At 75.5% G+C, this 57,671-nt stretch carries 42 protein-coding genes and 2 pseudogenes (2 of these 44 only partly in view); 25 read left to right on the plus strand and 19 right to left on the minus strand.

Annotated features, from left to right (window positions below; all coding sequences use genetic code 11):
• The 9 genes from recD to DMP15_RS13730 all read right to left on the minus strand — a co-directional run.
• Window positions 1-179: the beginning of an exodeoxyribonuclease V subunit alpha gene (recD, locus tag DMP15_RS13690; RefSeq protein WP_083658140.1), read on the minus strand. It extends 1,831 nt beyond the left edge of the window; the window shows 179 of its 2,010 coding nt (coding positions 1-179); it begins with the start codon at window positions 177-179; its stop codon lies beyond the left edge, outside the window.
• Window positions 176-3,661 carry a UvrD-helicase domain-containing protein gene (locus DMP15_RS13695; RefSeq protein ID WP_337825976.1) on the minus strand — a complete coding sequence of 1,162 codons (3,486 nt, stop codon included), beginning with the start codon at window positions 3,659-3,661 and terminating at the stop codon, window positions 176-178. Before DMP15_RS13695 ends, recD begins: the two co-directional genes overlap by 4 nt.
• Window positions 3,658-7,035 (minus strand): exodeoxyribonuclease V subunit gamma, encoded by a 3,378-nt coding sequence (recC, locus tag DMP15_RS13700; protein WP_073575249.1) that lies wholly within the window; start codon window positions 7,033-7,035, stop codon window positions 3,658-3,660. Before recC ends, DMP15_RS13695 begins: the two co-directional genes overlap by 4 nt.
• Before the next feature lie 46 nt (window positions 7,036-7,081).
• The gene (locus DMP15_RS13705; protein ID WP_174565855.1) at window positions 7,082-8,503 is read right to left on the minus strand and encodes an SDR family NAD(P)-dependent oxidoreductase; all 1,422 of its coding nucleotides are present in this window, start codon (window positions 8,501-8,503) and stop codon (window positions 7,082-7,084) included.
• A gap of 63 nt (window positions 8,504-8,566) precedes the next feature.
• The gene (locus DMP15_RS13710; protein ID WP_073574532.1) at window positions 8,567-9,226 is read right to left on the minus strand and encodes a biliverdin-producing heme oxygenase; all 660 of its coding nucleotides are present in this window, start codon (window positions 9,224-9,226) and stop codon (window positions 8,567-8,569) included.
• A gap of 100 nt (window positions 9,227-9,326) precedes the next feature.
• Window positions 9,327-9,926 carry a TetR/AcrR family transcriptional regulator gene (locus DMP15_RS13715; protein ID WP_100877479.1) on the minus strand — a complete coding sequence of 200 codons (600 nt, stop codon included), beginning with the start codon at window positions 9,924-9,926 and terminating at the stop codon, window positions 9,327-9,329.
• Between the two features lie 40 nt (window positions 9,927-9,966).
• The gene (locus DMP15_RS13720; RefSeq protein WP_062395851.1) at window positions 9,967-10,452 is read right to left on the minus strand and encodes a peroxiredoxin; all 486 of its coding nucleotides are present in this window, start codon (window positions 10,450-10,452) and stop codon (window positions 9,967-9,969) included.
• Window positions 10,453-10,623: 171 nt separating this feature from the next.
• Window positions 10,624-12,525 (minus strand): primary-amine oxidase, encoded by a 1,902-nt coding sequence (locus DMP15_RS13725; protein WP_337825977.1) that lies wholly within the window; start codon window positions 12,523-12,525, stop codon window positions 10,624-10,626.
• A complete protein-coding gene (locus DMP15_RS13730) occupies window positions 12,522-14,036 on the minus strand; it encodes an APC family permease (protein WP_337825978.1) in 1,515 nt (504 codons plus the stop codon). The genes DMP15_RS13725 and DMP15_RS13730 overlap by 4 nt, the downstream gene beginning before the upstream one ends.
• Window positions 14,037-14,267: 231 nt before the next feature.
• Between DMP15_RS13730 and DMP15_RS13735 the strand changes: the two genes are divergently transcribed.
• Both DMP15_RS13735 and DMP15_RS13740 read left to right on the plus strand, forming a co-directional pair.
• On the plus strand, window positions 14,268-15,671 hold the full coding sequence (locus DMP15_RS13735) for an APC family permease (protein WP_337825979.1): 1,404 nt from the start codon (window positions 14,268-14,270) through the stop codon (window positions 15,669-15,671).
• Complete coding sequence (locus DMP15_RS13740) at window positions 15,668-16,417, plus strand: IclR family transcriptional regulator (RefSeq protein WP_337825980.1); 750 nt, start codon at window positions 15,668-15,670, stop codon at window positions 16,415-16,417. Before DMP15_RS13735 ends, DMP15_RS13740 begins: the two co-directional genes overlap by 4 nt.
• 27 nt (window positions 16,418-16,444) lie before the next feature.
• On the opposite strand, the gene DMP15_RS13745 is transcribed toward DMP15_RS13740, so the two are convergent.
• On the minus strand, window positions 16,445-16,831 hold the full coding sequence (locus DMP15_RS13745) for a DUF6319 family protein (protein WP_307799818.1): 387 nt from the start codon (window positions 16,829-16,831) through the stop codon (window positions 16,445-16,447).
• A gap of 195 nt (window positions 16,832-17,026) precedes the next feature.
• Between DMP15_RS13745 and DMP15_RS13750 the strand changes: the two genes are divergently transcribed.
• Window positions 17,027-17,521 (plus strand): VOC family protein, encoded by a 495-nt coding sequence (locus tag DMP15_RS13750; protein WP_304580094.1) that lies wholly within the window; start codon window positions 17,027-17,029, stop codon window positions 17,519-17,521.
• A gap of 125 nt (window positions 17,522-17,646) precedes the next feature.
• On the opposite strand, the pseudogene DMP15_RS13755 reads toward DMP15_RS13750, so the two are convergent.
• Window positions 17,647-17,928 (minus strand): annotated as a pseudogene (locus DMP15_RS13755) (TMEM175 family protein); the annotation flags it as partial.
• Window positions 17,929-17,998: 70 nt separating this feature from the next.
• On the opposite strand from DMP15_RS13755, the gene DMP15_RS13760 reads away from it, so the two are divergent.
• The gene (locus tag DMP15_RS13760) at window positions 17,999-19,015 is read left to right on the plus strand and encodes an alcohol dehydrogenase catalytic domain-containing protein (protein ID WP_073574537.1); all 1,017 of its coding nucleotides are present in this window, start codon (window positions 17,999-18,001) and stop codon (window positions 19,013-19,015) included.
• Here DMP15_RS13760 and DMP15_RS13765 read toward each other — a convergent pair.
• The gene (locus DMP15_RS13765; protein ID WP_073574538.1) at window positions 19,000-19,248 is read right to left on the minus strand and encodes a hypothetical protein; all 249 of its coding nucleotides are present in this window, start codon (window positions 19,246-19,248) and stop codon (window positions 19,000-19,002) included. The genes DMP15_RS13760 and DMP15_RS13765 overlap by 16 nt on opposite strands.
• A gap of 156 nt (window positions 19,249-19,404) precedes the next feature.
• Here DMP15_RS13765 and DMP15_RS13770 point away from each other — a divergent pair, with 156 nt between their 5' ends.
• The gene (locus DMP15_RS13770) at window positions 19,405-20,712 is read left to right on the plus strand and encodes an MFS transporter (protein WP_073574539.1); all 1,308 of its coding nucleotides are present in this window, start codon (window positions 19,405-19,407) and stop codon (window positions 20,710-20,712) included.
• Window positions 20,713-20,787: 75 nt separating this feature from the next.
• Here the strand turns inward: DMP15_RS13770 and DMP15_RS13775 are convergent, their stop codons facing one another.
• On the minus strand, window positions 20,788-21,762 hold the full coding sequence (locus tag DMP15_RS13775; RefSeq protein WP_073574540.1) for a threo-3-hydroxy-L-aspartate ammonia-lyase: 975 nt from the start codon (window positions 21,760-21,762) through the stop codon (window positions 20,788-20,790).
• A gap of 135 nt (window positions 21,763-21,897) precedes the next feature.
• Between DMP15_RS13775 and DMP15_RS13780 the strand changes: the two genes are divergently transcribed.
• Together DMP15_RS13780 and DMP15_RS13785 are read left to right on the plus strand one after the other, a co-directional pair.
• The gene (locus DMP15_RS13780; protein ID WP_073574541.1) at window positions 21,898-22,287 is read left to right on the plus strand and encodes a hypothetical protein; all 390 of its coding nucleotides are present in this window, start codon (window positions 21,898-21,900) and stop codon (window positions 22,285-22,287) included.
• A 31-nt stretch (window positions 22,288-22,318) separates the two neighbouring features.
• On the plus strand, window positions 22,319-23,152 hold the full coding sequence (locus DMP15_RS13785; RefSeq protein WP_337825981.1) for a class F sortase: 834 nt from the start codon (window positions 22,319-22,321) through the stop codon (window positions 23,150-23,152).
• 288 nt (window positions 23,153-23,440) lie between these two features.
• On the opposite strand, the gene DMP15_RS13790 is transcribed toward DMP15_RS13785, so the two are convergent.
• Both DMP15_RS13790 and DMP15_RS13795 read right to left on the minus strand, forming a co-directional pair.
• Window positions 23,441-26,074: an ATP-dependent RNA helicase gene (locus tag DMP15_RS13790; RefSeq protein WP_337825982.1), complete on the minus strand. Its 2,634-nt coding sequence runs from the start codon at window positions 26,072-26,074 to the stop codon at window positions 23,441-23,443.
• Between the two features lie 16 nt (window positions 26,075-26,090).
• The gene (locus DMP15_RS13795) at window positions 26,091-26,240 is read right to left on the minus strand and encodes a hypothetical protein (RefSeq protein ID WP_157818196.1); all 150 of its coding nucleotides are present in this window, start codon (window positions 26,238-26,240) and stop codon (window positions 26,091-26,093) included.
• Between the two features lie 149 nt (window positions 26,241-26,389).
• Between DMP15_RS13795 and DMP15_RS13800 the strand changes: the two genes are divergently transcribed.
• The gene (locus DMP15_RS13800) at window positions 26,390-27,601 is read left to right on the plus strand and encodes an acyl-CoA dehydrogenase family protein (protein WP_073574543.1); all 1,212 of its coding nucleotides are present in this window, start codon (window positions 26,390-26,392) and stop codon (window positions 27,599-27,601) included.
• Window positions 27,594-28,760 (plus strand): acyl-CoA dehydrogenase family protein, encoded by a 1,167-nt coding sequence (locus DMP15_RS13805; RefSeq protein ID WP_073574544.1) that lies wholly within the window; start codon window positions 27,594-27,596, stop codon window positions 28,758-28,760. Before DMP15_RS13800 ends, DMP15_RS13805 begins: the two co-directional genes overlap by 8 nt.
• A 19-nt stretch (window positions 28,761-28,779) precedes the next feature.
• Here DMP15_RS13805 and DMP15_RS13810 read toward each other — a convergent pair whose 3' ends face one another.
• A complete protein-coding gene (locus DMP15_RS13810) occupies window positions 28,780-30,261 on the minus strand; it encodes an alkaline phosphatase D family protein (RefSeq protein WP_073574545.1) in 1,482 nt (493 codons plus the stop codon).
• A 489-nt stretch (window positions 30,262-30,750) separates the two neighbouring features.
• Here DMP15_RS13810 and DMP15_RS13815 point away from each other — a divergent pair, with 489 nt between their 5' ends.
• The 5 genes from DMP15_RS13815 to sbnA are packed head-to-tail and all read left to right on the plus strand — an operon-like array spanning window position 30,751 to window position 39,103.
• Complete coding sequence (locus DMP15_RS13815) at window positions 30,751-33,444, plus strand: Pls/PosA family non-ribosomal peptide synthetase (RefSeq protein WP_337825983.1); 2,694 nt, start codon at window positions 30,751-30,753, stop codon at window positions 33,442-33,444.
• Window positions 33,441-35,981 (plus strand): non-ribosomal peptide synthetase, encoded by a 2,541-nt coding sequence (locus DMP15_RS13820; protein WP_073574546.1) that lies wholly within the window; start codon window positions 33,441-33,443, stop codon window positions 35,979-35,981. Before DMP15_RS13815 ends, DMP15_RS13820 begins: the two co-directional genes overlap by 4 nt.
• 17 nt (window positions 35,982-35,998) lie before the next feature.
• Window positions 35,999-36,976: a TauD/TfdA family dioxygenase gene (locus DMP15_RS13825; protein WP_062395838.1), complete on the plus strand. Its 978-nt coding sequence runs from the start codon at window positions 35,999-36,001 to the stop codon at window positions 36,974-36,976.
• Window positions 36,973-38,016, plus strand: coding sequence for a 2,3-diaminopropionate biosynthesis protein SbnB (gene sbnB / locus DMP15_RS13830; protein WP_073574547.1), 1,044 nt, complete (start codon window positions 36,973-36,975; stop codon window positions 38,014-38,016). Before DMP15_RS13825 ends, sbnB begins: the two co-directional genes overlap by 4 nt.
• A 31-nt stretch (window positions 38,017-38,047) precedes the next feature.
• Window positions 38,048-39,103 carry a 2,3-diaminopropionate biosynthesis protein SbnA gene (gene sbnA / locus DMP15_RS13835; RefSeq protein ID WP_083658153.1) on the plus strand — a complete coding sequence of 352 codons (1,056 nt, stop codon included), beginning with the start codon at window positions 38,048-38,050 and terminating at the stop codon, window positions 39,101-39,103.
• 556 nt (window positions 39,104-39,659) lie between these two features.
• Here sbnA and DMP15_RS13840 read toward each other — a convergent pair.
• The gene (locus tag DMP15_RS13840; protein ID WP_337825984.1) at window positions 39,660-39,878 is read right to left on the minus strand and encodes a hypothetical protein; all 219 of its coding nucleotides are present in this window, start codon (window positions 39,876-39,878) and stop codon (window positions 39,660-39,662) included.
• Between DMP15_RS13840 and DMP15_RS13845 the strand changes: the two genes are divergently transcribed.
• The 3 genes from DMP15_RS13845 to DMP15_RS13855 are packed head-to-tail and all read left to right on the plus strand — an operon-like array spanning window position 39,871 to window position 44,235.
• Entirely contained in the window at window positions 39,871-41,310 is a 1,440-nt protein-coding gene (locus tag DMP15_RS13845; RefSeq protein WP_337825985.1) for a hypothetical protein, read from the plus strand. The genes DMP15_RS13840 and DMP15_RS13845 overlap by 8 nt on opposite strands.
• Window positions 41,307-42,407, plus strand: a complete 1,101-nt coding sequence (locus DMP15_RS13850; RefSeq protein WP_073574550.1) for an FAD-dependent oxidoreductase — start codon at window positions 41,307-41,309, stop codon at window positions 42,405-42,407. Before DMP15_RS13845 ends, DMP15_RS13850 begins: the two co-directional genes overlap by 4 nt.
• A gap of 46 nt (window positions 42,408-42,453) precedes the next feature.
• A complete protein-coding gene (locus DMP15_RS13855; protein WP_073575254.1) occupies window positions 42,454-44,235 on the plus strand; it encodes an acyl-CoA dehydrogenase C-terminal domain-containing protein in 1,782 nt (593 codons plus the stop codon).
• A gap of 6 nt (window positions 44,236-44,241) precedes the next feature.
• Here DMP15_RS13855 and DMP15_RS13860 read toward each other — a convergent pair whose 3' ends face one another.
• Complete coding sequence (locus DMP15_RS13860; protein ID WP_083658157.1) at window positions 44,242-44,781, minus strand: Lrp/AsnC family transcriptional regulator; 540 nt, start codon at window positions 44,779-44,781, stop codon at window positions 44,242-44,244.
• 247 nt (window positions 44,782-45,028) lie between these two features.
• Here DMP15_RS13860 and DMP15_RS13865 point away from each other — a divergent pair, with 247 nt between their 5' ends.
• The 5 genes from DMP15_RS13865 to DMP15_RS13885 all read left to right on the plus strand — a co-directional run bounded on the left by DMP15_RS13865 (window position 45,029) and on the right by DMP15_RS13885 (window position 50,430).
• Window positions 45,029-46,393, plus strand: coding sequence for a dicarboxylate/amino acid:cation symporter (locus DMP15_RS13865; RefSeq protein ID WP_179762536.1), 1,365 nt, complete (start codon window positions 45,029-45,031; stop codon window positions 46,391-46,393).
• A 250-nt stretch (window positions 46,394-46,643) separates the two neighbouring features.
• On the plus strand, window positions 46,644-47,792 hold the full coding sequence (locus DMP15_RS13870; RefSeq protein ID WP_073574551.1) for a thiolase family protein: 1,149 nt from the start codon (window positions 46,644-46,646) through the stop codon (window positions 47,790-47,792).
• Between the two features lie 34 nt (window positions 47,793-47,826).
• Entirely contained in the window at window positions 47,827-48,588 is a 762-nt protein-coding gene (locus DMP15_RS13875) for a 3-hydroxyacyl-CoA dehydrogenase (protein WP_073574552.1), read from the plus strand.
• A gap of 28 nt (window positions 48,589-48,616) precedes the next feature.
• The gene (locus DMP15_RS13880) at window positions 48,617-49,768 is read left to right on the plus strand and encodes an acyl-CoA dehydrogenase family protein (protein ID WP_073574553.1); all 1,152 of its coding nucleotides are present in this window, start codon (window positions 48,617-48,619) and stop codon (window positions 49,766-49,768) included.
• Between the two features lie 32 nt (window positions 49,769-49,800).
• Window positions 49,801-50,430, plus strand: coding sequence for a TetR/AcrR family transcriptional regulator (locus tag DMP15_RS13885; protein ID WP_073574554.1), 630 nt, complete (start codon window positions 49,801-49,803; stop codon window positions 50,428-50,430).
• Between the two features lie 6 nt (window positions 50,431-50,436).
• On the opposite strand, the gene DMP15_RS13890 is transcribed toward DMP15_RS13885, so the two are convergent.
• A complete protein-coding gene (locus DMP15_RS13890) occupies window positions 50,437-51,771 on the minus strand; it encodes a diguanylate cyclase (protein ID WP_083658159.1) in 1,335 nt (444 codons plus the stop codon).
• A gap of 679 nt (window positions 51,772-52,450) precedes the next feature.
• On the opposite strand from DMP15_RS13890, the gene DMP15_RS13895 reads away from it, so the two are divergent.
• From DMP15_RS13895 to DMP15_RS13905, 3 genes and pseudogenes are all read left to right on the plus strand, one after another.
• Entirely contained in the window at window positions 52,451-53,833 is a 1,383-nt protein-coding gene (locus DMP15_RS13895) for a lysine N(6)-hydroxylase/L-ornithine N(5)-oxygenase family protein (RefSeq protein ID WP_073574555.1), read from the plus strand.
• Between the two features lie 38 nt (window positions 53,834-53,871).
• Window positions 53,872-54,084: an MbtH family protein gene (locus tag DMP15_RS13900; protein ID WP_062395825.1), complete on the plus strand. Its 213-nt coding sequence runs from the start codon at window positions 53,872-53,874 to the stop codon at window positions 54,082-54,084.
• Between the two features lie 114 nt (window positions 54,085-54,198).
• Window positions 54,199-57,671 (plus strand): annotated as a pseudogene (locus tag DMP15_RS13905) (amino acid adenylation domain-containing protein) (its annotated part continues 11,566 nt past the right edge of the window); the annotation flags it as partial.

A 57,671-nucleotide genomic window follows, 5' to 3' on the forward strand; every position in this document is an offset into this window, starting at 1 on the left:
CGCCCGCCGAGGGCGGCGAGCCTCCGGGCGACGTGCACGTCGCCCGGCGCGAGGATCTCGGCCTCGTTGAACGCGGCGAGCACCCCGGTCGCGGTGCGGGCGGCCCGCGGACCGAACGGGTCCCGCTCGGGGGCCGGGGGCGCCGTCGCCGCCGGGGTGGGGGGTGCGGTCGTCGTCACGGGGTGCCTCCGTCCAGCAGGTCCGACAGCTCCCCGACCAGGGCGGCGGGTGGCCGCCAGGCGAAGACGCCGCACGGCGCGGCCAGCGGTCCGGACCCGGTGACCGGGGTGTCCGGCCCGCACATACCGCGCAGGAACAGGTAGCCGACCCCGCCGAGGTGGGTGTCCGGGTCGTAGTCGGGCAGCCGCCAGCGCAGGTAGCGGTGCAGCGCGACGGCGTAGAGCAGCGCCTGGAGCGGGTAGTGCGCGTCGGCCATCGCCGTGGCCAGCCGGTCGGCGGTGTAGTGCGCCGCGGTCAGCGGGTCGCGCCCGGACGGGCCGACCGGGCCCAGCCAGTTCGTCTTGTAGTCCACGACGAGGAACCGTTCCCCGGCGCCGTCACGGACCCGCAGCACCGAGTCGATGCTGCCGGTCAGGTAGCCGCGCAGCGGCTGTCCGGCGAGGTCGGGGGAGTCGAGGAGGTCGGCGTAGCCGTGGAGCGGGTCGCCGGGCGCGAGGTGCCTGCGGACGGCGGCGGCCAGCCCGGCCAGGGTGAGCCGCCCCGTCGGGGTGTCCCCGCCGCACAGCGGGAGCTCGAAGTCCAGCTCGGACAGCCGGTCGCCCGGCGCGACGTCGGCCAGCGCCAGCCCGGACGCGATCGGCCCGAGCGGGGTCCGCAGCACCGGGACGAGCGCGTCGGCGAGCTCGTCGGGATCGAGGTCGGCCGGCTGGTGGCGCAGCTCCTCGGTGACGTGCGCGACGACCTCGGCCCGCAGCGCGGCGTCGCCCTGGGCGGCCGTGCGGGTGTCGAGGTGTTCCAGCACGGCGTGCACCAGGGTGCCGAACCCGGTGCCCGAGGGCAGGTCGGCCATGGGGGAGGGGAACGCCGCGGGGCCGGCTGCGCCCGCCGTGGCGTCCCCGGTGGGGGCCGCACCGGGCAGCGGGGCGGGGTCGGGCTCGTCGACGATGCCCTCGTCCTCGGGCTCGGTCAGCACCCCGGGCGCGGTCGCGGCCGGTTCCGGCTCGGCGTCGACGGCCGGGTGCGGGTGGTGCGCGGCGTGCGCGGCCGCGGTCAGCGCGGTGTAGGACGTGCGCCGCCACGCGGTGTCCAGCGTGCGGGTGAACGTCGCGACGGCCAGCCCCGCGTCGGGCGGGACCGGGGTGCGGTCGGCGGGGTCGCCGTCGTGCAGGGTCTCCACCGACGCGCCGGCCGGGGCGAGCCGCTCCCGCAGGAACGCCAGCGCGTTCGCGTCGCCGGGGACCTTCGCGGTCGGTTCCGGCTCCGCGCCGGGCCCGGCGTGCCCGAACAGCACCCGGTGCAGCGACGCCGCCGCCGTCGTCGTCCCCGGGACCCACCAGGCGACGACCTGGCTGCAGGCGCGGGTGAGCGCCACGTACAGCAGCCGCAGGTCCTCGCCCGCCTCCTCGGCCTGGTGCAGCGCGGTGCGCCGGGTGCGGTCCGGCCCGGTGGACCCGCCGACGTCGAGGAGCCGGCGCTGGCCGCCGGCACCGGCCGGGGTGTCGTGGTAGAGCAGCGTCTCGGGCCGGTCGTCGACCCAGCGGTCCCACGCGAACGGCAGGTACACCACCGGGAACTCGAGCCCCTTGGACCGGTGCACCGTCACGATCTGGACGGCGTCGGCGTCGGACTCCAGCCGCCGGCTCCGCTCGGCGGAGGTGTCGCGGGCGGCCTCGCCGATCCGGTGCCGCAGCCACTCGGTGAGCGCCGTCGGGCCCAGGTGGCGTTCCAGCGCCGCGGAGTGCAGAACCTGGCCGACGTGGCGCACGTCGGTGAGGTCGCGCTCGCCGTCGGGGCTGCGCAGCAGGCGCTCGGCCGGGGCGTAACGGGCGAACACGGCCTCCTGCAGGGCGGCGACCCCGCGCTCGGCGAGGACCTGGTGCCAGGCCCGCAGGTCCGCGCCGAGCTGGTCGACCAGCCCCTCGGCGTCGGGCCCGCACAGGTCGGCGACGGTGTGGCCGACGAACCGGGTCAGCGCGGCGGCGCGCAGCCGCATCGAGCGCTGCGGCTGCTCGACGGCCTCCAGCAGCGTCAGCCACTCCGCGGCGACCGGCGTGGTGAACACGCTGGTGGAGCCGGTGAGCACGGCGGGCACCCCGGCCTCGGCGCAGGCGTCGCGCACCAGCAGGCCCTGGGCGTTGGTCCGCACCAGCACCGCGACCTGCCCGGGGCGCAGCCGTCCCCCCGCGAAGCGGGCGGTGCCGTCGAGCAGCTGCGACAGGTCGACGGCGACGTCACGCGCCACCACGGCGCGGGCGCCCTTGGCCCGGGCCAGCCCGCGCCCGGTCAGGTCGAGCCGGTCCCGGTCGACCAGCCGCAGCCGCAGCGGGGCGTCGTGCCGGGCGGTCAGCCGCCGCCCGGTGTGGTGGGCCCGGACCGGGTGCACGACGATCCCGGAGTCCCCGAGGGCGGCCTCGCCGAACACCCCGTCCAGCGCGGTGAGCAGGGCCGCGTCGCTGCGGCGGTTGGTCGAGAGGGTGCGCCGGGTCGCCGCCGCGTCGGCGGCCCGCAGGTAGCTGTGCACGTCGGCGCCGCGGAAGGCGTAGATCGCCTGCTTCGGGTCGCCGATGAGCACCAACGTGGTGTCGGGGGCGGAGTGGAACGCCAGGGACAGGATCTCCCACTGCAGCGGGTCGGTGTCCTGGAACTCGTCGACGAGCACCACCGAGAACCGCGACCGCAGCCGCTCCCGGGCGGCGGGGCCGCGGACCGGGTCGCGCAGCGCCGCGGCGAGGCGGGTGAGCATGTCGTCGTAGCTGTAGATGCGCGAGCGCCGCTTGCGGGCGTCGACCTCGCGGCGCACCGCGGAGGCGAAGCCGTACCGGGTGGCGGCCGGGGTGGCCGGGTCGGCGTCGCGGGGCTCCAGCTCGGCCTGCGGGTCGCCGACGGCGCGGCGGGCCAGCGCCAGGGCCGCGGCCCGGTCGAACGCCGGGCGGCCCGCGTTCGGGGCGGCGTACTTGCGCACGTAGAAGTCGTCGACGACCTCGGTGACGACGTCGTCGACGTGGTCGACGAACTCGGCGTCCGGGTCGTTGTCCCCGGCCACGCCCAGCCCGGCCAGCATCTGCATGCAGAACTGGTGGGTGGTGGCGATCGTCGCCGCGTCGAACGACGCCGTCGCCGTCGCCAGCCGGGCCCGGCGCCGCTCCAGCTCGGCCGGGTCGGTGGCGGCCAGGTGCGCGACCACGGGGTCTTCCTCCGGCGTCGGCGGGGTGGCGCCGGACTGCACGGCGGCCAGCGCCCGCTCGGTGCCCACCAGCCGCTCCCGGACCCGCTCGCGCAGCTCCTGGGTGGCGTCGCGGCCGAAGGTGACCAGCATCAGCCGGTCCAGGTCCGCGACGCCCTCGGCGACGTAGCGGGTCGCCAGCGCGGCGATCGTGTAGGTCTTGCCCGTCCCCGCGCTCGCCTCCAGCACGACGGTGCCGGTCGGCAGCGGCCCGTCGACCTCGAAGGTCGGTGCCGACAACACGCTGGTGGTGCTCACGGCGCGTCCTGCCTCTCGTGGTCGAGCAGCGGTGCCCACAGCCGGACGGCGAGCTCCCCGAGGCGGGTGGGCTCCCCGCCCGAGCCGGGCTCGGGACGGACGACCAGCGGGCCGCCCGCGGCGCCCCGGACGAAGACGTGCGGGGCCTCGGCGTGCTCGAAGCGCGACCACTCGCTCTCCGCGGCGGCGAACGCGTTGGCCGGGACCACCCCGCGGGCGCGGTTGCGGGCGTAGACGGCGGCGGCGTCGGTGGGCAGCGGCAGCGGCGCCCGCAGGCCCTCGCGGCGCAGCGCGACCAGGTCGGCCAGGGTGCGGCGGGCGAGACCCGGGTCGACCGGGCCGAGCACCGAGCGGGCCGCGCCGCCGGGGCCGCGCCCGACGGTCACCGCCGTCCAGGACCGGGCGGGGTGCGCGGCGGTGAGCGCGAGCAGCTGCACCCACGCCCGCAGCCGGTGCTTGGCCTTGAGCCGCGAGTACTCGACGCGCACTACGACGTCGCCGTGCAGGCCCGGCACCGTCCCGGCGACGGCGCGGCCGTCCTCGGGTGTGCCGGTGAGCTGCGCGACGAGGTCCTGCGATCCCGCCTCGCCGGTCGCGACCGCCGCGGCGACGGCGACCAGGGGCTCGACCTGCCCGCCGACCTCGGTGAGCACCCGGTGTCCGATCCCGCCGGGCGGCAGGTCACCGCGCAGCGTCTCGGCCCGGGCGACGGCCTGCGGTGCCGCCCCGGCGAGCCGGTCGGTCAGCAGCCGGTCCCCGATCTTCCAGGTGGCCAGGCCGTCGAGCTCGACCGGCAGCGCGTCGTCGGGCTCGACGTTCTCCTCCGGCGGCAGTACCCGCACCCGCTGGCGCAGGAACGCCCGCACCGGGTGCTCGACGAAGGCGACCAGCTCGTCGAGCTCGACCACCCCGTCCGGCGGGTCCTCCGGCGGGGGCAGCGGGTCCGCGCCGAACAGCGGGGTCACGGTGCGCGGCCCGGCCGCGGCCTCGGCACCGCGCAGTGCGGCCCGGTCGAAGCTGAACGGCCCGGCGGCCAGCAGCGCGCCGGAGGTGAAGTTGCGCCGGTCGAACGGCTGCAGCGGGTGCCGGGCCCGCAGCGCCTGCGACGCGGTCGCCTCGGTCCCGGTCCGCACGCAGGCGTCGATCGCGTCGCACAGCTCCCCGACCGGCACCGACGGCGGCCGGTCGGCGCCGGTGCGCTCGTCGGCCCCGGAGGACACCACCACCAGGTGTCGGGTGGCCGAGCAGATCGCGTCGAGCAGCAGCTGGCGGTCCTCCCCACGCGGGTCCCGCTCGCCGACGACCGGGTCGCGGGCCAGCACGTCGTCGCCGTCGGGGGCGCCGGCGCGGGGGAACACCCCGTCGTCGCAGCCCAGCAGGCACACGACCTTGTGCGGGACGGCCCGCATCGGCACCAGCGTCGCGACGGTCAGCGTGCCGGTCCGGAAGTTGGCCCGGCTGGGCCGTCCGCGCAGCCGCTCGGCGAGCAGGCCGCGCACGTCGGGCAGGTCGAGGTCGACCGTGGCGGCCTGCGGCCCCGCGGAGGCGACGACGTCGGCCAGCTCCGCGCGGGCCTGCCCGGCCTGCCAGGCGTCGGTCGGGGTGGTGTCGGTCAGTGCGGACAGCCCCTCGACCAGCGCGTCCACCCAGACCGACAGCGGCTGCGGGCCGCGCAGCGCACCGAGCACGGTCGCGAGCCGGTCGACGAGCTCTGCGAGCCGCCCGACGAGGTCCACGTCGGAGGAGTCGACCTCGTCCAGCGGCAGCGCGGTGCCCAGCCAGGCCGGGGCGCCCGGGGTCTCGGCCATCGCGACGCCGACGAGCATCCGGTCCAGCCCGGCCCGCCAGGTGTTCTGCTCGACCCCGTCGAGCCGGTAGGGCCGCCGGTGCGCGGCGTCGAGCCCCCACCGGATCCCGGCCGCGGTGACCAGCTCGGACAGCCGCTCCAGCGCGTCGTCGTCGAAGCGGAAACGGCGCCGCACCGGGGCGGAGGCGACCAGGTCGAGCACCTGGGAGGCGCTGACCCGGGACCCGGCCAGCTCCAGCAGCGACGACACCGTGCCCAGCAGCGGGTTCGCCTGGCGCAGGGCGCGGTCGGCCAGACGCACCCGCAGCCGGTGCCCGGGGTGGAGCTCCTCGCGGGAGGGGCCCGCACCGTCGGGGGAGTCCGCGTCCGGGGCGAGGCCGAACGAGGCGGTGATCAGCGGCGCGAACACCTCGATGTCCGGGCACATGACGATGATGTCGCGCGGCTCCAGGTCCGGGTCGGTGGCGAGCAGGCCGAGCAGCACCTCGCGCAGCACCTCCACCTGCCGGTCCGGGCCGTGGCAGGAGTGCAGTGCGACGCTGCGGTCGTCCGCGTCGAGCAGGGGACGGTCCTCCGGGGCGGGCGGCACGGCGTCGTCGCGCAGGGCGGTCTGCAGGCGGCGCAGCAGGGTCGGCGCGCCGGTCCCGGCGGGGGCCGGGTGGTGGGTGTCGGTCACGCCGGGCCCGGCCGCGGGGAGCCGCAGGGCCAGCTCCCGGGTGTCCCGGCCGAGCGAGCGCAGCAACGGATGACGCACGGCCTCGGCGCTGGTGTCGGCGGCGCGCGAGGGCACCCCCGGTGTCCGCGCGGCGCGCACCGCCTCCCACATCGCCGGCGACGGGTGCGGTAGCCACAGGTGGACCTCCCGGTGCGCCGCGAGGGCCTCCAGGACGGTCAGGTGCTCGGCGGCCAGCCGGGTCGGGCCGAACAGCGACAGCCGCGGCCCGACCTCGGGGCCCGGGTCGGCGCCTCCGCGCAGGCGGGCCACCGCGTCGTCGAGGCGCTCGGCGGGACCGGGCACCCCGAGCGCGGCGTGCAGGCGGCGCCACAGCTCCGGCTGCCACACCAGGTCGGCGGGCACCGCGTCCTCCCCGGCGCGCCAGCGGCGCAGCAGCTCGGGGCGGTGCGTGGCGTAGGAGCCGAACAGCCCGGCCAGCGTGCGGGCGAGTGCGTAGCGGCGGCCGTGCCCACCCCGCTCCAGGTGCGCGGCGAGAGCGGTGAACCGGTCGTCCCCGGGAGCGGCGACGGCCTCGTCGATCAGCTCCAGCAGCGGCCACACCGACCGGCCGGGCGACCACGGGTCGGTCGCCGGGTCGGTGCCGGTGACGTGCGCGACGACCCCGCCGAGCAGCGCGGCCGGCGCCGGGAACCGGACGTTCGCGCAGACCCCGCCGCTGCCCGTCCCCGCACCGAGCCGGTGCGCGAGCCGCTGGGCCAGCCAGCGCTCCACCCCGCGCTCGGGGACCGCGACGGTCTCGGCCGCGAACGGGTCGCCCGAGCCGGCAGCCAGGACGTCGGCGAGCGCCTCGACGAGGGTGTCGGCGCGTTCGGCCCGATGGATCTCCAGCACGGACCGCACGGTAGCGGCGACCCCCGACAGTGACGGGTGGACCCCTCTACCAGGAGGACACGCGGTAGTTCTTCAGGAACACTCCGTGCAGGTCCTCGCCGGCCTCCCCGGCGACGATCGGGTGGTAGACCCGGGCGGCGCCGTCGGCGAGGTCGAGCGGGGCGTGGAACCCCTCCTCGGCCAGGCGCAGCTTCATCGGGTGCGGACGCTCGTCGGTGATCCAGCCGGTGTCCACCGCGGTCATCAGGATCCGGTCGGTCGCGAACATCTCGCCCGCGCTGGTGCGGGTCAGCATGTTCAGCGCGGCCTTCGCCATGTTCGTGTGCGGGTGCCCGGGCCCCTTGTAGCCGCGTCCGAACACGCCCTCCATCGCCGAGACGTTCACGACGTACTTGTTGCGGGCGCTCGACGCCGCCATCGCCGGGCGCAGCCGCGAGACCAGCACGAACGGCGCCGTCTGGTTGCACAGCTGCACCTCGAGCAGCTCGAGCGGGTCCACGTGCTGGACGTGGTCGACCCAGCTGTTGACCGCCGCGGTGTCGGGCAGCAGCCCGCCCGCGTCCACCGCGGTGCCGGCGGCCATCCGCTCCGGCGACGCCGAACGGGCCGTCGTCGCCAGCGCGGCCAGGTCGCGCCCGCCCGGGACCGCGCCGGCCAGCAGGAGCGGGTGCTCGCGCGAGGCACTGGTGAACGACACGATCTCCGGCAGCTCGCCCGCTGGCAGCTCCTCGTGCTCGGCGGCCTCCAGCGCGGAGTACGAGCCGGGGGAGCGGCGCACCGTCTGCGCGGCGTTGTTGACCAGGATGTCCAGCGGCCCCGCGGCGGCGACCTCGTCGGCGACGGCGACGACCTGGCCCGGGTCACGCAGATCCACCCCGATCACCCGCAGCCGGTGCAGCCACTGCGCCGAGTCGGGCAGCGCGGCGAAGCGGCGGGCGGCGTCGCGCGGGAAACGGGTGGTGATGGTGAGGTGCGCGCCGTCGCGCAGCAGCCGCAGCGCGATGTACATCCCGATCTTGGCGCGGCCGCCGGTGAGCAGCGCGCGGCGCCCGGACAGGTCGGTACGGGCGTCGCGGTGGGCACGGTGCGCGGCGGCGCAGTCCTGGCACAGCTGGTGGTAGAAGGCGTCGACGACGGTGTAGCGCGTCTTGCACACGTAGCAGCCGCGGGCGCGGTGCAGCGTCCCCGCGGTCGCGCCGGGGGTGGTCGACACCAGCGGGATGCCGGCGGTCTCGTCGTCGATGCGCCCGGCCGCGCCGGTCGCGGTGGCGGCGGTGACGGCCTCGTCGGAGGACTTCTCGGCCTGCCGCTTCTCGGCGCGGCGCCGCAGCCGCACCGACTTCCAGATCCCCGCGGTCGCCCGCCGGACGACCACGGCGTCGGGGTGTTCAGGTGGCAGCTCGTCGACCCGGGCCAGTACCTTCAGCGCGGTCGCGAGCTCGTCCGGGTCGATGCCGGGGCTGGACACCGGGACACTCCTGGGATCGGTGGTCGGGGGACGGGCGTCGATCCTAGTTCCCCCGATTCCGGCTCAGGACGCCAGCGGCTGCGCGAGCCCGACCTCCTCGGCCATCTCGGTGAGGACGGCGATGTTCAGCTCGAAGGCGTGCACCGCCTCGGCGAGCAGCCGGGCCCGCTGCGCCGGGGTCCAGGCCGCGTCGTCGAGCAGGGCGCGGTACCGGGTCCGGAACGCCGACGGGCTGCCGAGGGCCCTGAAGTCGTAGAACAGCCGCCCGGGGCCCTCGATGCCGTAGGTGCGCTGCAGGACCTTCCCGACGACCTGGCCGCCGGCCAGGTCACCCAGGTAGCGGGTGTAGTGGTGGGCCACGAACAGCGCCGGGTCCGAAGCGGCCTCGCGCAGCCGCGCCACGTAGGCCGCCGTGGAGGGCAGGACCCGCGGGACGCCGCCGCCGAGGGCGTCGAGGTCGGCGTGCAGGGCGGGCACCCGGCGCAGCTCGTCGATCACGAACGGGGCCGCGACCGGGTCGGCGGCCAGGGCGTCCCCGGCCTCCTCCAGCGCGGTGTAGATCGCGACGTACTGCTCGGCGAGCAGGGTGTAGGCGTCCAACGGGAGATCACCGTCGAACAGCGCCCCGAAGTAGCTGCACCGGTGGGCCCGCTCGTGCACCGCCCAGGTGGCCTGGCGGAGATCGGCGGACAGCGTGCCCGTGATGGGGGTCGTGGCGTCCATCGGCCCTCCCGTGACGTGACGTCTGGTGCGACGGCACGGCGCCGGATCTGACACCGTGTCAGATCACGATGCTAAGCGCTGGATGCGGGTAAGGCTAGCCTCAGTCGCGGACAATCGTCGAGACCGCTCGCAGCACGGCGGCGACCGCGGTCTCCACCGTCGCGTCCAGCGCGTCCGGCTCGACCTCGACGATCCGACGGCTCGACAGCGCGGCCGAGACCACGGCGGCGAGCACGTGCGGGTCGTCGTCGACCATCGAGCCGTCGGCGGCGCCGGCCCGGAGGACGGCCACCAGCCGGTCGGAGATCGGGTCGGCGTGCGCGGCGATCCGCCGGTAGGCGGCCGGGTCGAGGGCACCGGCCAGCGCCTGGCCGGGCGGGAGGTGGAACTCGGCGAGGCGGCGCAGCTGCAGCCGGGCGAAGGCGGCGAGCCGTTCGCGGGGGTCCGCGGCCTCGGCGAGCGCGGCGTCGAGCTCGGCGACGTAGCGCTCCGCCTCGTGCTCGACGAACGCGACGAGCAGGGCCTGGCGGTCGGGGAAGTGGTTGTAGAGCGCCGTGCGCCCCACGCCGGCGGCCGCGGCGACCCCGGACAGGGTCACCGTGTCGAAGCCACGTTCGTAGAGCTGCCCGCGCAGGGCGTCGAACACCCGCTCGCGCACCTGCTCGCGGTGCGTCGCCAGCGAGCCCAGGACCTTCGGCACGCGGGCCAGTGTAGGCCCGCGTGCCGGTCGGCCCGGAACCTCAGAGCTGCGCGAGCACCGACTCGACGCCGGAGATCTCGACGGTCGGCGGGACCGGCTCGACGCCGATCCAGCGCACGACGCCGTCGGTGATGATCGCGGCGTAGCGCTGCGACCGGGTACCGAGGCCGAACTTCGACCCGTCCATGTCCAGACCGGCGGCCTTGGCGAAGTCGCCGTTGCCGTCGGCGAGCATGAGCACCGCGTCGCCGGCGCCGCGGGACTCGGCCCAGGCCTCCAGGACGAACGCGTCGTTGACCGAGGTGCAGGCCACGGTGTCGACGCCCTTGGCCTTGAGCTCGTCGCGGCGCAGGACGTAGCCGGGCAGGTGGGTGTCGGAGCAGGCCGGGGTGAACGCGCCGGGCACACCGAACAGCACGACCGTGCCGGTGCCGAGCACCGAGGCGCTCTGCACGGGCTTCGGGCCCTCGGCGGACGGGGTCATCAGGGTGACGTCGGGGATCTGGTCACCGGCGGCGAGAGCCACGGGTTCCTCCTGGTGCTGCGGGGTGGAGCGGTCGGGACCGACCCTAGTCCGCCACCGCCCCGCCCGGCCCCGCGCCGTCGTCACACCGCGTCCTGTCGCCGGGCACCGCCGCCGGCGCCGCACGGGTTCCGCGCCGTGCGGACACCGTGCGGCGCGGAACCCGCGCGGCCGTCAGTGGCAGCTCGTGGGCGCCGGCGGGACGTCGAGGGTGGGGTTGCGGTCGAAGAACCCGGCGGGCTTCAGGACGAAGCCGGTGTAGTCGACCGGCATGACCGGCCAGTCCTCCGGCCGCGGGAAGTGGGTCAGCCCGAAGGTGTGCCACAGCACGACGTCCTGGCCGTCGAGGTCACGGTCCGCGGCCACCCAGGAGGGCAGTCCGTCCCCACCCGGGTTCTGGTTGACGAAGTCACCGGCCGGGTAGCGCTGCGCCGGGTCGTAGCGGGTCACCCACAGCGCCTTCGAGGCGAACGTCGCCCGCGCGTGGATCGACGACGCCGGGTCCGCCAGCAGGGTGGGCTGCCCGTGCGGGTGCAGGACGTAGCCGACCGGCCTACCCAGGGCGTTGGTCCTCTCGGTGTTCACCACGTGCCAGACCCGCCCGGACCCCGGGTCGGCGTCCCGCTGGGCCTGCGACTCGCGGGTCAGCCGGGTCGCCGAGCGGGCGAACGCGTTGCCGTGGGCGTTGCCCTCGCCCATCGGCACGCGGACCGCCTCGACCTCCTCGACGGCGTTGGCCGTGCCGTCGACGGTCATGTCCAGCCGCGCGGAGAACAGGTGCTGGTGGAACGGAGCACCCAGGCCGGGCGCGACCTCGGTGGCGTACTCGCCGGGCGTGCCGGAGGTGAACACGATGCCGGTCGCCTTGCACTCCAGCTCGATGGTGCCGTCGAGGTAGAGGTACCAGTAGAAGCCGTAGTCGTAGTTGCCGATCGGGGTGAAGAACGAGATCACCAGGCGGCGCTGGCGGCGCACCTCACGGGCGCCGGTGAAGATGTCGGTGTGCTTCCAGAGGACGCCGTGGTCCTCCTCGTGCATGCAGATGGCGTTGCTGATCGTGCGCGGGTTGCCCAGGTCGTCGGCGACCACCGCGTCGAGGTAGTGGATGTCGCCGAGGCAGTCGCAGCCCAGCTGCAGGGAGTCGGCGTAGCGGGCGAACATGTACTCGCCGCAGTCGAAGTAGTTCTGCCAGAACCGCACCGGCGCCGGGTCGGCGTAGGGCACGACCATCTCCGCGACCGAGGCGCGATAGCAGATCGGGCGCTCGTCGAAGGCGATCTGGTGCAGGGTCAGGCCCTCGCGCTCGTTGAACCCGACGCGCAGGTCCCACTTGCCCCAGCGGACCCGGCCGTCGGTGACGGTGAACGAGCGCCCCTCGGGCTGGGTGATCTCGATCGGCTTGAGCGAGGCCATGTGCTCGCCCTGCACGGCCGGGTCGTCGAAGTTCCCGCTGGTCGCGGGCACCGGCACGACACCGGTGTCGATCACCCGGTCGACCGTGCGGGCGGTGAGGTCGACGTAGGCGACGAGCCCGTCCACGGGATGTGCCCAGGCGTGGTCGGCCTCGTGGTCCTGGCGGAACCCGAAGGCGCGGGCGAGGCGGCGGCCCTTCTCCCCGGGGATGTCGTAGACGCCGGCCGACAGCGGTACGGCGCGCACCGAGGCGGGCTCCAGCCCGCGCTTCTCCAGCGCGGCGAGCCAGTCCGGCGAGGCGTTCAGGACGTCCTCGATGAACTCGAACTCCGAGTCGATGATCGGCGGTTGCCCCTCCCGCTCGGGCTCCAGCTCGCGGCAGGAGACCAGCTCGCGACGGGTGGCCGAGACGACCGTGTCGTGGGAGCGGCCGGTGCCCAGGTCCAGCAGCACCGCGCGGAAGCTGCGCTCGGCGTCGGCGCCGTCGGGGTGGGCGAGGACCTCGGACTTGGGCGGCTCCTCGGGGGCGAAGAACGCGAAGCGGACGTGCTCGGTGAGCAGCCCGGCCGCGGCGAGGACCTCGCGGACGACGGTGACCTCGGCCTCCGTGGTCGGGGCCAGCGGGTGGCTCGCGGTGGTGCGCGGCTCCTGGACGGCGGTCATCGGGTCTCCTCCTGGAGGTCGGTTCCGGCGGTGTCGTGCCCGGTGACGGTTCCGGGCGCGTCGGGCGAGGGCAAGGTCTCGGGGCGGGCACCCGTGAATCGGGTCAGGACCGTTCCGAGCACGAACGCGGCGACCAGGACCCCGCCGATGGCGAGGGCCAGCGCGGGGGAGCCGCCGATGAGCGTCGGGAAGTTCGCGACGGTCAGCCACAGGCAGACCAGCAGACCGGCCAGCCCCAGCGCCGGGGCCAGGGCGGTGTGCCAGAACCGGGTGTCGACGCGCGAGCGGCGGAAGAACACCAGCACCGCAGCGCAGGTCAGCGCCATCAGCGCGAGCACCCCGAGGGTCGCGGTCCCGGCCATCCAGGCGAACACCTGGGTCACCGGGTCCATCCCGGTCACCGCGAACACCGCGATCAGCGCCAGCGCGGTGCCCGACTGGGCCGCCGACGCGGCGTGCGGCGAGGCATGCCGGGCGTGGCTGCGGCCCAGCGCGGGGGGCATCGAGCCGGCGTTGCCGAGGGCGAACAGGTAGCGCGAGAGCACGTTGTGGAACGACAGCAGCGCCGCGAACAGGCTCGTGACCAGCAGGACCTGGGCCAGGTCGCCGCCGACCGGGCCGAGCACCGCGGTGATCGTCGCGACGATCATGTTCCCGGGGTCCTCGGTCGCGCGGGCCACGGCGCCGTCGTCGCCCCAGGCGGAGACGACGGCCCACGACGACAGCGTGTAGAACGCGCCGATCAGCACGAGAGCCAGGTAGGTCGCGCGGGGGATGGTGCGCTCGGGGTCGCGGGCCTCGTCACGGAACACCGCGGTGGCCTCGAACCCGATGAACGAGGCGATCGCGAACATGATCGCGATGCCGAGCGAGCCGGACAGGAACTGCGACGGCACGAACAGCGCCGTCGAGCGGCCGGAGCCGAGCCCGCCGGTCGCGGCGACGACGGCGTCGAACACCAGCACGATCGCGACCTCGGCGACCAGCAGCGTGCCCAGGACCCTGCCGGACAGCTCGATGTGGCGGTAGCCGAGCACCCCGGCGACGACGAGCGCCGCGGCCGCGTAGAGGTACCAGGGCAGTGCGGGCCCGCCGTGGTGCTGCACCAGCGCGTCGACGGTCGCGCCCAGGTAGCCGTAGACCGCGGCCTGCACCGCGGTGTAGGTGACCAGCGCGAGGAAGGCCGAGCCCAGGCCCGGCGCGGCACCGAGCCCGCGGGCGACGTAGGCGTAGAACGCGCCGGCACCCGGCACGTGCCGCGACATCGCGCAGAAGCCCACCGCGAACAGCAGCAGCACCACCGCGCACAGCACGAAGGTCATCGGGAACGCGGCACCGTTGCCCGCGGCCAGCCCCAGCGGCACCGTCCCGGCGACGACGGTCAGCGGCGCGGCCGCGGCGACCACCATGAACACGATCGACCCGGCGCCCAGCGTCCCGCGCAGACGGTGCCGGTCCGCGGGCTCCGGGGCCGGCGACGGTGGTGACGGGCGGGGCGCGGGTGCGCTCACGGTTCCTCCTGGCGGTCGAGGCGGACGTCGGGTGCCGGGACGGTGGCCGGTGCCGCGGACCGTGCACAACGCCGGATCCCGTGTGGTGCGAATCACCGGCTGTGGTGTTCCCGCACTGCGGGAACGGCGCCGGAGTTTTTCTCGTTCGACCCGTCGTCGCTGGTCATGGCGTCGACATGGGGAGCTAGTGTCCGCGGGCGAGGATCACCGGTGAGGGCGGGGAGGGGCGTCGTGACGTCGTTGCGCGACCGGTCACCGGTGCACGGCCTGGCCCGGCGACGACTGGGCCCGGCCGACGTCGCGGCCCAGTCGATCGCCGGATCGGCACCCTCGGCGGCGATGGCGGCCACCCCGGTGATCGTCGCGGGCATGGCCGGGGCGGGCACGGTGTGGTCGTTCGTCGTCGCCGGTGTGCTCGCGCTGCTCGTCGCCGCCTCGGTCGCCCGGTTCACCCGCCGGATGGCGGCACCCGGGGGGATCTACACGCTGACCGCGCAGGGCCTCGGCGCCGGACCGGCGTTCGCGGCCGGGATCGCGACGCTGGCCGGGTACCTGCTGCTGTGCGGCGCGGCGATCGCGGGTGCCGTGGCCTACCTCGGGCCGCTGTGCGGGCCGTGGGCGACCGGGCCGCTCGCGTCGGCACTGCTCGCCGTCGCGGTCGGCGCGGTGGTGACCGCGCTGGTCGTGCGCGGGGTCCGCCCCGCGGCCCGGGTGGTGCTGCTGGTGGAGGCGGTCGCGGTCGCGGTGCTGGTCGGGGTGTTCGTGGTGCTGCTCGTCGGCGGCCCGCTGCCCGGCCCCGGCGCGCCCGTCCCGCCCGCGGGCCCGGGAGCGGTCGCCGCGGGCGTGGTGCCCGCGCTCGCGGCGTTCATCGGGTTCGAGGTGGCGACCTCGCTCGGGGGCGAGGCCCGGCGCCCGTTCCGGTCGGTGCCGCGCGCGGTCACGGCGACCGCGGCGGTGACCGCGGTGCTCTACGTCTTCGCGGCCGCGGTGCAGGTCGCCGGGTTCGCCGCCGTCCCGGGCGGGCTCGCCGGGCAGACCCAGCCGGTGCAGGTCCTCGCCGTCGCCCGCGGCTGGTCCTGGATCCCCCCGCTGCTCGACGCCGCGCTCGTCCTGTCCTTCCTCGCCTGCGCGGTCGCGACGACCACCGCGCTGTCGCGGGTGCTGTTCGCCCTGGCCCGCGACGGCGTCGTGCCCCGCCCGCTGGGGCGTACCCACCGCCGGTTCCGGACCCCGCACGTCGCCGTCGGGCTCGGGGCGCCCGCGGCGACGCTCGCGGTCGCCGTCCCGGTCGCGCTGGGCGTCCCCGTCGGGACGGTGCTCGCCGCGCTGCTCGGCGTCGCGACGGTCGGGTTCCTCGTCGGCTACGTGCTGGTCTGCCTGGCCGCGCCGGCGTTCCTGCGCCGCATCGGCGAGCTGACCCCGGCCGCGGTCGCGACCGCGGTGGTGGCCGTCCCGTCGCTGGTCGCGGCCCTGGTCGCGTTCGTCGTCGCCGCCCCGGCCACCGGGATCGCGCTCGCCGCGGCGCTCGGGGCCGGTGCGGTGTGGGCCGTCGTGCTGCGCCGCCGCGGGCGGCTGCACGGCCTGGGCGTCTACGACGAGACCGTCGCCTCCGACGTCTGGGGGCGGGCCCGGTGACGGTGGACCCGGCGCCGATCAGCGGACGCCAGCCACGGGCCGTGCGGACCGCGCTCGCGGTGCTCGAGGAGGTCGTCGCGGCCGGACCCGGGGTCACCGCCAAGGAGATCTCGGCGGCGCTGCGGCTGCCCCCGGCGACCACCTACCGGGTGCTGAACCTGCTCGTCGGCGAGGAGTACCTGGTCCGGCTGCCCGACCTGCGCGGCTTCGCGCTCGGGCGCCGTGCCGCGCGGCTGTCCCCGGTCGCGGTCCCGCGGCTGCCGACCGCCGCGCGCACCGTCGTCGACCACCTGCGCGGCCGCGTCCGGTGGGGCGTGCACCTGGCGATCTTCGACGGCGCCCGGCTGCAGGTCCTCGACCCGGACCCGGACCACCCGCCCAGCGACGCCGACCTGCTCGCCCGGCTGCCCCAGGCCTCCGCGCTGGGCAGGCTGCTGCTCGCCGAGCAGCCCGACTGGCGGGCCCTGGTCCGCGACCTGCGACCGGTCACCGACCGCACCGTCACCGACCCGGACGCGCTCGACGCCGTCCTCGACGCCGTCCGCCGCGACGGCCTGGCCACCCAGACCGGTCAGCTGCGCCCGGACCGCGGGTGCCTGGCCGTACCGGTCCGTTCGCCCGCCGACGGGGCGCTCGTCGCGGGTCTCGCGCTGTCCGGCCCGGCGACCCGGGTCGCCGACCCGGACCCCGAGCTGGTCACCCTGCTGCGCGAGCACGCCACGACACTGGGGCCGCTGCTCGGCTGAGCCATGGCGCCGGTCACCCCGGCGCGGTCACTGCTCCAGCTCGGCCAGGTCCTTGCGGGCCTGCTCCAGCTCGGCCTCCAGCTCCGCCACCCGCGCGGCCTTCGCCGACCGGGCGCCCTCGATGAGCTCGTCGACCGGGCCGGACAGGTCGGCGTGCAGCGCCGCAGCCGCCGCGGACACCGCCGACGCCGTCACCGGCAGGCCGCGGGCCACCCACGTGGTGCCCTGCTTCAGCTCGGCCTGCCAGTCGCCGTCGGCGGAACCGCTGACGGTCAGGGTCATGGTCACGACCCGGGTGGTGCGGGCCGTCGAGCCCGGTGGCCTGCCCCGCCTCCGCTTCGGCGGCTCGGGCGCCGGGGTGCTCGCGGTGTCCGCGGGCGGGGTCTCCCCGCCGGTCGTCAGCTCGTCGTCCACGTGCGTCCTCGTCCCTCTCCACTCGGCTGCACGGCCAGGTACAAGGGTGATTCACGAACGCCCGTTCGCCGGTAGCGACCCGCCCGGTTGGTCCGTGTGGGTGTCGACGTCCGGTGCCCGCTCACGGTCCGGGGCGGTGGCGGTCACCCACAGGAGGATCTGCGTCCGGGTGGCCCGGCTGCCAGCATCGCGGGCATGCGCATCGACCACCTCGACCACCTCGTGCTGACCGTCGCCGACGTCGACGCCACCGTCGCGTTCTACACCCGGGTGCTCGGGATGGAGGCCGTCGAGTTCGGCGGCGGGCGCCGCGCACTCGCCTTCGGCCCCAGCAAGATCAACCTGCACGAGGCGGGGCGGGAGTTCGAGCCGAAGGCCGAGCGGCCCACTCCGGGCAGCGCCGACCTGTGCCTGATCACCCTCGACCCGATCGAGCAGGTCCGGCGCGAGCTGGCCGAGGCCGGCGTGCCCCCCTGCGCGCGGGCCCGCGCCGCGCGGTGCTCGGGGAACAGCCGCTCCGCGACGGCCGAGACCGGGATGGTGAGCAGCCAGGACAGCATCGCCCAGGTCGGGCTCAGCGGGGCGATCACCAGCGACGGCAGGAACGACACCACCGGCGCCAGCCCGTTGACCAGCGTGTGGCGGGCCTCGTCCGGGGTCACGTCGGCGCGGGTCAGGCGGCCGCGGTAGGAGCCGTAGGCCCACATCGCGGCGGAGAACGAGCCGATGACGACCAGGGTGGCCGCATAGAGCACGACGGCCGCGGTGCTGTCGCCGTGCCCGCCGAGCAGCGACGTCGGGAACGGCAGGAACGCGATGCCGAACAGGTAGCCGAGGTTGAGCGTCGTCATCCGGGCGTCGGCGCGGTCGAAGCGGGCGAACAGCTGGTGGTGGACCGTCCAGTACCGCCCGATCACCGCGAAGCTCAGCGCGAAGGTGAGCATCCGCGGCAGCAGCTCCACCAGCTGCGGGGCGACCGGGCCCGGGCCGAACTCGGCGTCGGTCAGCGGCAGCACCAGCAGCGTGATCGCGATGGCGAACACCCCGTCGCTGAAGAACGTGATCCGTTCCAGCCCGACCTCGACCCGCCGCCGCATCCCTGTCCTTTCCCCGCGCAACGGTGCTCATCGTGCCCTACCGGCCACCACGGACCTAGGCTGGTCCGTCGTGACGTCCCCGCTCGTGCGCACCGTCCGCTTCCACGCCACGGGCGGCCCGGAGGTGCTGCGGATCGAGCGGCTGCCGCTGCGCGCCCCGGGCCCGGGGGAGGTGCGGATCCGGGTGCACTCGGTCGGGCTCAACCGCTCCGAGGTCAACTTCCGCCGCGGCACCTACCTCGACGCCCCGGTGCTCCCCGCGGGCCTGGGCAGCGAGTGCTCGGGCACCGTGCTCGGGACCGGTCCGGGGGTGACGGGCTGGGCGCCCGGCGACGAGGTGTGCGTGATCCCGGCGTCGTCGCAGAACGAGCACCCGGTCTACGCCGACGAGGCCGTCGTACCGGTCCGGTCGCTGCTGGCCCGCCCGCCCGGTCTCGACGACGACGGCGCCGCCGCGCTGTGGATGCCGCTGCTGACCGTGTGGGGCATGACCCGCCACGCCGTCCGGCTGCGGGAGGGGGACCGGCTCGTCGTCACGGCCGCGGCGAACAGCATCGGGGCCGCGGCGCTGCAGGTCGCGCGGCACCTCGGGGTGCACGCCGTCGCCGTCGTGCCCGACGACCGGCACGCCACGGTCCTGCGCTCCGCCGGGGCCGCCGAGGTGCTGACCGGCACGCCCGACGCCGAGACGCTGCGGTCCGCGCTCGGCGGCGGCGCCGACCTGGTCCTCGACGCCGAGGGCGGGCCCGGCGTCGCCCGGCTGGTGCGGGCCTGCGCTCCGGGCGGCGCGGTGATCGTCCACGGCGGACTGTCCGGGGAGCCGACACCGCTGCCCGCGGCCGGGTACGCGCCGGTGTGGCTGCGCCGCTTCCATGTCCGTGAGGTCACCGGCGACGCGGCGGTGCTGGCCCGTGCCGAGGCGTTCGCCCGCGCCGGGCTCGCCGCGGGCACGCTCACCCCGCTGGTGGAGCGGGTCTTCGACCTGGACGACGGCGTCGCGGCCGTCGCCGCCGCACACGCGCACCTGGAGTCACCGGACCGGGCCCCGGGCAAGCCGGTGCTGCGGACCGGTCAGCGGAACAGATAGGCGCCCAGCAGGGCGTTCCCGACGCCGGCGACCAGGCCGAGCGCGCCGAGCGCGATCGCGACGACGGCGGTGCGCCCCGCGCCGCGGCGGCGGGCCGTGACACCCATCCACATCGCGACCGCGCCACCGGCCCAGCCGAGCACGGCCAGGAGCAGGGCGCCGATCGCGGCGAGTGCGCCCAGGAACGCGGCCTGCCGGGCGAGGCGGTCGGCCTCGGCGGCGGTGTGCGGCACGGGGCCTCCTCGACGTCGGGGTCCCGACCGTAGCGGGACATGGGCACGATCACGGTCGTTCGCATTGCTCATGACATACGTTGCGTGATGCAATGTTCGACAGGTCCGATACGTCCATGATCTCTCCGGGGTCCGTTCCCGGGGAAAGGCGATGACATGTCCCGAACATCCGGTGCTGCGCACGCCCCCAGCCCGTTCCGCCAGCCCAAGGCCGTCTGGGCGGTGGCCTTCGCCTGCGTCATCTCGTTCATGGGCATCGGGCTGGTCGACCCGATCCTGCCGTCGCTGTCCGGGCAGCTGCACGCCACGCACGCCGAGGTCGAGCTGCTGTTCACCAGCTACCTCGTCGTGACCGCGATCGCGATGCTGGTGACCGGCTGGGTGTCGTCCCGGATCGGCGCGAAGAGGACCCTCATCATCGGCCTCGCGCTGATCGTGGTGTTCGCGGCGCTGGCCGGGGCGTCGTCGGGGATCTGGGGCATCGTCGGCTTCCGGGCCGGCTGGGGCCTGGGCAACGCGCTGTTCATCGCGACCTCGCTCGCGGTGATCGTCGGCTCGGCCTCGGGCGGCTTCGCCGGTGCGATCGTGCTCTACGAGACCGCGCTCGGCGTGGGCATCGCCACCGGTCCGCTGCTCGGCGGGCTGCTCGGCACCGTCTCCTGGCGGGGCCCGTTCTTCGGCGTCTCGGTGCTGATGCTGATCGCGCTCGTCGCGACCGTCGTGCTGCTGGAACCGACGCCGGTCCCGACCCACAAGGCGCGGCTCTCCGAACCACTGGCCGCCCTGCGCCACCGCGCGCTCGCCACCACCAGCGGGGTCGGGCTGCTCTACAACTGGGGCTTCTTCACGCTGCTCGGCTACGCGCCGTTCCTGATGGGCGGGCTCGACCCGATCGCGCTCGGCGGGGTGTTCTTCGGCTGGGGTGTGCTCGTCGCGGTCTTCGCCGTGTTCGGTGCGCCCTGGCTCAAGGAGCGGTTCGGCACCGCGCGCACCCTCTACGGCGCGCTCGTCGGCATCGCGGTGCTGCTCGCGGCCATCGGGCTGTTCGACGACGTGCCCGCCGTGGTGATCGTCGCGGTGGTCCTGTCCGGCATCGTGGTCGGCGTCAACAACACCCTGGTGACGACGGCGGTCATGTCGATCTCGCCGGTGCCCCGCCCGACCGCGTCGGCCACCTACGGGTTCGTCCGCTTCATCGGCGGCGGGCTGGCCCCGTTCGCGGCGGGCCTGATGGCGGCGGCCGTCGGGGCGTCGGTGCCGTTCCTGATCGCCGCGGTCGTCGTGCTGGCGGGGGCGGTGCTGCTGTCGACGATCCGCCGCGACCTGGACGCCGCCGACGCCGAGGCCGAGCAGCCCGGTCCGTCGCACGAGCGCGCCGACGCCGAGGGGGCCGTCCGGGAGGTGCCCGGGCTGCCGACCGAGGCCGTGATCGCCGAGGACGCGCTGCAGCACGACCGGCGCTGAGTCCCCTCCGCCCCGAGCGGGCCCCCGTGGGGACGGGGCCCGCTCCGTGTCGTGCCGCCCGGGCCGGCGGCGTGGTCAGCCGGTGACGAGGGCGGCGAAGCGGTCCAGGTCGACGTTGCCGCCGGAGATCGTGACGCCGATCCGCGTCCCGGCCCACCGCTGCGGGTCCGCGGCGACGGCGGCCCGCACGCCCGCGAAGGCCAGCGCCCCGGTCGGCTCGACGAGCACCTTGTAGCGCGCCGCGAACAGCGCCATCGACTCGACCAGGGCGGTGTCGGGCACGGTCACGATGTCGGTGACGAGCCGCGCGATCACCGGGAACGTGTGGTCGCCGAGGTGGGTGGTGGCGGCGCCGTCGGCGAGCGTGCGGGGCTGCGGGATGCGCACGACGTGCCCGGCGCGCAGGGACTGCAGGCCGTCGTCGCCGGCCTCGGGCTCGACGCCGTACACCTGGGCGTCGGGGGACAGGGCCTGCGTCGCGAGCAGTGATCCGGAGAGCAGCCCGCCCCCGCCGAGGCAGACGAACAGCGCGTCGAGCGGGCCGTGGTCCTCCAGCAGCTCCAGCATCGCGGTGCCCTGCCCGGCGATGACGTGCGGGTGGTCGTAGGGCGGGACGAGGGTGAGCCCACGCTCCTCCGACAGCGCGGTCGCGATGGCCGCGCGGTCCTCGGCGTAGCGGTCGTAGCCGACGACCTCGGCGCCGTAGCCGCGGGTGGCGGCGAGCTTCGAGGCCGGGGCGTCGTGCGGCATCACGATCGTCGCGGGGACCTCCAGCAGCTGCGCGGCCAGCGCCACGGCCTGGGCGTGGTTGCCCGAGGAGAACGCGACGACCCCCGCCCGCCGCTGTGCCGCAGACAGCCGGGACAGCGTGTGGAACGCCCCGCGGAACTTGAAGCTCCCGGTGCGCTGGAGGTTCTCCGCCTTCACGAACACCTGCGCGCCGAGTTCGGCGTCGGTGAGCCGGGAGGTGAGGACGGGGGTGCGGTGGGCGTGGCCGCGCAGGATCGCTGCCGCGGCACGGACGTCGTCGGGGGTGGGGAGAGCGTTCACCGGACCACCTTCCGCCGCCCGGCGGAGCCGGTTCAAGCCCGTTCGGATCCATTCACGATCGGGTGTAACGACTGACACGTCGGGATCGCTGCTACCTGCGTGGCTCCCCCCACGTTCCCCGGAAGGACACCCCCGATGCGCCTCCGCTCCCTGTCCGCTGCCGTGCTCCTCGCGACCGCGGCGGCCCTCCCGCTCGCCGGTACGGCCTTCGCCCAGGACCGCGACTGCAAGGACTTCGCCGGCCAGGCCGACGCCCAGGCGGCCCTGACCCCGGGCGACCCCGAGAACCTCGACGCGAACGACAACGGCGTGGCCTGCGAGGACCACGACTACGGCAGCGCGGCGTCCCCGGCCACGGTCGAGGCCGCCTCCGACGACTCCACCCAGGTCACCGCGACGCCGATCGGTGGCGTCGAGGCCGGTGGCGGCCCGGCCGACGTGCTGCCGCTGGCGCTCGGTGCCGTCGCCGCCGGTGGCATCGGCGCGGTCGCGGTGCGGCGCGTCGCCGCCGGTCGCCGCGGCTGACCCCGGCACCGTGCCCGGTCCCGTCCTCCCGGTGCCCGGACCCGCCGCACCGTCCGGTGCGCGGGCCGGGCGCGGCCCCGTGGCCGGGGACCGGTCCGGGCGCGGAACGGTGGCCGGGGACCACGCCGGGCGCGGAACGGTGGCCGAGGACCACGCCGGGCGCGGAACGGTGGCCGGGGACCGGGCCGGGACGGTGCGGCGCGGGAGCCCGGACCACGGGCGACGGGCGCGGCGACGGGCCGGTGCGCTGCGCCGGGTGGCGCGGGTGCTGGCGCCGGTCGGAGTCCTCACCGCCGCGCTGCTGCTCGCCGACCCCGCGGGCGCACCCGAGCCCGGGGCGACGGCCGTCGCCTCCGTCCCGGTGCCCGCTCCGGCGCCCGCGCCGGGGGCGTTGCTGCCGCCGGGGCCCGCGCCGCTGGTGCGGTCCGAGCCGGTCCGGCTGCGGGTCGACCGGCTCGGGCTCGACACCGTGCCCCGGCCGATGGGGCTGGCCGCGGACCGGTCGATGGAGGTCCCCGCGGATGCGGGCACGGTCGGTTGGTACACCGGCGCACCGACCCCGGGCGAGATCGGCCCCGCCGTGCTCACCGCTCACGTCGACTGGAAGGGGCTGCCCGGCGCCTTCGCCGACCTGGACACCCTCGAACCCGGCGACGAGATCCGCGTCGACCGCGCCGACGGGACGTCGGTGGTGTTCGCCGTGCACCGGGTCGGGCGCTTCCCGAAGGCGGAGTTCCCGACCGCCGAGGTCTACGGCGATCTCGACCACGCGGGCCTGCGACTGATCACCTGCGGTGGGGTGTTCGACCGGTCGGCCCGCAGCTACGTCGACAACGTCGTGGTGTTCGCCGACCAGGTCCGCTGAGCGGCCCGTCTGCGCCCCACGCCCCACGGAGCGCGGTCCGGACGCGCCCGCGCTCGTCGAGATGCAGCCCAGCGGGCTGTGGAGATCCACAATTCCCGCTGAGCTGCACTCGGCGAACCGTCGGGCCGGGCCGGGCGCTGCGCTCCCTGTCGTGTCCTCGTCGCCGCGATCCGCCGCACCACGAACGCCGAGATGCAGCTCAGCGGGCTGTGGAGATCGACAACTCCCGCTGAGCTGCATATCGGCGACCGGGCCGGCTGGACCCGGTCGTCGGGCGGGGCGCGGGGCTCATCTCCGGCGCCCGGTGCCCCGTCCCGGTGCCGCGGTCCGCGGGTCCTCGGGCCAGGCGTGCTTGGGGTAGCGCCCGCGGAGCTCGGCCCGGACCTGTGGATAGGCGTTGTCCCAGAACGAGTTCAGGTCGGCGGTGACCGCCGTCGGACGTCCGGCGGGGGAGAGCAGGTGCAGCACCACCGGCACCCGCCCGTCGGCGACGGCCGGGGAGCCGGTCCACCCGAACACCTCCTGGACCTTCACCGGCAGGGCCGGGGCCGCGCCGGAGTAGTCCAGCGCGATCCGGGACCCGGTGGGGACGGTGAGCCGCTCCGGGGCCAGCTCGTCGATCCGCCCGGCGAGCCCGCCCACGTACGCGGCGACGTGGCGGCGCAGCGCGGGGCCGGCGTCGACCCGGGCCAGGTCGGAGCGGCGCCGGGCGGTGGCGAGCGGACCGGCCAGCCACCCGGCGGGATCGGCGGCCGAGTCGAGCAGCGCCTCCTCGGACACGTCGGGCCACGGTGTGCCCAGCACCCGGTGCAGGAAGTCCAACCGCTCGCGCAGGGAGACCGCCCCCGCCGTCCAGCGCAGCAGCCCGGTGCCCTCGGCACGCAGCCCGGCGACGAGCGCGTCGCGGACGGCGCCGGGGTCGGGGGAGCGGTCGGGCTTCTCCGACAGCACGATCGCGCCGAGCCGGTCGACGGTGCGGGCGCGGACGTCGCCGTCGCTCCAGACGGCCTCCGAGCCGGTGACCCGCAGCGGCGCGGCGGCCCGCAGCGCGGTCGCGGCGTCGGTGGTCGCGGCGAGGCGGACCCGGCCGTGGGTCTGCCCGGGGCGCCGGTCGGCGACGGCGACGGCCAGCCACTCGGCGTCGCGCAGCGGGCCGGGCGGGACCTCGACGGCGGTGCCACCGGTCATGAGGAACACCCCGGCCGCGGCGTCGCGGCGCCGGGCGAGCCGTTCGGGGTAGGCGAGCCCGGTGACCAGCGCGACGAGCTCGGCGCCCGGAGCCCCCGCGGCGCGCCCGGCCCGTTCGCGCGCAGGGCCCGGGGCCGCGGCGGCCGGGCCGGAGTGCGCCCCGGCTCCCGGCGAGGTGCCCGGCGACACGGTGGCGGTCGGCGAGGCGGCGACCGAGGAGGAGGCGGGCGACGAGGCGCGGGCGCGGCGCAGTGCACCGGTCAGGCGGTCCCGGTCCCCACGCCACCGCCCGGCGCCGGGGGCGTCGCCGGAGCGCAGCCGGGTCAGTGCGGCGGTCAGGTCGTCGGCGGGGCCGGCGAGGGTGTCGTCGTCGAGGACGGCGACGATCCCGGCGACCTCCCGCGGGTCCCCACCGGCGGCGACGCCGTCGAGCAGGGCCCTGGCGAGGCGCGGGTGCAGGCCCAGCGCGGAGATCCGCCGTCCCCGGTCGGTGACCGCGCCTCGCGTGTCGATCGCGCCGAGTGCGGTCAGCACCGTCCGTCCGGCGGCCAGCGGACCGGGCGGCGGGGCGTCCCACCAGCGCAGACCGCTGCCGTCGGGGGTGCCCCAGACGGCGAGGTCCAGCGCGAGCGCGGTGAGGTCGGCGGTGCGGATCTCGGGGTCCGGGGCGTCGGCGAGGACCTCGCCCTCGGGCCAGCAGCGGTAGGCGACGCCGGGCGCCTCCCGGCCGGCGCGGCCCGCGCGCTGGGTCGCGACCGCGCGCGAGACCCGCCGCGTCACGAGGCCGGACAGTCCGCGCCGGTGGTCGGTGTGCGGGACCCGGACCAGCCCGGAGTCGACGACGGCCCGGACACCGGGCACGGTCAGGCTGGACTCGGCGACGGCGGTGGCGAGCACGATCCGGCGCCGAGGCCCGTCGCGCAGCGCCGCGTCCTGCTCCGCGGCAGGCAGCCTGCCGTGCAGCGCGAGGACGTCGGCGTCGGGTCCGAGCTCGCGCAGCGCGGACGCGGTCCGCGCGATCTCCGCGACGCCCGGCAGGAACGCCAGCACGCTGCCGTGCTCGAGCGCCCGCACGCACGTCCGGGCGACGGTGTTCTCGATCCGCTCGCTCCCGCCGCGACCGGCCCGGGCGGGCGGGACGTGGGCGACGGCGACGTCGTAGCTGCGGGCGGCGACCTCCAGCACCGGCGCGGGCCGGTCGTCGTCGCCCAGCAGCACGGCGGGGCGGGCCGCGTCGAGGGTCGCGGAGGTGGCGAGCAGCCGCAGGTCGGGCCGCAGCCCGTCGCGGGCGTCGAGCAGCAGGGTGAGCAGCAGGTCGGCGTCGAGGTGACGCTCGTGCACCTCGTCGAGGACGACGGTGGACACCCCGGCCAGCTCCGGGTCCCCGGCGAGGCGGCGCAGCAGCAGGCCGGAGGTGACGACCTCGACCCGGGTGTCCGGCCCGGTGCGGGCGTCGCCGCGGACGCGGTAGCCGACCGGCCCACCGACCTCGGTCCCCAGCAGCGACGACATCCGGGCCGCGGCGGCGCGGGCGGCGACCCGGCGCGGCTCGGCGACCAGCACCGTGCCCCCGGGTGCCGGGCCGGAGCCGTCGAGCCCGGCCAGGGCGAGCGGGACGAGGGTGGTCTTGCCGGTACCGGGCGGGGCGACGAGCACGGCGCCGCCGCGGTCGTCCAGCGCCGCCCGCAGCTCGTCGAGGACGGCGCGGACCGGCAGGTCGGGGAGTGGGGGCATCACTCCCGAGTATGGGTCAGGCCAGCCCGCTGTACGACAGCACCATGATCACGACGACGGCGGCGGCCAGCCCGGCGGTGATCAGCAGCAGCACCCAGCCCGGCAGCGCGGTCCCGTCGAGGACGGGGGCCGCGGGACGGTGGGTGGCGGCGGTGGTGGCGGGCATCGTTGCTCCTGCGGTTCGGACTGCGTCGGACGGACGAACCTGATGTCGCGCACGGACCAGGAACCGTTAACCGTGGTCCCCGAAACTGATGACGGCTAGGTTCGGAGCGACGTCGACGACGACCGTCAGGCCCACCTTCCGGAGGTGCGATGAGCTCGCCCACCACGACCCGACCGGCATCCGACGCGGCCCGCGTGGCACAGGCCGCCCGGGAGGTGGTCGAGGCCCACGACCCGCTGTCGGTGCCGCGCGAGGAGCTGTTCGGCGCCCTCTACGACGCCGGGCTCGCCTGGGTGCACCACCCCGAGGGGCTCGGCGGCCTCGGGCTGTCCCGCGGGCTCCAGCCGGTGGTCGACCAGATCGTCACCGACGCCGGCGGCGAGCGGATGTTCGCGGTCAACCCGATCGGCTACGGCATGGGCGCGCCGACCGTGGTCGAGTACGGCCAGGACCGTGACCGGGTCGGGGCCTGGCTCCGGCCGATGGCCACCGGCGAGGAGATCTGGTGCCAGCTGTTCAGCGAGCCCGGCGCCGGCTCCGACGTCGCGGGCCTGGCCACCTCCGCGGTCCGTGACGGTGACGAGTGGGTCGTCAACGGGCAGAAGGTCTGGACGACCCTGGCCCACGTCGCGCGGTGGGGGATGCTCGTCGCCCGCACCGACCCCGAGCAGCCCAAGCACCGCGGCCTGACCTACTTCGTGATCGACATGACCCAGCCGGGCGTCGACGTCCGCCCGCTACGGCAGATGACCGGGCAGGCCGAGTTCAACGAGGTCCACCTGCACGACGCCCGGGTCCTCGACGCGCACCGGCTCGGTGAGGTCGGCGCCGGCTGGAAGGTCGCGATCACCACCCTGATGAACGAGCGCACCGCCATCGGCGGGGTCACCGGGCGGCGCGGCAGCGGCGTCATCGGCGAGGCCCTCGGCCTGTGGCGGGCCCACCCCGACCGGCACACCCCGGTGCTGCGCGACCGGCTCGCGGCACTGTGGACCCGCGCCGAGACCCACCGCCTCACCCTGGCCCGCGCGCGGCGCACCGCGAGCGCCGGACAGCCCGGTCCGGAGGGGTCGGTGTCCAAGCTGGTCGGCGCCGAGCTGAACCAGGACGTCTACGAGTTCTGCATGGACCTGCTCGGCCCGGACGCGCTGCTCTACGACGACTGGACGATGGACCGCGGGCGGGTGCACACCGACCCGAACTCCACGGTGCAGCAGCGCTTCCTGCGCTCGCGCGCGAACACCATCGAGGGCGGTACCTCGGAGGTCATGCGCAACATCCTCGGCGAACGCGTGCTGGGTCTGCCCGGCGAGCCCCGGTCGGACTCCGACCGCCCCTGGAAGGAGGTCCCCCGTGGCTGAGCAGGAGCTCCGGGAGTTCGACGTCACCGACGAGCAGCGCGAGCTGCGCGCGGCGCTGCACCGCTTCGCCGAGCGCCAGCACGACGAGGCCACCCTGCGCCGGCTCGTCGACACCACCGACGGGTTCGACCGGGCACTGTGGGCCCGGCTCGGCACCGAGCTCGGCGCGCTGTCCCTCGCGGTGCCCGAGGACCTCGGCGGCGCCGGCGGGACCTGTGTGGACCAGGCCGTCGCGGCGGAGGAGCTGGGTGCGGCGCTGGTGACCGGGCCGCTGCTCGGCACCGTCGCGCTCGCGGTCCCGGCGCTGGTCGCGGCCCCGGCGGGCGACGGGCGCGACGCGCTGCTCGCCGCGCTGGCCGACGGCTCGCGCACCGCGGCCCTGGTCGCCCGGCTCACCACGCCCTACGACGGCGCCTCCGCGGCCGGTGTCACCGCCGACGGCGACCGGCTCACCGGCACGGTGGAGCACGTCCCGGACGCGGGCGCCGCGGACGTGCTGTTCGTCGCGGCCGCGGGGCCCGAGGGCCCGGTGCTGGCCGTGGTCGACCCCGGCGCCGACGGGGTGCGGGTGCAGCGGTGCGGCTCGTTCGACGTGACCCGCCCGGTCGCCCGGGTCGTCCTCGACGGGGCGACCGGAACCGTACTCGCCACCGGCGCGGACGCCGACGGCGCGCTGCGGCACGCCTTCCGCACCGCCGGGGCGCTGCTCGCCGCCGAACAGGCCGGCATCGCCCGCCGGCTGCTCGACCTGACCGTCGCCTACGCGAAGGAGCGGCTGCAGTTCGGCAGGCCCATCGGGTCGTTCCAGGCGGTCAAGCACCGGTGCGCGGACATGCTCGTCGCCGTCGAACAGGCCCGGACCGCGGCGCTGCACGCGGCCTGGGCGGTCGACGACCCGCGCGTCGACGATGCCGACCTCGCCGTGTCGATCGCGCAGGCCACCTGTTCGGAGACGGCGTACCGGGTCGCCGCCGACGCGGTGCAGCTGCACGGCGGGATCGGCTTCACCTGGGAGCACGTCGCGCACCTGTACTACAAGCGCGCCGTCGCCGACGCGGCGCTGCTCGGGTCCGCCGAGGCCCACCGCGAGCGCATCGCCGCGCTGGTGCTGGACACCCTCGGCGACGACGTCCGCGAGCCCCGGGTGGCGACCGGCTGAGCGCGGGGGGGGGGGCGGGTCAGACCTTGTTCAGGCCCGGCTCCCGGTCCGGCACCACGAACGACGCCGCCGTGCGCACCGTGGCACCGGGCTCGCTGATCCGGGACACGGTGCGGAAGTCCGCGCGCATCTGCGCGGAGGTGAAGGTCGCCAGCACGTAGCCGCGCCGGTCGAGCGACCACACCGAGCTGCCGCTGCCACCGGACTTCGCGTCGCCGTCGCCGTCGCCGCCGGAGGTGACCGAGGTGGTGACGAGCTCGGTGCCGGCGATCCGGTCGTCGGCACCGGGGATCTCGTTGGCGTGGTGGACGTGCTCGTCGCCGGTGAGGACGACGGCGTTGCGCACGCCCGCCTCGGTCCAGCCGCGGACGACCCGCTCCCGGGACCCGGTGAACTCCCCCCAGGTGCCGGACTTGCCGCCCCGGCGCGGGGCGAAGAACACCTGCTGGGCCAGCACGTCCCAGCCCGCGGCGGAGTCGGTCAGCCCGCGCAGCAGCCAGCGTTCCTGGTCGGCGCCGAGCATCGAGCCGCGCATCCGGTACTGGCGGGTGTCCAGGACGTGGAAGGTGGCGAGCGAGCCCCACTCCAGCCGCCGGTAGAGCTGCATGTCCGGGCCGTCGGGCACCGAGGCGCGGCGCAGCGGCATGTGCTCGTAGTACGCCTGGGCCGCGGCCCGGCGCCGGTCGGGCGTCGCGCCATCCCAGTCGTTGACGACCTCGTGGTCGTCCCACACCACCACCCACGGGGCGACGGCGTGGGCGGCGCGCAGGTCGTCGTCGGAGCGCTGGTGGGCGTGCGTACGCCGGTAGCCGGCGAGGTTCTTCGGCTCCGGCGGGCCCGGGTCGCGGACCTCCCCGCGGTCGGTCTCGTAGAAGTAGTCGCCCAGGTGCAGGACGAGATCGGGGGCGTCGGCGGCCATCCCGCGGTAGGCGGTGAAGTGGCCCGCACCGAACTTCGCGCACGACGCCGTCGCGATGGTCAGCGAGGCGGCGGCCGCCCCCGCCGCGGGCGCGGTCCGGGTGCGCGCGACGGGGGAGAGGTGGCCACCGGTACGGAACCGGTAGAAGTACTCGCGGCCCGGGGCGAGTCCCGCGGGCTCGGCGTGCACGCTGTGCGCGAGTTCGCGGGTGGCGGTCTCCGTGCCGCGCGACACGACGCGGGCGAAGCGCTCGTCCTCGGCGACCTCCCACTCGACCTCGACCGCCCGGTCGGGCATCCCGCCGCGGCCGTCCTCGGCGTCGGGCTCGGGGGCGAGCCGGGTCCACAGGACCATCCCGTCGGGCGACGGGTCGCCCGAGGCGACGCCGAGGGTGAACGGGTCGGGCGTCGTCGCCTGGCGCAGGGCACCGGCGAACCAGCGGGGCACGGCGGCGGGCTCACCGCCGGGCGTGGCCGGCACCAGCCCGGCGACCGCGGCCCCGAGGGTGCCGAGCAGCACGCTGCGGCGTGGCAGTGCGGTCACACGTCCTCCTGTGCGTGGTGGTCGGGGAGAACCGTCCATGCTCCGCCCCGGCGACCCCGACGGCGGTGCGCACGCGCCGGGGCCGGTGTCGCCGGACGAGTGAATCACCGCGGGTACCCGGCCACGGGCGATCGGCCGGAACCGGCCGGGTGCACACCCGGTCCCCCGCGGCACGCCCGCACCGACGACTGATGTGCAGTGACTTGCATCACATCCAGGCTCACGTCGAACCTCCGCTCGTCGAGTCACGAAAACAGTTCATCGGGATCGCGTCCGCTCGCGGCCCGCGACCGCGACGCCCTCGACGTCGCGGTCGGAATCGTGCCGCTCTGCCCCCGAAAATGTGTGAGTCGGGGGTCGGTCGATCATAAATATTGACTATGTAACGCGCTGGAAATGGTCGACGATTCTGCCCGTACACGCTCGTACTGCCGGGGGATGACGATGGTGTCGAAAGACGGGGTGATGACCGCCGGGCCTGTGCGCGAACAGGAATCGCGCACGGCGTCCGAGTCGGAACACGCTGTCGTGATCGCTTTCACAGCGATCATCACGGAGCTGCTCGACGCACCCGTGCGGCCGGACGACCACTTCTTCGTCGACGCCGGTGCCGACTCGATGGTCCTCGCCCGGTTCTGTGCGCGGGTCCGGCAGCGGCCCGACCTGCCGCACGTCGCGATGACCGACGTCTACGCCCACCCCACCGTGGCCGGGCTGGCCGCGGCACTCGCCCCGTCGGTCGCGCGCTCCGCTCGCACCGTCGACGACGTGCGCGAAGGCTACCGGGCGATCCTCGCCGAGCTGGTCGGCGCCGACGTCGGGGCCGACGCCGACGTGTTCGCCGACCTCGGTGCCGACTCCATGACGATGACCCGCTTCTGCGCCAGGGTCCGCCGCCGCGACGACCTGCCCGACGTCGCGATGACCGACGTCTACGCCCACCCCACCGCCGCCGGTCTGGCCGTCGCGCTCGCCGGCGACGCCGGTCCCGTGCCGGACGAGGCACCGCCCGCGCTGCCGGTCCCGACCGGCACCACCCGCGCCTACGTACTGTGCGGCGCGGCGCAGCTGCTCACCTTCGTCGTGTTCACCCTCGCCTATGGCACCCTGCTCGGCGCCGTGTTCCAGTGGATCGCCCTCGGCACCGGGCTGCTGGACTTCTACCTGCGCTCGCTGGCCGCGGTGGCGGTGGCCTTCACGGTGTTCGCGGTGCTCCCGATCGCCGCGAAGTGGCTGCTCGTCGGCCGGTGGACCGAGCGCGAGATCCCGCTGTGGAGCGCCGCGTACTACCGGTTCTGGCTGGCCAGGACCCTGGTCCGCACCAACCCGCTGCTGCTGGTCGCCGCGGGCTCGCCGCTGCTGCCGCTCTACCTGCGGCTGCTCGGCGCCCGGATCGGACCCGGCGTGGTCATGCTGGCGCGCACCATCCCGGCCTGCCCGGACCTGCTCACGATCGGCGCGAACACCGTGCTGCGCAAGGACTCGATCCTGTCCTGCTACCGCGCCGAGCCGGGCATCATCCGGACCGGCCGGGTCACGATCGGTGCCCGCGTCGTCGTCGGCGAGGCGTCGGTGATCGACATCGGGACCGAGATCGGCGACGGCGGACGGCTCGCCCACGCCTCCTCGCTGCACACCGGCCAGGTCGTCCCGGCCGGTGCGACCTGGTGGGGCACTCCGGCCCGCCCGGGCGGCGGAGACCCCGGCGCCGGGGTCTCGGCGACGATCGGTCGGGCCCGGCGCGCCGGCTATGCGACCGGCCAGCTCGGCTGGCTGCTGCTGGTCTGGCTGCCGCTGGGCACCGGTGTGGTCGACGTCGTGCTGGCGTCCGTGCCGACGCTGGCGGCGGTGATCGGCAGCGGGGCCGCCGGGGTGGTCTCGTCCCAGCTCTGGCTCGACGCCCTCGTCAGCTCGACCGGCCTGCTCCTCGCCGGGACGGCCGTCGGTCTGTTCGGGGCCGCAGTGGTCGCGCGCGTGCTGTCGCTCGGGCTCACCGAGGGACGTCCGTACCCCCTCTACGGCCTGCGATACACGTTGCAGCGCACCGTGTTACGGATCACGAACGTCCGGTTCTTCACCTATCTGCTCGGCGACAGCTCCTACATCGTCGATTACCTCCGGATCATCGGACACGATCTCCGGCGGACCCCGCAGACGGGGACGAACTTCGGGACGGCGGTGAAGCAGGAGACGCCGTTCGCGAGCTCGATCGGAACCGGCACGATGGTCGCCGACGGTTTGTCCATCGTCAATGTCGACTATTCGGACACCGCATTCGTCGTGAACCGGACACGGATTGCGTCGAACTCGTTCCTGGGCAACAGGATCGTGTGGACGGCCGGCTCCAGGGTCGGCGACGACTGCCTGATCGCCACCAAGACGCTCGTCCCCACGGACGGCCGGGTGCGGACCGGGGTCGGGCTCCTCGGCTCGCCGCCGTTCGAGATCCCCCGCACCGTCGCCCGGGACTCGATGTTCGGCCACCTGCACACCGGCCTCGACCTGCACGACCGGCTGCGCGCCAAGAACCGCTACAACCGCCGCACCATCGCCCTGGCCGTGGCGTTCCGGTGGGGTGCCCTGTTCGGGGTCACCCTGCTCACCCTGATCGTCGCCGCCCTGCTGGCGCCGCTGGGTCCGGTCGCGGTCGGGGTGCAGCTGCTGCTGTCGCTGCTGTTCACGATGACGTACACGATCACCGTCGAGCGGCTCACCGTCGCCGGGCGCCGCCGGCTGCAGCCCCGCTTCTGCTCGGTCTACGACCCGTACTTCTGGTGGCACGAGCGGTACTGGAAGCTCGTGGTGCAGGGCTGGGACCGGATGCTCGCCGGAACCCCGTTCAAGAACCTCGTCACCCGCGCCCTCGGCGTGCAGATCGGCCGCCGCGTGTTCGACGACGGGTGCAACATGACCGACCGCACGCTCGTGCGCATCGGCGACGACGTCGTCCTCAACGCCGGGTCGGTGCTGCAGTGCCACTCGCAGGAGGACGGCACCTTCAAGTCCGACTTCATCTCCGTCGGCACCGGCGCCTGTCTCGATGTCGGCGCCTTCGTCCACTACGGCGCCGTCGTCGGCGACGCCGCCCGCATCGGCTGCGACGCCTTCCTCATGAAGGGCGAGGACGTCCCCGCCGGTGCCGTCTGGGAGGGCAACCCGGCCGCCGCCCCGCGGTCCCGCCCCGCCCCGGCCCCGCTGCTGAACGGAGAGACCGCACGATGACCGGCACGCTCGCCGACCCCGCCACCACGACCACCCGCGAGTACTGGACCCGGGTGCTGCTCACCGGCGGCGCCACCCCGGCCCCGTCGTGGACGGCGACACCCCGGCCCGGGACCGCCGTGCACACCGAGCCGATCCCGCGGGACGCGGTCGCCTCCGTCGCCGCGGTGACCGGCGTGGAGCCCGGCGCGGTGCTGCTCGCCGCGCACGCCGCCGTCCTCGCGGCCCTGTCCGGCGACACCGAGGTGACCGCCGGTGTCCCGGCCCGCGCCGGCGCGACGCCGCTGCCGGTGTGCCTGGACACGGCCCGCAGCTGGTCCGCGCTGGTCACCGCGGCCGCCGACGCACTGGCCGGGCTGCGCGCCCACCCCGGGCCCGACCTGGGACGCCTCGCCGCCGAGCTCGGGACCGCGGTGCCGTCGTTCGGCACGGTGCTCGACCCGGGCGCGGACCTGCGCGGCGCCGAGATCGCCCCCGGGGCGCTCGGCCGCACCGGCGACCGCGGCGCCGACCCGTGCCCCACCACCGGCGACGGGCCGGCCGCCGGGTTGCACGTCGCGGTGTCCGGGTCCACCCTGCGCCTGACCCACCGTCTCGACCTGCTCGACGAGGACGCGGCCGCCCGGATCGCCGGCTACCATGCCGCGGCCCTGGCGCTCGCCGCCGCCGACGCCGACGCGCCCGTCCGCCCGTCGGCGCTGGTCGGGCGGGCCGAGCGCGACGCCCAGCTCGGCGATCTCGCCGGCCGGCCCCGGGACCTGCCCGACCGCCGCCCGCACGAGCTGCTCGCCGACCGCGCCGCCGCGGCCCCCGACGAGGTCGTCGCCGAGCACGCCGGGGTCACCCTCACCCGCGCCGAGCTGGAGGACCGGGCCGCCCGCGTCGCCTCGAGCCTGCTCGACGCCGGGCAGGCGCCCGAGGACGTCGTCGCCGTGGTGTGCGACCGCGACCTCGACTGGATGGTCGCGGTGCTCGCCGTCCTGCGTGCCGGCGGCGCCTACCTGCCGGTCGAGCCGCACTTCCCGGCCGAGCGGATCGCCCGCACGCTCACCCGCGCCGGGTGCCGGATCGCGCTGACCACCGACGCCACCCGCGCCCACCTCGACGAGGCCGGCGTCGCGACGACGGTGCTGACCGTGCCGGACGCGGTCGCCGCCGCCGACGGCCCCGCGCCCACCGCCGACGTCCCGGCCGACGGACTCGCCTACCTGTACTTCACCTCCGGCTCCACCGGCGAGCCCAAGGGCGCGATGTGCGAGCACGCCGGGATGCTGAACCACCTGCTCGCCAAGATCGAGGACCTGGAGCTGGAGCCGGGCTGCGTGGTCGCCCAGACCGCGCCGCAGTGCTTCGACATCTCGCTGTGGCAGCTCGTCGCGGGTCCGCTCGCCGGTGGGCGGACCCTGCTCGTCGAGCAGGACGTGATCCTCGACGTCCGCCGCTTCGTCGACACCCTGGTGCGGTCCCGGGTCACCGTCGCCCAGCTCGTACCCAGCTACCTCGAGGTCGTGCTGACCTACCTGGAGGAGCACCCCACGGCGCTGCCCGACCTGCGGATGGTCTCGGCCACCGGGGAGGCGCTCAAGACCGAGCTGGTGCAGCGCTGGTTCCGGGTGCTGCCCGGCGTCCCGCTGGTCAACGCCTACGGCCTGACCGAGACCTCCGACGACACCAACCACGCCGTGCTGCGCGAGGCTCCCGCGGACGGCCGGGTCCCGCTCGGCGCCCCGGTGCCCGGGGTGAAGGTCTACGTCGTCGACGCCGACCTGGCGCCGGTCCCGCTCGGCGCGCCCGGGGAGATCGTGTTCTCCGGGGTGTGCGTCGGCCGCGGCTACGTCAACGACCCCGACCGCACCGCCGCCGCGTTCGGCTCGGACCCGCACCGGCCCGGCGAGCGGCTCTACCGCAGCGGCGACCACGGCCGCTGGCGCCCCGACGGGCAGCTCGAGTTCCTCGGCCGCCGCGACAACCAGGTCAAGATCCGCGGGTTCCGGATCGAGATCGGCGAGATCGAGAACGCGCTGCTGGCGGTGCCCGGCGTCCGCGACGCCTGCGTGGTCGTCGCGACGACCGCGGGCGGGCCGCAGCTGGTCGCCTATCACGCCGGCGACGGCCCGGACGCGCCCGAGGTCCGAACCCGGCTGGCGCGCAGCCTGCCCGCCTACATGGTCCCGCCGACGGTCCACCGGCTGGACCCGCTGCCGGTCACCGCCAACGGCAAGATCGACCGCAAGACCCTCACCGCGCACGCGACCGCGGCCGCGGCGCAGGCCGCCGTCGCCGGGAGCGCGTCGGCCGGCCCGACCGGTGGCGAACTCACCGCGGCCCAGCGCCGCGTCGTCGACGCCGTCACCCGCGTGCTCGACCTGCCCGCCGGATCGGTGGGCCCCGACGACGACTTCGCCGACCTGGGGGGCAGCTCGCTGTCCGCGGTGAAGCTCGTGATCGCGCTCGGCCGGGCCGTCACGGTCCGCCAGGTGCTCGACCATCCCGTCCTCACCGACCTCGCCGGGTTGCTCCCGGCCGACCAGCGCTGACCACCACAGGGGGAGACATGACCGGATCACTGCTCGGGGTGCGCCCGCACCCCGGACGACCGCCCGTCCTCGACGCGGGCCCGGGCGGCGATGCCGCCGGCTGGACCGAGCGCCACGGCGACGCGCTGCGTGACCTGCTCGACGACCACGGTGTCGTGCTGGTGCGCGGGCTCGGCCTGCGCACCGTCGCCGACGTCGCCGGTGTGGCCGCCAGGCTGGGGACCGGCAGCTACGTCGAGCGCGAGGCGATCGCCGCCCGGACCCTGCTGTCCGACGGCGTCTACTCGGCCACCCCGTGGCCCGCGCGCCAGCCGATGTGCGCCCACCACGAGCTGTCCTACGTCCTGGACACGCCCGCCACGCTGCTGTTCGCCTGCCTGCGTGCACCCGAGACCGGCGGCGCCACGCCACTGGTCGACACCAGCCGGGTCGCGGCGGACCTGCCGCCCGCACTCGTCGACCGCGTCGAGCGCGAGGGCTGGATCCTCACCCGCTCCTACGGCGACGACATCGGCGCCTCCTGGGAGCAGGCGTTCGGCACCGCCGACCGCGACGCCGTCGAGCGCTACTGCCGGGCCAACGCCATCGACACGGTCTGGACGCCCGACGGCGGGCTGCGCACCCGCCAGCGCCGGCACGGCGTGCTGATGCACCCGGTCACCGGGCAGCGGGTCTGGTTCAACCAGATCGCGTTCCTGTCGGAGTTCGCGATGGACCCCGAGGTCCGCGAGTTCCTGCTGGAGATGCACGGCCCGGACGGGCTGCCGTTCAGCACCCGCTTCGGCGACGGCTCCCCGGTGCCCGAGGCGGTCGTCGACGAGATCAACGCCGCGCACGACCGGCACGCCGTCCGCGAGCCCTGGCAGGACGGCGACCTGCTGGTCGTGGACAACCTGCGGTTCGCCCACGGCCGCGACCCCTACACCGGTGACCGGCATGTCGTCGTCGCCATGACCGACGGCGTCGCCGTCCCCGCCTTCGAGGGAGCCCGATGAACGCCCCGGCCGAGTCCGTCCCCGCCTTCTCCGTGATCTCCGGCGCCCAGGTGGCGCGGGCGCTCGGCGGGCGGGAGAAGGAGCTCGTCGAGCTCGTCGAGGACACCTACCGGGTGCACGGCGCCGGCGCGACGGTGAACCCGCCGTCGTACTTCCTGCGGTTCCCCGACAGGCCGTCGTCGCGGATCATCGCGCTGCCCGCGTCGCTGGGCGGCACCGGTGACGACACCGGCGTCGACGGCATCAAGTGGATCTCCAGCTTCCCGGAGAACGTCGCCCGCGGCGTCCCCCGGGCCTCGGCGGTGCTGATCCTCAACGACCCCCGCACCGGCTACCCGTACGCCTGCCTGGAGAGCTCGATCATCTCCGCGACGCGCACCGCGGCGTCGGCGGCCTCGGCGGCCGACCGGCTCTCGCGCGACCGGGCCCGCCCGCGTCGCGTCGGGTTCGTCGGGACCGGGCTGATCGCCCGCTACATCCACCAGTTCCTGGTCGGCACCGGATGGACCTTCGACGAGGTCGGCGTGTTCGACCTGTCGGCCGACTCCGCGGAGGGGTTCCGGGGCCACGTCGAGCGGACCGCGCCCGGCGCGGTCGGGATCCACGACTCCGCCGAGTCGCTGGTCCGCGGCAGCGACCTGGTGATCTTCGCGACCGTGGCGGGCACCCCGCACGTGCACGACCCCGCCTGGTTCGACCACCACCCGCTGGTGCTGAACGTGTCGCTGCGCGACCTGTCGGCGGACATCGTGCTCAGCGCCTTCAACGTCCTCGACGACGTCGAGCACTGCCTCAAGGCCGACACCTCCCCGCACCTGGCCGAACAGGCCACCGGGAACCGCGACTTCGTCGACGGGACCCTCGACCAGGTGCTCGACGGCACGCTGGCCGTCCCCACCGACCGCACGGTCGTGTTCTCCCCGTTCGGCCTCGGGGTCCTCGACCTCGCCGTCGGACGGTTCGTCCACGCCGAGGTCGCCCACGCCGGCGAGCTGCACACCGTCGACGACTTCTTCCACGAGCTGAGCCGGCACGGCTGAGCCGCCACCACTGGTACACGAGGGGTCGACGATGACCGTCATCTCCGCACCCGAAGACTTCAACACCGACGACCTGTACGTCGACCTGACCGGGGTCCTCGGACTGTCGGTCTACCTCAAGTGCGAGGGCTTCAACTTCGCAGGATCGGTCAAGCTCAAGGCCGCACTCGGCATGGTCACCGACGCCGAGCGGCGCGGCCTGCTGCACCGCGGATCGGTGCTCGTGGAGTCCTCCTCGGGCAACCTCGGCGTCGCGCTCGCCATGATCGCGGCGAGCCGGGGCTACCGGTTCGTCTGCGTCACCGACCCGCGCTGCAACCCGGCCACCCACCGGCTGATGGAGGCGCTCGGCGCGGAGGTCCGCGTCGTCGACACCCCGGACGCGGCCGGTGGATTCCTCGCCACCCGGATCGCGCTGGTCCGCTCGCTGGTCGCCGGCGACGACCGCTACGTCTGGCTCAACCAGTACGCCAACCCGCAGAACCAGGGCTCGCACCGGGTCACGACCGGGCCGGAGATCGAGGCGGCGTTCCCGCAGCTCGACGTGGTCTTCGTCGGCGCGGGCACGACCGGCACGCTGATGGGCTGCGCCCGCTACTTCCGGTCCCGGCCGCGGCCGGTCCGGGTGGTCGCGGTCGACGCGGCCGGATCGGTCACCTTCGGCGACCGGCCGACGCCCCGGATGATCCCGGGGCTGGGCACCAGCGTCCGCCCGGAGGCGCTCGACGAGTCCTACATCGACGACGTCGTGCACGTCGCCGAGCCCGACACGCTCGAGGCGTGCCACGCCCTGGCCCGCCGCGGGTTCCTGTTCGGCGGGTCGACGGGCACCGTCGTCGCGGGGGCCGCGGACTGGCTGCGCCGCCACGGCGACGCGACGACCACGGCCGTCGCGCTCGCCCCGGACATGGGGGAGCGCTACCTGGACACGGTCTACCGGCCGTCCTGGCTGGCCGAGCACTTCGGCCCCGAGGCGGCGGCCGGGATGCCGCAGCCGCGCGAGGCCACGATCACCGAGGTCACGCCCGCCGGCGTGGTCACCGAGATCCTGCCCGGTGGCCCGGCCCTGGTCGCGGGGTCCCGCTGATGGCCCGCACCAGGACCCCGCGGGCCCCGCTGGTCCCGCCGCGGCGCGAGGCACCGGCGGAGACGGCAGCCGGGTCGTCGCCGTCCCGGCCGACGCCCTACCGCCGCGAGAACGCACCGCGGGAGCCGGCCGGCGGAGCCCCGGGTGCCGTCGACGACGCCTCCGCGACGACGGCGCTGCCCGCGGTGACTCCGTCGCCGGCCGGTGCGGCCCCGGCGCGGGGCGACGAGCGACCCCCGGTGCGCGCCGCAGACCCGGCGTCGCCCGGTACCGGTCCCGCTGAGCTGTCGCGGCCCGCCGAGCCGTCGTCGCGCTCCGGCACGCCGGACCGGGCCCGGTCGCGACGGCGGGGGCTCCTGCCGCCGCCGGGTGCGGTGACCCGGGCCGAGCCCGCCGCGTCGACGGCGGGTCCCGGTGCCCCGGGTGCCTCCGGTGCTTCCGGGGTGGAGGACACCGTGCAGACGCGACCGCGCGCCGGGGCCCACCGCACCGCGACCCCGACGTCGCTGCCGACCTCACCCCGCACCGGCACCCCGGCTACGTCCACGACCCCGGTTCAGGGTCCGGCGAACGGCGCGAAGGGCAGGAACGGTGCGCGCGGCGCGGTCTCGGCCACGACGCCCGTCGGACCGTCGGCGGTCACAAGGACGGCGCCCGTCACCGGCTCGTCGGCCCTGCCCACCCGGTCCACACCGCCGGGCGCGCCGGCACCGTCCCGCCCGTCCCCGGCCACCTCGGCGATCCCGCCGGTGCCGCCGACGGCGTCCGTGCCCACCCCCGCACCGGCCCCGCAGCGGTCCCCGGTCGCACCCCCGCGCCCGGCCCCGACGGGGTCCGGCCCGGAGCTGCCGGCCGGGTTCGACGGTCCGGTCCCGCCCGGGGCGCCCCGGCCGGACCGGACCGCGGCCCCGGCCCCGCCGACCGCCCCCGCGGCCGCACCGAACCCGGCCGCGACACCGGAACCCGTCCCGTCCGGGTCGGACCGCAACGGCCCCCTGGCGGAGATCGGCGCGACCCTGCGCCGTCGCCGCGCCCCGGTCACCGGAGCCGTGCTGCTCGCGGCCGCGGGCGCCGCGGGCCTGGCCGTGCTCTTCCCACCACCCGCCGTCGCGACGACGTCGGTGCAGGTCGGCTCGGTCGGCACCGCCGACCCCGGGCCGGCCACCGCCCGCGCGCTCGCCGCGGCCGGCAGCGCCGCCTTCACCGATCGCGTCGCCCAGCTGACCGGCTCCACCGTCACCGACGTCGCCGGGCGCCTCGTGCTCACCGCACCCGAACCGGGTGTGGTCGCCGTCCGCGCCACCGGCACCGACGACGCGAGCGCCACCGCGCTGGCCGACGACGCGGTCACCGCCCTGCGCGAGCGCATCGGCGCCCTCGACGCCGCCGTCACCACCGGCGGCACCCAGCCGCTGCGCGCCGAGATCGACCGGCGCGCCGCCGACGCCCAGGCCACCGGCAGCTCCGGCACCACCGGGACCGACCCGGTCGCCGAGCAGCTCGGCCGGACGCTGGCCGACCGGACCGGGCAGGTCACGGTCGTCGTCGACGGGCCCGCCCCGGTCGTCGCGCCGGGGGTCCCGACCGCGTGGTGGGTCGGCGGGGCGGCCGGTATCGGCGCCGGTGCGGCGCTGCTGCTGGCCGGTCTCGGGGTGCCCGCGGTCCGCCGCGGCCGCGGGCTGCTGCCCGAGGCCCACCCCGAGGACCGGCTCCGGGCCCGGCTCGACGTGCCGGTGCTCGCCCCGGGCACCGCCCCGGACGCGGTGCCGCGCCTGGCCGGTGCCTACCGCGACCTGCTGCGCCACGTCGACTGCCTCACCGTCGTCCAGCTGACCCGCGAGCCCGCCTGCGACGTCGCGTCCGAGCTGGTCAAGGCGGCCGCACTGGTGGGGGACCGGCGCGAGTACCGCGACCTCACCCCCGGCGTCCCGGCGACGACCGTCGCCCCCGGAGCGCCGGTCGTGCGGGCCCTGCGGGTCCCGCGGCTCGCGCACGAGGACCTGCGCGCCGTGCGCGACGGCGGGCCGAGCGTGCTCGTCGTCGAGACCGCTGCGACGACCACCGAGGACGTCGTGACGGCCGTCGCCGCGCTGCGGGCGGTCGGTGCGCCGCCGCTGCTCTGCCTGGTCTGGCCGGGACGCCTGCCCCGGGACCCGGCCCGCGTGCCGCTGCCCGCGGACGCCCGGACCCGGTCGCAGCACCCGTGAGGCGGGCCGGGTCGGTCGAGTGCGCCGTCGTCGGGCTGGGTGTGCTCGGCGCGGCGTCGCTGCTCGCGCTGGTCCGCGCCGGGGTGTCCTGCGTCGGGCTGGAGTCCGGGCGCGTCGGCCACCCCGACGGGGGTTCCGGCGGTGAGACGCGGATCTTCCGCACCGCCGTCGCGACCGGGCCGGACCACGTCCGCCTGCTCGACCGCAGCCGTGAGCTCTGGACCGGGCTGCCCGGCGCGCCGTTCACCGCCTGCGGCGCGCTCACGCTCGGCGCCCGCGACGACCCGCGGGTCCGGGCGGTCGCGCTGCCGGGCCGGACCACCGTGCTCGACGCGGCCGCGGCGGCCGTGCGCTGGCCCGCGCACCTGCTCGGCGCGGACGAGGTGGCCGTGCTCGACCCGGGCGGCGGGCTGCTCGACGCCGGCACCGCCACCCGCGGGCTCGTCGCGGAGGCCCGCCGGGCCGGGGCGGCCGTCCGGGAGGGCGTCACCGTCGTCGGCATCGGCAGGCGGCGCGGGCGCGGCGTGCTGCACACCGTCGACGGCGAGACCGTCGCCGACAACGTCGTGATCGCCACCGGCCACGGCGCCGGTCTCGTCCCGGGCGCCATCGGGATCGAGCAGCGCCGCGTCGTGCTGAGCTGGTTCGGGGTGCGGGACCCCGCCCGGTTCGCGCCCGCGGTCTTCCCGCCCGGGATCCACACCGCGGCACCGGTGCACACGTTCTTCCCCGCCGTCGACGGCGCCACCGTCAAGATCAACCACCAGCAGCCGCAGCCCCGCGTCCACTCGCCGGCCGACCACCACCCGTGGGTCGAGGCCGGCTACACCCGGGACTGGGCCGGTGCGGTCGCCGCGCGCCTCGCCGGGATGTCCGACCGGCCCGCCCGGCTGGAGTCCTACGTCGAGGGCTACACCCCGACCCGCCGCGGGATCGTCGCGCTCGCCCCGTGGGAGCCGCGCACCGTCGTCCTCGGCGGGTTCTCCGGGCAGGGCTTCAAGTACGCCCCGGCCGTCGGCGAGCTCGTCGCCGACCTGGTGCGGACCGGCCGGTCCGGGTCGCCGGCGTTCACCCCGGCGCTCGCGGCCGGGGGCTGAGCGGCCCGCTTCCCCGGATCCGCCCCGGGGTGCGATCGTGGGTGCCGTGCGAGCGCAGCTGATCTCCCGTGCCGACCTCGACTTCCTGCTCCACGACTGGCTGCGGGTGGTCGAGCTCTGCGACCGCGAGCGCTACGCCGAGCACGACCTCGACACCATCGACGCCGTCGTCGACCTCGCCGCACAGGTCGCGACCGAGCACTTCGCGCCGCACCGCAAGGTCTCCGACACCCGCGAGCCCGAGTTCGACGGCGAGCGCGTCACGCTCCCCGACGAGGTCCGCGCCGCGCTGAAGGTGCTGGGCGACACCGGGATCGTCGGCGCCGGGCTCGACGAGCGGGTCGGCGGGATGCAGCTGCCCGCCGTCGTCGTCCAGGCGTGTTTCGTGTGGCTGCACGCCGGCAACGTCGCCACCGCCGCCTACCCGATGCTCACCGTCGCCGCGGCCAACCTTCTGCTCACCCACGGCAGCTCCGAGCAGGTGCAGACCTGGGTGCGCCCGATGGTGGAGGGCCGCTACTTCGGCACGATGTGCCTGTCCGAGCCGCAGGCCGGGTCGTCGCTGGCCGACGTCACCACCCGGGCCGAGCCCCGCGACGACGGCACGCACCGGATCACCGGCACCAAGATGTGGATCTCCGGCGGCGAGCACGAGCTGGGGGAGAACATCGTCCACCTCGTGCTGGCGAAGATCCCCGGCGGACCGGCCGGGGTGAAGGGCATCTCGCTGTTCGTGGTGCCCCGGGTGCTGGAGAGCGGCGAACGCAACGACATCGCCCTCGCCGGGCTCAACCACAAGATGGGCTACCGCGGCACCGTCAACACGGTGCTGAACTTCGGCGAGGGCCGCGCGACCCCGGGCGGGGAGGCCGGCGCCGTCGGCTACCTGGTGGGGGAGCCGCACACCGGTCTCGCCCAGATGTTCCACATGATGAACGAGGCCCGGGTCGGGGTCGGGGCGGGTGCCACCGCACTCGGCTACGCCGGTTACCTGCTGGCCCTCGACCACGCCCGTACCCGCACCCAGGGCCGCCCGGCCGGGGCGAAGGACCCGGCGAGCCCGCAGGTGCCGATCGTCGCCCACACCGACGTGCGCCGGATGCTGCTCGCAAGCAAGTCCTACGTGGAGGGTGCGCTCGCGCTGAACCTGTACTGCGGGCGGCTCCTCGACGAGGAGCGCACCGCGGGGACCGACGAGGAACGCCGCCGGGCGCACCTGCTGCTGGAGGTGCTGACCCCGGTCGCGAAGAGCTGGCCGTCGCAGTGGTGCCTGCACGCCAACGCCCTCGCCATCCAGATCCACGGCGGCTACGGCTACACCCGCGACCACGACGTCGAGCAGCTCTACCGCGACAACCGGCTCAACCCGATCCACGAGGGCACCCACGGCATCCAGGGCCTGGACCTGCTGGGCCGCAAGGTCGTGATGCAGGGCGGCGCCGGGCTGACGCTGCTGCGGGAGACGATCGGGCAGACCGTGGAGCGCGGACGCGCGGTCGGCGGGGAACTCGCCGCGCACGCCGACGCCGTCGCGGCGGCCGTGGACCGGGTCGTCGAGGTGACCGGGATCGTGCACGGCCAGGACGACCCGGCGCTGGCGGTCGCACACTCCTCGGTCTACCTGGAGGCCGTCGGGCACGTCGTGCTCGCCTGGATCTGGCTGGAGCAGGCGCTCGCCGCCGAGGGCCGCGACGGCGACCTCTACGAGGGCAAGCGTGCCGCGGCCCGCTACTTCGTGCGCCACGAGCTGCCCCGCACCGGCCCGCAGCTGGACCTGCTCGCGTCGCTGGACCGGACCACGCTCGACGTCCGCGACGCCTGGCTCTGACCCTCCTCAGCCGGGGAACACCGGGACGCACGCCCCGGTGGCCCGGCCGTCGGGGTGCAGCAGCCACCCCATCCGCTTGCGGGTCCGCAGGATCACCGAGGTGTCCACGATCTGCGCCTGCGGCAGCGACCGCTCCAGCGCCGACTGCATCCCGACCAGCTCGCCCAGCGAGTGCGTCCACGCCGTGACCAGAAGATTCTCCGGCCCGGTGAGCGACAGGCACAGCCGCACCCGCGGATCGGTACGGACCCGGCGCACCGCGTTCTCGACCGCGGCGGTCGGCAGCCGGATCCACCACGTCACGCAGATCGGCCACCGGGTCAGCAGCTGTGCGACCTCGCAGCGGAACACCAGTGCCCGCGAGCGCACCAGCGCCGACAGCTGCCGGCGCACCGTCGACGCCGGCCGCCCGACCCGGTCCGCGAGCTCCGCGGCGCTCGCCCGGCCGTCGGCGCACAGCTCCCGCACCAGCGGCGCGTACACCGGCCCCCGCAGATCGACACCCGCCGCCTGCGGTGTCGTGTCCGCCCGGCGCAGCGCGCGCACGGCCGCGACCTGCCGGGCGTCGAGACCACCTCACGGGCGCGGTGACGGCCCCGGACGGAGGTGCGGGTCACGCTCCGTGCCCCCGTCCGGCGGGAAGATCGCGGCGAACGGGTCCGTTGCTCCCCCTGTGCGGGGGACGGGTGTGTGGCTGGTGTGCCGGCGGGTGATCGACCTGTGCCGCCGTCCGGCCACGGGCTGTCGGCGCTGACCGCCGACCACACCCGTACCGCACCTCCTGGGGGAACCCGTGTCACTCGTCGTCCGTGCCGCACGCGCCTGGCAGCGCCCGCGCGTGTTCGCACTGCTCACCGTCGCCGGGCTCGTGCTCGGCGCACTGCTCGGGCTGACCGCCCGGGTCACCGGGTCCGCGGGTCTCGCGACCACGCTGGACACCGTCGGCGGACTGTTCACCGGCCTGCTGCAGTTCACGGTCGCGCCGCTGGTGTTCCTCGCGATCGTCGTCGGCATCGTCAGCCTGCGTGACCTCGGCGGCGGCCGCACCGCGGCCCGGCTCGGCGGGCGCACCGTCGCCTGGTTCGCCGGGACCTCCCTGGTCGCGGTATTGATCGGCATCACGATCGGATTGATCGGGCGGCCCGGTGAGGGCGTCACGATCGCCGCCGACCCGGCCGACGTCGAGGCCGTGGGCGCGCGGACCGCGGGGTCGTGGGAGGCACTGCTGTCGAACCTGGTGCCGGACAACCCGGTCGCCGCGTTCGCCGACGACAACGTGCTCCAGGTCGTCGTCGCCGCGCTGCTCGTCGGCGCCGCCGCCTACGCGCTGGGGGAGAAGGCCGAGCCGTTCGTCGCGTTCTCCCGCTCGGCGTTCGAGATCGTCCTGACGGTCATCCGCTGGATCGTCGTGCTCGCCCCGATCGGCGTGCTCGGCCTGATCGGCACCGCGTTCGCCACCTACGGCAGCGGCGTCGTCTCCTCGCTCGCCGGGCTGATCGGCACCGTCTACCTCGGTTGCGCGATCGTCCTGTTCGGTGTCTATCCGCTGCTGTTGAAGGTCGTGGCCGGGATCGGGCCGCGCCGTTTCTTCGGCACCACCTGGCCGGTGCTGCAGTTCGCCTTCGTCTCCCGCTCGTCCGGCGCCGCCCTGCCGATGTCCCGGCAGGCCGCGATCGACCTCGGCGTGGACCGCAACTACGCCGGGTTCGCCGTCCCGCTGGCCACGACCACCAAGATGGACGGCTGCGCCGCCGTCTACCCGGCGCTCGCGACGATCTTCGTCGCGCACATCTCCGGGGTGCAGCTCGCGGTGTGGCAGTACCTGGTGATCGTCGCCGTCGCGGTGTTCGGGGCGCTGGCCACGGCCGGGACGACCGGCTGGTTCACCATGCTGACCCTGACCCTCGCCGCGGTCGGGATGCCGCCCGCGGTGATCGCGGCCGGGATCGCGGTCGTGATCGGCATCGACCCGATCCTCGACATGATGCGCACCGCCACCAACGTCGCCGGGCAGATCACCGTTCCGACGCTCGTCGCGGCGCAGGAGGGGATCCTCGGGCGCGACGCCGCCGATCCCGCCGACGCCACCGCGGCCACCGAGGCCACCGCCTCCGTCGAGGGTGCGACGGCCGGCCGGGTGTCGGCCACCTCCGCCTGACCCCGGTCGCGCACCGGCCCGCCGCGCCCGTACCGCGGCGCCGGTCCGGGATCGATCAGTACCTCGGCGCCGCCCCGGCGGCGCCGAGGTGCCGATCGACAGTGGCGCGCCGGTCGAGGGAGCTCCGCGGTCGGCGTGACCCGGGTCGCACCGCCCCGTGGCAGTCAACACTGACTGTTTCCTGCTACCGTCGTGGCGAGCCGACGGCCCCGTCCCGGGCGCCGTCCACCGTCGCGAAGGAGCGAACACCGTGCGAGACGCAGTCATCGTCGAGGCTGTACGCAGCCCGGTCGGCAAGCGCAAGGGCGGCCTCGCCGGCATCCACCCCACCGACCTGTCGGCCCACGTGCTGCGCAGCCTGGTGGAGCGGTCCGGCGTCGACCCGGCGCAGATCGAGGACGTGATCTGGGGCTGCGTGTCCCAGAGCGGCGAGCAGACCTTCGACATCGGCCGCAACGCCGCGCTGGCCGCAGGGTTCCCCGAGACCGTCACCGGCGTGACCGTCGACCGCCAGTGCGGGTCCAGCCAGCAGTCCGTGCACTTCGCCGCGGCCGGTCTGATCGCCGGGCACTACGACGTGGCCGTCGCCGGTGGCGTCGAGTCCATGACCCGGGTCCCGATGGGCTCCTCGCGCCAGGACCAGGACCCGCTGGGCAACGACTTCGCCGAGCGCTACGGCGTCGCGCCGAACCAGGGTGTCGGCGCCGAGATGATCGCCGAGAAGTGGGGCTTCTCGCGTCAGCGGCTCGACGAGTTCGCCCTGCAGTCGCACGAGCGCGCCGCCGCCGCGCAGGACGACGGCCGGTTCGACGGCCAGATCGCCCCGATCGCCGGCGTCACCGCCGACGAGGGTGTCCGCCGCGGCGGCACCCCGGAGGGTCTCGCCCAGCTCAAGACGGTGTTCAAGGACGCCGACCAGGGCGGCGTCATCCACGCCGGCAACTCCTCGCAGATCTCCGACGGCTCGGCCGCGCTGCTGATGACCACCTCCGAGAAGGCCCGCGAGCTGGGCCTGACCCCGATCGCCCGGGTGCACACCGCGGTGCTGGCCGGGGCCGACCCGGTGATCATGCTGACCGCGCCGATCCCGGCGACCGAGAAGGCGCTGAAGCGCTCCGGCCTGTCGCTGGACGAGATCGGCGCCTTCGAGGTCAACGAAGCCTTCGCCCCGGTGCCGCTGGCCTGGCTGGCCGACATCGCCGACGACGACGGCGACGTCGCCGCCCTGCTCAACCCGAACGGCGGCGCGATCGCGCTCGGCCACCCGCTCGGCGGCTCCGGCGCCCGGATCATGACCACCCTGGTGCACCACATGCGGGACAACGGCATCCGCTACGGCCTGCAGACCATGTGCGAGGGCGGCGGCCAGGCCAACGCCACCATCCTCGAGCTCCTCTGACACCCGCTCCCCACCCGGAAGGAACAGACAGAACATGGACATCAACGGTTCCGTCGCCGTCGTCACCGGCGGTGCGTCCGGCCTGGGCCTCGCCACCACGGAGAAGTTCGTGGAGCTCGGCGCCAAGGTGCTGATCATCGACCTGCCGTCGTCGCAGGGTGAGGCCGTCGCGGACAAGCTGGGGGAGAACGTCCGCTTCGTCGCCGCCGACGTCACGGACGAGCAGCAGGTGACCGCCGCCCTCGACGCCGCCGAAGAGCTCGGTGCGGTCCGCGTCGCGGTCAACTGCGCCGGCATCGGCAACGGCATCAAGACCTACGGCAAGAAGGGCCCGTTCCCGCTGGACGGGTTCACCAAGGTCGTCACCGTCAACCTGATCGGCACGTTCAACGTGATCCGGCTCGCCGCCGAGCGGATCGCGAAGTCCGAGCCGGTCGACGGCGACCGCGGCGTCATCATCAACACCGCCTCGGTCGCGGCGTTCGAGGGGCAGATCGGGCAGGCCGCGTACTCGGCGTCCAAGGGCGGCATCGTCGGCATGACCCTGCCGATCGCCCGCGACCTGGCCGACCTCGGCATCCGGGTCTGCACCATCGCCCCGGGCCTGTTCGAGACCCCGCTGCTGGCCGGGCTGCCCGAGGACGTCAAGACCTCGCTGGGCAAGCAGGTGCCGCACCCGTCGCGGCTGGGGCAGCCCGCGGAGTACGGCAAGCTCGCCGCCCACATCGTGGAGAACCCCATGCTGAACGGCGAGACGATCCGTCTCGACGGCGCCATCCGGATGCAGCCCCGCTAGTCACGACCACCCGAGGGGAGGGGGCGCCGTGAAGCGCACGCTCTACGAGTCCGACCACGAGGACTTCCGGGAGGCGTTCCGCGCCTTCGTCGAGAAGGAGATCGTCCCGCACGAGGCGCAGTGGGAACGTGACGGCGCCGTCGCGCGGGAGTTGTTCACCACCGCCGGTGCGAACGGCTTCCTGGGCATCGACGCGCCCGAGGAGTTCGGCGGCGGCGGGGTCCAGGACTTCCGTTTCAACGCCGTCATCAGCGAGGAGCTGCTGCGTGTCGGCGCCGCAGGGTCCGGCCTCGGCCTGACCCTGCACAACGACATCGTGCTGCCCTACCTGCTCACCTACTGCACCGACGAGCAGAAGCAGCGCTGGCTGCCGGGCGTCGTCAGCGGCGAGACGATCCTCGCCATCGCCATGACCGAACCGGGTATCGGCTCGGACCTGGCGTCGATGTCGACGACCGCGATCCGCGACGGCGACCACTACGTCGTCAACGGCGCGAAGACCTTCATCACCAACGGGATCAACGCCGACCTGATCGTCGTCGCGGTCAAGACCGACCCGTCGCAGAAGCACAAGGGCATGAGTCTGCTCGTGCTCGAGCGCGGGATGGAGGGCTTCGAGCGGGGCCGCAACCTCGACAAGCTCGGGATGCACGCCCAGGACACCGCGGAGCTGTCCTTCACCGATGTGAAGGTCCCGGTGGAGAACCTCCTCGGGACCGAGGAGGGGAAGGGCTTCGTCCAGCTGGTCGAGAAGCTGCCCCAGGAGCGGCTGTCGATCGCGATCGCCGGTGCGGCGGCGGCCCGGGCGGTGCTCGACGGGACCCTCGCCTACGTCAAGGAGCGCAAGGCCTTCGGCTCGCCGGTGGGCTCGTTCCAGAACTCGAAGTTCGCCCTGGCCGAGATGGACACCGAGATCGACCTCGCCGAGCACTACGTCGACGACTGCGTCCGCGCGCTCAACGCGGGCGAGCTCACCGCCGTCGACGCGTCGAAGGCGAAGTACTGGTGCACCGAGCTGCAGGGCCGGGTCGCCGACCGCTGCCTGCAGCTGCACGGCGGCTACGGCTACATGAGCGAGTACCCGGTCTCCAAGGCCTACGCCGACGCCCGCATCACCCGGATCTACGGCGGCACCACCGAGATCATGAAGGAGGTGATCGGCCGGGGTCTGGGACTCTGAGCCGATGACCGACAGGCGATCATGACCACATCATGAACACCGAACCCACTCCGGTGGTCAGGAGCCGGGCGCAGCGGTCCTCGGACAGCCGCGCCCGGATCCTGGACGCCGCCGTCGCCTGCCTCATCGACGGCGGCTACTCCGGATCCACGACCCTGACCATCCAGTCGGCCGCCGACGTCTCGCGCGGCCGGCTGCTGCACCACTTCCCCAGCCGGGACCGACTGCTGGTCGCGGCGGCGCAGCACCTCGCGGTCAAACGCGTCGCCGACACCGAGGAACGCGTGCGACGGGTGCTCGACGCCGACCAGGTCGGCCTGTTCGAACGCGCCGACCGGGTCATCGAGCTGCTGTGGGAGAGCTTCTCCGAGCCGCACTTCTGGGCGGCGGTGGAGCTGTGGACCGCGGCCCGGTCCAACTCCGAGATCGCCGAGGCGCTGCGTCCCGAGGAGAAGCGGCTCGGTGCGGCGATCCGCGCGTCGATGGCCCGCATGTTCGGCGGCGAGCTGGCGGGCCGCCCGCGGTTCAAGCAGCTGCGCGACCTGCTGCTCACCTCCATGCGGGGGACCGCGCTGACCTACACCTTCGACCCGCGCGACCCCGCGGGTGACGCGATGCTGCCCCAGTGGAAGGACCTGGCGCGGGTGCTGCTGGGGCCGTGACCCGGCTCAGGTGCCGAAGCTCAGCCCGAACGGCGGCGTCGCGCCCTCGGCGGCGACCGGCGGTGCGGGGCGCCGGACCGCCACCCGGTCGCGGCCCGCGTGCTTGGCCTCGTAGAGCGCGGCGTCCGCGGCGGCCAGCAGGCCGTCGAGGTCCGTGCCGTGGTCGGGCGTCGTCGCGACCCCGACCGACACCGACAGCCCGGTGACCAGCCCGGCTGTCGCGGTGTCGACCTGCAGCGCACGCACGCCCCGCCGGATCCGCTCGGCGACCTCGCGGGCGCGGGCGGCCGGGGTGTCGTCGGTGCGCATCCCGCCGAGCGCGACCACGAACTCCTCGCCGCCGAACCGGCCGGCCAGGTCCTGGTCGCGGACCTCGGCGGTGAGGACGTCGGCGACGGCCTGGAGCACGTCGTCGCCCGCCAGGTGGCCGTACCGGTCGTTGACCCCCTTGAAGTGGTCGAGGTCGAGGATCAGCACCGCGGCGGCCCGGTCGGTACGCGTGTCGCGCTCCAGCATCTGCCGGCTGCGCCAGCGCCACGCCGCCGGGTTGAGCAGCCCGGTCTTGGCGTCGGTGTCGACCTGCGCCTCCAGCTGCCGCACCAGGGTGGTCTGCTCGACGACGAGCAGCGGCAGCACCGCGAGCAACGCGAACCAGGGGGAGGTGTTGGCGAGCACGACCGCGACCAGCCCGCCGATCGACAGCGTCGCCAGCTCCAGGCCGATGTCGCCGCCCAGCAGGATCGTGAGGAACCGCGAGCCCGGTGCGGTCAGCCGCAGCACCGACACGACCAGGAGCGTGTTCACCGCCGTGTAGGCGACCAGCGCGCCCAGCACCAGCGCCGCGTTCTGCGGGGTCGCCAGCGCCCCGGCCCGGCCGTCGACCAGCGCGAGCAGCCCCGCGACGGCGTGCACGGCGAGCAGCACCGTGGCCGCGCTGTAGACCTGGCGATGCGGCGGCGTGCCGCTCGGGCGGGCCACCCGCAGGTAGAGGTGCAGGTAGATGACGACGACGACGACCGTGGCGAGCCCCGGCGGCAGCAGCAGCGCGGCCGCGAAGGTCCACACCGAGGTCATGTTGATGTAGCGGGTCGCGGCGATCCGGCGCCGCAGGCGCTCGGCGTTGACCGACAGCTCGGTGTGCACCGCGGCCACCAGCACCAGCAGCCCGCAGAGCAGCACCTCGGTCCGTACCGGCGGGTCCCCGGTGAGCAGGCCCGCGACGACCGCGGCCACCGCGGCGGTCTCCACGACCAGGACCAGCAGCAGCGGGCGCAGCGGCAGGCCGAGCAGCGACCGGGTGTCCGGCGCACGACGGCGGCGACCGGCCGGGTGCGGTGCCACCGGGCCAGAGGTCACGTCGTCTGCCTGTTCGTCGGCTGCGTCAGGGGATGGACCGAGGCTACCCGCGGGTAAGGCAAGCCTTTGCCGTTCGTCCCCCGGTGGCCGGAATCCGCGCCGAACGGCCCGGAACCGACGGCGAACGCCTCAGGTCCACGTTAAATCGTGACGGAGCGTTGTCCGTCGCTTACCCTGGCCACGTCATCACTCGATCGTGGAGCACGCCGTGCGTCCTCACGTGCGGAGCGCAGCGGCGTCCGTTCCGGGACGGGAAGAAGCACTCCGGTCGAGGGGGGATCGCTCGTGCGCAACTGGGACTGGTGAACCGTCATCGGCGCCGCGCGGGACACTCGGTCGTCCCGCGCGGCGCCGCCGTTCCGCGCCGTCGCGCGGCCGGGGGCGCCACCGGCCGGCGCGCTCACGCCCCGGGTGGCCCGACAGGCCCTCTCATCAGATCTGATGACGCGCGGGCGGGACATGCGACACCCTCGTGCGGCGGTGCGTGCACCGTTGCGCCTTGTACTCCCAATGGGTGACACCTGCGTCACGTCGCGACGCTGACCAGTGCGGACGGTCCCTCGGGGCCGGGCCCCGGCGATCACCCCCTAGGCGGGACATCCACCTCCGTGTTGCAGTTAGCCTCGCCTTATCTGAGGCGTGCCGAAGCTACGAGAGGACAGTGATGGCGAACCCTGCGAACGCGAACCCCCACTCCACCCCGGAGGTACTCGACGTGGTGGGGGTCGGGTTCGGGCCGTCGAACCTCGGCATCGCCATCGCCCTGCTCGAGCACAACGCGACGGTCCCCGCCGACGCGCGGGTGAGCGCCCGCTTCGTCGAGCGCCAGGAGCGGTTCGGCTGGCACCGCGGGATGCTGCTCGAGGACGCGACCATGCAGGTCTCGCACCTCAAGGACCTGGTCACGCTGCGGAACCCGACCAGCGGCTTCTCCTTCCTGTCCTACCTCCACGACCGGGACCGGCTCGCCGACTTCATCAACTACGGCTCGTCGTTCCCGACCCGCCGCGAGTTCCACGACTACCTGGAGTGGGCCGCGGCACGGGTGGGGGAGATCAGCGCGGCCGCCGGGTCGGCGGTGACGGTCGACTACGGCAGCGAGGTCCTCGAGATCGAGCCGGTCCGCGGCGGGAACGGCGTGGAGCTCGTCGACGTCGTCGTCCGCACCGGGGACCGGGTGGAGCGCCTGCGCGCCCGCAACGTCGTCCTCGCCTGCGGGCTCACCCCCGTCCTGCCGCGCGGGATCACCATGGGCGGTCGCGTCTGGCACAACCGCGATCTGCTGTTCCGCACCCGCGAGCTCGCCGGGACCGAGCCGACCCGCTTCGCCGTCGTCGGCGCCGGACAGAGCGCCGCCGAGACCGTCGAGCACCTGCACCGCACCTTCCCGACCGCCGAGGTGCACGCGGTGTTCGCCCGCTACGGCTACAGCCCCGCCGACGACACCTCCTTCGCCAACCGGATCTTCGACCCGGCCGCCGTCGACGACTTCTACACCGCGCCGGACGAGGTCAAGGACCGCATCCTCGGCTACCACGCGAACACCAACTACTCCGTTGTCGACCCGGAGCTCATCGAGGGCCTCTACCGCACCCACTACCACGAGCGGGTCGCCGGGACCGAGCGCCTGCGCTTCCGCAACGTGTCGCGGGTGGCCGACGTCGTCGACGTCGGGGACCGGGTGGAGCTGGCCGTCGAGTCGCTGATCGACGGCTCGCGCGAGGTCATCACCGCCGACGCCGTCGTCTACGCGACCGGCTACCGCCCCGCCGACCCGCTGTGGCTGCTGTCCGGCGGCCTCGACGAGGCCTGCGCCCGCGACGCCCGCGGCCGGCTCGACGTGCACCGCGACTACCGGCTCGGCACCACCGCGCTGGCCGACGGCACCGCGGTGCGGGCCGGCTTCTACCTGCAGGGACCGACCGAGCACACGCACGGCATCACCTCGACCCTGCTGTCCAACATCGCGGTCCGGTCCGGCGAGGTCGTCGCCTCGCTGACCGGCGCCCCCGTGCCATCGACGGCGCCGACGCCCGTCGTCGTCTGAGCGCGACCCCACCCGTTCCGCCGATCCCAGGGAGAGCCATGTCCACGAACCCCTTCGACGACCCCGAGGGCAGCTTCTACGCGCTGGTCAACGACGAGGGCCAGTACTCGCTGTGGCCCGCGTTCGCCGAGGTCCCCGCCGGCTGGACGGTCGAGCACGGGCCGGCCGACAAGCCGTCGTGCCTGTCCTTCGTCGAGACGCACTGGACCGACCTGCGGCCGCGCAGCCTGCGCGAACGCGCTGCCGGCTGACCCGTCCCACACCGCCCGTCCCGCATCACCACCCCTGGAGCGCCTCCCGTGACCCGCACGCTGCCGTCCCCGTCCGACCCGCGCCCGGGACCGCTGCCGGACGGTGCGCTCGCGACCTGGCCGGAGCTCTTCGCCCGGCAGGTCGCGGCCACGCCGGACGCCGTGGCGGTGCAGTGCGGCTCGGGGGAGCGCCGCGAGCAGCTCACCTACGCCGGGCTCGACGAGCGGGCGGGGCGCCTCGCGTCGGTGCTGCGCGGGCGCGGCGCGGGACCGGAGGGGCTGGTCGCGCTCGCCGTACCGCGCGGGGTGGACCTCGTCGTCGCGCAGGTGGCGATCCTGCGTGCGGGCGCGGCGTACCTGCCGGTCGACCCGGACCAGCCGCCGGCGCGGACCACGCTGGTGCTCGACGACGCCCGCCCGGCCGTCGTGCTGAGCACGGCCGGTGTCGCCGCCGAGCTGCCGCTGCCCGACGGGACCCCGACCGTGCTGCTCGACGACGACGCCGACCGGGCGGCGATCGCCGCCGCCCCGGTCGCCCCGGTGCCCGACGTCGACGTCCTCGGCGCCGCCTACGTCATCCACACCTCCGGCTCCACCGGACGGCCCAAGGGCGTCGTGCTGACCCACAGCGGTGTCACCCAGCTCGTCGCCACCCAGACCGAGCGGCTCGGGCTCGGCGCGGACGACCGGATCCTCGGGTTCGCCTCGACCGGCTTCGACGTCGCGTTCTGGGAGCTGTGCATGGCACTGCTCTCCGGCGGGCGGCTGGTCGTGGTGCCCTCGGAGCTGCGGCTGCCGGTGCCCGAGCTGGCCGACTACGCCCACGAGCACGCGGTGACGGTGATGGTGCTCCCGCCCGCGCTGCTCGCCGCGCTGGGCCCGGACGTCACGCTGCCCCCGGCGACCCTGCTCGCCGGTACCGAGCGGGTGTCCCCGGAGCTGGTAGCGCGCTGGGCACGGGGCCGGACGATGTTCAACGCCTACGGTCCGACCGAGGTCACCGTCAACTCCACGCTGGGCCGGTGCGACCCGGCGCGGACCGGGCCGGTGGTGCCGATCGGGGTCGCCGACCCGATGACCGACGCGTACGTGCTGGGCCCCGACCTGGCTCCGGTCCCGGACGGCGAGCAGGGCGAGCTCTACCTCGGCGGCCCCGGTCTGGCCCGGGGCTACCTGAACAAGCCGGGCCTGACCGCGGAGCGGTTCGTCGCCGACCCGTTCGGGCCCGCGGGCGGGCGGCTCTACCGCACCGGCGACCTCGTGCGCGTCGACGAGCGCGGCGAGCTCGAGTTCCTGGGCCGCGTCGACGACCAGCTCAAGGTCCGCGGCTACCGGATCGAGCCCGGCGAGATCGAGTCGGCGCTGCGGGCCCACCCCCACGTCGCCGAGGCCGTCGTCGGCGTGCACGAGGCCGCGCCGGGGGACCGGCGTCTCACCGCGTGGGTCGTCCCCGCGACCGCCGGGGACACCCCCGCCGACGACGGTGCCGAGCGCGTCGCCGACTGGCGCGACGTCCACGAGCTGCTCTACGCCGCCACCTCCGCCGACGACGGCGACCCCACCGGCTACGAGGGCGGCTTCGCCGGCTGGAACTCCACCTACGATGGCACCCCCATCCCGCGCGCGGACATGCAGGCCTGGCGCGACGCCACCGTCGCCCGGATCCGCGAGCTCGGCCCCGGCCGGGTCCTGGAGCTCGGCGTCGGCAACGGTCTGCTGCTCGCGGAGCTGGCCCCGGACTGTCCCCGCTACGTCGGCACCGACGTGTCCGCCGAGGCCGTCGCCGCGCTGTCGCGGTGGGTCGCGACCCGCCCCGAGCTGCGCGGGCGCGTCGAGCTGGCCCCCGCCGCCGCCCACGAGCTCGACGGCATCACCGGTCCCTTCGACACCATCGTGATCAACTCCGTCGCCCAGTACTTCCCGGGCCCGGAGTACCTGACCGACGTGCTGACCCGGGCCGCGGCGCTGCTCGCCCCGGGCGGCGCGATCGTCGTCGGCGACGTCCGGCACGCCGGGCTGCTGCGCACCTTCCGCGCCGGGGTCGTCGCCGCCCGGCGGCCCGACGCCGAGCCCGCCGAGCTGCGCCGCGCCCTCGACGGCGCCGTCGCGTGGGAGGGCGAGCTGCTCTGCGCGCCGCGGTTCTTCACCGCCCTCGACGGGTTCGACGCGAGCAGCATCCGGATCAAGCGGGCCCGCGCGCACGACGAGCTCTCGCGCTACCGCTACGACGTCGTGCTCCGGCCCGGCGCCGCCGCGCGGCCCGATCCCGCGACCGCGCCGCTCGTCCTCGACTGGGAGGCGGTCGGGGCCGACCCGGTCGCGCTCACCGACGCCCTGCGTGCCGCGCTGGGCGCCGGGCCCGGCCCGGCGGGCGACAGCGGCCCGGCCGCGGGCCGCGACGGTGACGGCGCGGCCCGTGCCGGCGCGGACGTGGTGCGCGTGGTCGGGGTCCCCGACCTGCGCTCGGCCGCCGACCGCGCCACCCGCGCCCGCATCGACGGCGAGCCCGAACCGCCCGCCGGCGCCGACCCCGAGGAGCTGCTGGCCCTCGGCGAGTCCCTCGGCTACACGGCCGAGGGCACCTGGGGCACCGGGGCGACGGTCGAGCTGCTGTTCTCCCGGCCCGGCGTCGACCCCGGCCCGCTGCACCGCGCGAGCACGGACCCGACCGGCCCCGCGTTCCACCGCCCGGCCCCGTTCCGGGACGTCGACGCCCTGGTCGGCGCCCTGCGCGAGCACCTGCGCGACCTGCTCCCGGACTGGATGGTGCCCGCCGCCGTCGTCCCGCTGCCGTCGGTGCCGGTACTGGCCAACGGCAAGACCGACCGGGCCGCGCTGCCCGCCCCCGACCTGTCCGCGCAGGTCCGCGGCACCCGTCCCGGCACACCACGCGAGGCGCTGCTCTGCGACCTCGTGTCGGAGGTCCTCGGGGTGCCCGGCTTCGGCGTCGACGACGACTTCTTCGCCCTCGGCGGCGACTCGGTCCTGTCGATCCGGCTGGTCGTGCGGGCCCGCGAGTCCGGCCTGCTGGTCACCCCGCGGCAGGTCTTCACCCACCGCACCGTCGCCGAGCTCGCGCCGCTCGTGACCGAGCACCACGCCGTCGCCGCGCCCACCGGGCCCGACACGACCGTCCTCGACGACGCCGCGGCCGCCGTGCTCGGCCCCGTCACCCTCGCCGGGCCGGTGTCCCCGCTGCAGGAGGGCTTCTTCTTCCACGCCGCGCTCGACCCGGCCGACACCTCCTACGTCGTGCAGGAGGTCCTCGACCTGCCCGCCGACGTCGACCCGGGCACCCTGCGCGCCGCGCTGTCCGACCTGCTCGACCGGCACCCGCAGCTGCGTGCCGGGTTCGCCCAGCGCGCCGACGGCCGCGTCGTCCAGGGCGTCGCCGACCGCGTCACGCTGCCGTGGACCGAGCACGACGTGCGCGGCACCGACCCGGCCGCCGTGCTCGACGCCGAGCGGGCCCGCCCGTTCGACCTCGCCCGCCCGCCGCTGCTGCGCGCCGCGCTGCTGCACGACGACGGCCGCACCCGCCTCGCCCTGACCTTCCAGCACGCCGTCCTCGACGGGTGGTCGGTGGC

This window comes from Pseudonocardia sp. UM4_GMWB1 (assembly GCF_017312155.1).
Lineage (GTDB): Bacteria > Actinomycetota > Actinomycetes > Mycobacteriales > Pseudonocardiaceae > Pseudonocardia > Pseudonocardia alni.

Bases quoted from the DNA above. Each gene is read 5' to 3' on its own strand.
- DMP15_RS13710 (WP_073574532.1), bottom strand. From the start codon at position 9,226: ATGGACGCCACGACCCCCATCACGGGCACGCTGTCCGCCGATCTCCGC.
- sbnA (WP_083658153.1), top strand. From the start codon at position 38,048: ATGACCGTCATCTCCGCACCCGAAGACTTCAACACCGACGACCTGTAC.
- DMP15_RS13780 (WP_073574541.1), top strand. From the start codon at position 21,898: ATGCGCCTCCGCTCCCTGTCCGCTGCCGTGCTCCTCGCGACCGCGGCG.
- DMP15_RS13750 (WP_304580094.1), top strand. From the start codon at position 17,027: ATGCGCATCGACCACCTCGACCACCTCGTGCTGACCGTCGCCGACGTC.
- DMP15_RS13825 (WP_062395838.1), top strand. From the start codon at position 35,999: ATGACCGGATCACTGCTCGGGGTGCGCCCGCACCCCGGACGACCGCCC.
- DMP15_RS13790 (WP_337825982.1), bottom strand. From the start codon at position 26,074: ATGCCCCCACTCCCCGACCTGCCGGTCCGCGCCGTCCTCGACGAGCTG.
- DMP15_RS13875 (WP_073574552.1), top strand. From the start codon at position 47,827: ATGGACATCAACGGTTCCGTCGCCGTCGTCACCGGCGGTGCGTCCGGC.
- DMP15_RS13900 (WP_062395825.1), top strand. From the start codon at position 53,872: ATGTCCACGAACCCCTTCGACGACCCCGAGGGCAGCTTCTACGCGCTG.
- sbnB (WP_073574547.1), top strand. From the start codon at position 36,973: ATGAACGCCCCGGCCGAGTCCGTCCCCGCCTTCTCCGTGATCTCCGGC.
- DMP15_RS13725 (WP_337825977.1), bottom strand. From the start codon at position 12,525: ATGACCGCCGTCCAGGAGCCGCGCACCACCGCGAGCCACCCGCTGGCC.
- DMP15_RS13810 (WP_073574545.1), bottom strand. From the start codon at position 30,261: ATGGACGGTTCTCCCCGACCACCACGCACAGGAGGACGTGTGACCGCA.
- DMP15_RS13820 (WP_073574546.1), top strand. From the start codon at position 33,441: ATGACCGGCACGCTCGCCGACCCCGCCACCACGACCACCCGCGAGTAC.
- DMP15_RS13895 (WP_073574555.1), top strand. From the start codon at position 52,451: ATGGCGAACCCTGCGAACGCGAACCCCCACTCCACCCCGGAGGTACTC.
- DMP15_RS13800 (WP_073574543.1), top strand. From the start codon at position 26,390: ATGAGCTCGCCCACCACGACCCGACCGGCATCCGACGCGGCCCGCGTG.
- DMP15_RS13795 (WP_157818196.1), bottom strand. From the start codon at position 26,240: ATGCCCGCCACCACCGCCGCCACCCACCGTCCCGCGGCCCCCGTCCTC.
- DMP15_RS13885 (WP_073574554.1), top strand. From the start codon at position 49,801: ATGAACACCGAACCCACTCCGGTGGTCAGGAGCCGGGCGCAGCGGTCC.
- DMP15_RS13770 (WP_073574539.1), top strand. From the start codon at position 19,405: ATGTCCCGAACATCCGGTGCTGCGCACGCCCCCAGCCCGTTCCGCCAG.